This window comes from Nonomuraea recticatena (genome assembly GCF_039533245.1).
GTDB lineage: Bacteria > Actinomycetota > Actinomycetes > Streptosporangiales > Streptosporangiaceae > Nonomuraea > Nonomuraea roseola.
Genome location: NZ_BAAATE010000007.1, coordinates 1 through 57334, shown reverse-complemented (window position 1 = coordinate 57334; position 57334 = coordinate 1). Strand labels below are relative to the sequence as shown.

Genomic DNA, 57334 nt, shown 5'->3' with positions numbered 1-57334 from the left:
AGATGAGGCCGAGCACGACGGACAGACGGCCGCGACAGGGCCTGAACAGTGTGAGGATGCGCCGCATGGGCGCGCGTGGTGCTTCGGTCACATGACCCCTTTCAGATGTTTTCTCTAACAGAGGTTACCTCACATTAATTCCACCGGTAGGCTCCTGATCGTGGACACCACCTCCGAGCTGCTCGAACTCGTGCACCGCATCGGGCACAGGGCGCGGCACGGCTACCGGCGCAGCCTCGAACCGCTGGGGCTCAGCCCGGGGCAGGCGCGGGCGATGCGCGAGCTGATCGAAGCCGGGCGCCCGCTGCGGATGGTCCAGCTGGCGCAGGCGCTGCGCATCGTGCCGCGTTCGCTCACGCCGGTCGTCGACGCGCTGGAGGAGGCGGGCCTGGTGCGCAGGGAGACCGACCCCGCCAACCGCCGCTCCACCCTGCTGCTGATCACCGCGCGTGGCGAGGAAATCTACGAGCAGGCGCGGCAGGCCAGGCGAGAGGTCGCCCGCGAGCTGTTCGGCGGGCTGTCACAGGAACAGCGCGAGACCCTGAGGGAGCTGCTCGGCACGGTGGAGCAGGCGTAGGCGCCGTCAGCCCACCTCCTCGCGCCGCTCGGCCCCGCCGGACGGCGCGGGGGTGAGCGCGCCACCGATCACGGTGCCGAGCACCGGAGGCTGGTCGAGCAGCGCCGCGTAGGGGTGACGGCCCCCACGGGTGTCGAAGACGGCCAGATCGGCCCTGCTGCCGGGTCCGAGCGTGCCGATCCTGCCTGGCCCCGCCGCCCTGCCGAGCGCCCGCGCCCCTCCGAGGGTCGCCGCCTCGACGAGCACCCGCTCCAGCCGCGTCAGCCGAGTGGCCTGCCGTACGGCCCTGGCCGCGGCCAGCGGAGGCCCGCCCATCGCGATCGGGTTGCCCTCCTCGACCAGCGCCGAGGCGTCGCCCCCCGGCAGCGCGACCGAGCAGCCGCGAAGGCGCAGCAGCTTGCGCTCGCCCGGCCCCAGCAGGCCGGGCCGGGTGAGGTGGCAGTGCGGGCCGAGCACGCCCGCCTCGTCGAGAACCGCGGGGGAGCGACGACGCAGGTCGGCCATGAGCCGGAACCCGAACGTCCGTGCCAGCACCGCCAGATCCTCCAGCACCTGTGGATCGGCCGCGTGCGCCGCCACCCCCACAGGGCCCGCGTGCTCGCGGAGAGCGGTGATCAGCGCGTCACGCTCACGCTCCTCCCACGCCTGCTCGCTCGTGCAGCCGACCTCGAGATAGGTGACGCCGCCCGGCCTTTCGTGCTCGCCCACGTCGGCCGCCCACGTCACCCCCGGGCCCAGCGGCCCCGTACGGCAGGCGTCGACCAGCCCAGGCGTGATCATGCCGGGCCAGCGGATCTCCTGCTCAACGGGGAAGAGGGCGAGCAGGTCGGGCCTCGGGCCCACCTGGAGCACGCGCTCGCCCCTGACCACCACGGCGCCGTCGCGCAGGGGAGGGGCGGCGACGGGAAGCACGAGAGGGGCGGAGTGGAGGATGACGGGCGAGGGCGGACGCATGCCGAATCCCCGTGTCAACGCTCCCATTGTGTGATTAAAAGGCACTCGCGGTGGCAAATCAATCACGACCGTTGATCGGAAGGCGCCGAGCGAGAGGGTTGTCGCAGGCGGGAGGGGCGGCGGAGGCCCCGGGAGGTTGCGTCAGGAGCGGGGGCGGTAGCGGCCGGACAGGCGGGCGAGCTTCAGGCTGAGATGGAGGCTGAGGCGCTCGCCGCCGTCCTTCAAGTCCGTCTGGGCGAGCTCCTCCACCCGCTGCAGCCGGTAGTACAGCGACGTGCGGTGCAGGCGCAGGCGGCGGGAGGTGGCGACGGCGCTGCCGGCCAGGTCGAGGTAGGTCTCCAGGGTCTCCAGCAGGGGCAGGTGCTGGGCGTCGGCGAGCAGCCGTTCGAGGCCAGGGTGCAGGTCGGCTCTCGGGACGTGGGTCAGCATCCGGTAGACCCCGAGCCGCGTCCACTCCACGGTCCTGCCGAGACCCGGCACCCTGGCCGCCACCTGGGCGGCGTGCAGCGCCTCCGCGTAGGAGGCGTCGGCCTCGGCCAGCGAGGGCTTCGGACGGCCGACGCCGACCACCACGGGAAGCGCCATCGCGGCGTGCACCTCCTCCGCGGGAGGAGAGGAGGTGGTCAGGAGCGTGGCGTGGTCGTAGCGCACCAGGTGCAGGCCGCCCAGGCGGCGCCGTACGGTCAGCATGCCCTGCTCCAGCGCCAGCCTGGCCGCCTCGGAAGGCTCGGCGGAGAGAGGGGTCGCCACCAGCGCCGTGACGGCGAGCGCCTGGGGGAAGCCCGCCTCGATCAGCGCGCGGGAGGCGCCGGGGTCACCCGCCAGCACGCCCGTGACCGCCTCGAGCTCGCGGTGCGAGGCCAGGTGCTCGGCGAGGCTCTCGTGGAACAGCGCGACCGCCAGTGCGGCGGCGGAGGCCCTGGCCTCGTCGATGTCGGCGGCCGACATGGCGGGGCCCGCGTCGATGAACCACAGGAAGCCCATGAGGGCGCCGTCGTGGCGCACGGGCACGCAGACCCTGGGCAGCAGGCCGAGCGCGGGCGCGCCGGGGGTGCGCAGCGGCTCGGTGGCCTCCAGGATGCCCGCGGCGTGCAGGAACCCGCGCACCTCGGGCGTCGTGTGGCGGCGCAGGATCGAGTCGCGCCTGATGTCGTCCATCGCGCCGTCCTGCTCGGAGTAGGCGATCACGCGCTGGAAGCGGTCCTCCAGCAACAGGGGCCGCCCGAGGCGGATGGCTAAGTCGTCGACGCTGCGCTGGAGCACTACCTGGCCTTTTCGGCAAGTGTCGGACAAGAGGAGCGCATTCTTCCCTACAACTGATCGGTGATCTCCGTCAAGTGCGTCTATAGCGTCCTAGAGCGTGAATCTCCCGAAGAAGCTGCTGAAAGGCCTGCTGGCGGCACTCGTGCTGGTCCCCGTAGGCCTTGCGGCCACCCCCGCCTCCGCCGATCCCCCCGGCGACCCCGAGATCCCCTGGCGCCAGGACCACTGGCCGCAGACACAGCCGTGGCAGCGTGACGAGCCCGAGGCCGACCCGTCGCTGCGCGGCCGTCCCTCGCCCCCCGTCGCGCCGATCGACCCGCAGAACTGGAAGAACCCCGACCACATGACGTGGGCGGACTACAAGAAGATCCCCGGCACCAACTGGGCCGACCCGAGCGTCAAGGGCTCCACCCGCACCTTCAAGGGCGCGCTGGTACTGCTCGACTACCCCAACCAGTCGTTCGTGGTCACCCAGCCCAAGGGCTCGACGATCTACAGCAACCCCAGCGCCGAGGCGCACGACATCCCGCGTGACCAGGTGGCCACCTTCTACAAGGACTTCCTCAACACCCCTGGCACCCTCAACCGCGGTCACACCATCCACGAGTACTGGATGGAGGACTCGGGCGGCCGCTACGGCGTGGAGCTGACCGGCTTCGGCCCCTACACGCTGTCGGGCAAGGACCACGAGTACGCCATGGAGTTCCAGGGCGGCACCGGCTGCCCCGCGGGCGACTCCTGCAACAAGAACCTGCGCACCGAGGGCAAGGCGCTGTGGGTGGGCGCCATCGGCGAGGAGGAGGCCAAGAAGTTCGACTTCATCTTCTACCTCAGCGCCGGCCAGGACGAGTCCGCGACCTGGCAGGAGTTCGGGATGATGAAGTTCCCGACCAAGGAGGCCGTTCCCGACGAGTGGGGCCCCGAGGACCCCGCGCTGCCCAACTGGGTCAAGACCCGCTACGTCGACTGGACCTCCTGGCAGGCCGGCTCGAACTTCTGGCCCAACGCCGAGATCGGCGTCAACTCCGTGCAGGCCGAGAGCTCGGGCATGGGCGTCTACGCGCACGAGCTGAGCCACATCCTGGGCGTGCTCGACAACTACAACAACCCCTACGCCAACCCGGTCCGCAGGGCCTACACCGGCGTGTGGGAGATGCTGAGCAGGGGCAGCTTCAACGGCCCCGGGGGCCCGCACAGTCGCTGGCTCATCCCGCCCACCTCGGGCGGCTCGATGGGCGCCCAGCACATGCTGCGCAACAAGATCAAGCTCAACATGGTCGACGAGCAGAACGTGCTGCGCCTGTCGCGCGACGCGCTCGACGAGTCCGGCCTGGTCACCGCCAGGGTCACCGCCCGCGCCGTCCAGCCGGGACCGAACGGGCTGATGGGCCTCAACATCCAGTTCGACTCCGGTGACAACTCGCCCGACTGTGTGTGGCAGACCGACCCGCTGTGCGACGGCGGCGGCTACGAGAACTACACCGTCGAGGTCGTCGACAGGATGGGCACCGACTCCTTCACCCCCGACTCCGGCGTGCTCCTGGCCAAGACCAAGAACCAGGACAGGGCGCCGTTCGAGTGGGTGGTCGACGCCAACCCGCAGGACATCGACATGACCGACTACGTCCTGCCCGACGGCACCAAGGTCCCGATCACCATCGGCGACTACCGTCAGCTGTCCGACGCCCTCTTCCACGCGGGCACCGACTCGGGCAGCGAGTACGAGTACGTCGACGAGGGCAACCGCCTGCACTTCTACGTCACCGACGTGCACCGCGACCGCCAGGGCGTGCTGTCCTACACCGTCGCGGTCCGCTCCCTCGACGGCGCGGGCCCGCACAGACGCGGGGTGAAGCTGCTGCCCGCCGCCGGCATCCCCACCGGCAAGGGCCTGTCCACCTGCAAGTTCCCGCTGTTCAACACCGGCAGGACGGCCGCCGCGACGGCCGCGCACCCCGAGGACGTCTCGGCCTACCTCGGCGGCGACGTCTACCGCCTCAGCGCCTCCGTGGAGGGCAGCGGCTGGAGCGCCCAGCTGCCCAACGCCCTCGCCGCGGTCGGCAACGGCAAGCACGAGTCCGTCACGGTCAACGCCCTGCGCGCCGACGGCGGCAGCCGCCTGGCCAAGGTCAAGCTGACCGCGACCTCGGAGTCCGACCCCGCCAAGTCCGTGACAGCCACCTGTCACGTGGCAGGGCTGTAACCGGCGGATGGGGTACGGCTGGGGCCGTACCCCATCCCCCTGGCTGAGTGACGAGAGAAATCGACGGCGTCAGGGGGTGACGGTGGACGCGGGGTGTCGATGGGGTGGACAGTGCGCCAAGACTGGCGCGGGCCGTACCTGATCGGCTTGAATCACCCCCGAAGGGGGTGCGTGGTGACGGGGCCGCTGCGACTGACGGAGGACGATCCGAGACCCCGGCGCAGGAGGCGGGCGTGGGTGGCGCCGGTGGCCGCGGGGGCCGCGGCGGGAGCGGCGAGCGTCCTGGCGGCCTCGCTGGAGTGGGAGATCCCGCCCGTCGCCAAGATCGGCGTGACGGGGCTGGCGGCCGTCCTGGTCGGGGTGACGACCTGGGCCACCACCGCGACCAGCAGGAACGAGCCGAAACCGCGTCCCGAGGACCCGTTGTGGCGCCCGCCCGACCAGTGGCCGCCCTCACCCGAGCACTTCACGGGGCGCACCGAGGCGCTGGCCGAGCTGCGCAAGGTCTTCGGCGCCAGGCGTCGGGCGAACGAGCTGGCGCCGCCGCTGGTGGTGTCGGTGTACGGCAGGGGCGGCGTCGGCAAGTCGGCGCTGATGGCCAGGTTCGGGCAGGAGATCGCCGACTGGTTCCCCGACGGCAGGCTCTACGCCAGCCTGCGCGGCATCAGGCCCGACGAGGTGCTGATCGGCTTCCTGCGCGCCCTGGGCGTGCGGCTGACCACCGACCCCGGCGGCCTGGAGGAGCTGCGCAGGCTCTGGCTGACCTGGACCAAGGGGCGCAGGATCCTCATCGGCCTCGACAACGTCGACGACGCCGAGCAGGTCAAGGCGCTCATCCCCGCCGAGCCCGGCTGCGCGGTGGTGGTCACCTCCCGCCAGCCGCTGTTCCTGATGAACGCCTACGACACCCAGCTCAGCGTCTTCAGCGAGGCGCAGGGCGTCGAGCTGCTGGCCAGGCTCGCCGGCGGCGCGCGCGTGGTGGAGGACCTGGCCTCGGCCAAGGAGATCGTCAAGATCTGCGACTACCTGCCGCTGGCCATCAACATCTGCGGCGGACGGCTGGCCACCAGGTCGAGCTGGTCGATGCGCGAGCTGGCCGGCCGCCTGGCCGACGAGCGCCGCCGCCTGGACCAGCTGGAGCTGGCGCGCACCGTCGACAAGAGCGTGCGCGCCTCGGTCCAGCTCAGCTACGACGACTGCACCGGCATCCAGCGCCGCCTGCTGCGCCTGCTGTCCTCGCTCACCTCGCCCGACGTCCCCGGCTGGGTGGCGGGCGAGCTGCTCGACATCTCCGTCCTCGACGGCGCCGACCAGCTGGAGGCGCTGGTCGACGTGCAGCTCGCCGAGACCTCAGGAGCCGACCAGACCGGCGCCATGCGCTACCGCCTGCACGACCTGGTGCGGCTGTTCGCCGCGGAGCTGGAGGAGGACAGGCGCGACGCCGCCATCGAGCGCGTCCTGTACGGCTACCGCCGCCGTGCCGAGGCCGCCGCCCAGGCCCGATGGCCCCAGGACTGGGGCAGGACGGGCCGCGTCGGGGACCTCGAAGGCCAGGCGCAGGCCAGCGACTGGCTCAACGCCGAGCGGCTCAGCCTCATCGCGATGATCAACCTGGCCAGGTCGATGGGCCTGTGGGAGCCGGTCTTCGGCCTCGGCCGCGCGTTCTGCTCCATCTGCCACTCGCTGCGCGCCTACTGGAGCGACTGGGGCGAGGTCGCCGAGATCACGGTCGAGGCCGCCCGCCGTATGGGGGACAGGCGCGCGCTGGGCATCGCCCTGCTCGACAGGACCGCCGTGAACGCCGGCGACGGCGCCGTCGAGGCGCTGGAGATCTTCACCGAGCTCGGCGAGTCGTGGTGGGCGGCCAGGGCCATGCGCACGATCGGCATGCGGCTGTTCAACGACGGCAACCTCGACAGGGCGCAGGGCTACCTCATCGGCGCGATCACCGCGTTCAAGGGCGAGGAGGACTACTGGTGGATGGCGCGCACCCAGCGCAACCTCGCCGAGCTCCGCCTGGCCGAGCGGCGGCCCGAGGAGGCGCGCGAACTGCTGGAGGACGCGCTGGAGGTCTTCAAGCGCGACGGCAACCGCTACTCCGAGGCCCAGACGCTGCGCGCCTACGGCGAGGTGCTGGCCGCTCAGGCGCGGGGCCTCCGCAGGGAGGGAGACCTCAAGGCGGCGGCCGACCTGTTCACCAAGGCGGGCTTCAGCCTCGACAGAGCGGGCGAGATGTTCAGGAGCAGGGGAGAGCTCTGGGAGGAGGCCCGCTGCCTGCGCGCGGCGGGAGAGGTGGGCGATCCCACCAACGGGCTGCGCGAGCTCGACCAGGTAAAACGCGCCGAGGAGATCCTGGCCGCGCTCGGCGACTCATGGGGGCAGGCGCGCACACACCTGTCGGCGGGCAGGGCGCTGGCCAGACTCGGCAGGAAGGCCGAGGCCGAGACGGAGCTGCTGCGCAGCGTGGCCGCCTTCGAGGAGCTCGGCGACCAGTGGTGGATGGCGCGCAGCCTGCGCTACCTGGGCGAGACGCACCTCGACGCGCGTGACAGGGACGCGGCGGTGCCGCCGCTGGAGCGGGCCCGCGAGATCTACCGCAGCCTCGGCAACGAGGCGGGCATGCGCAGGACGCTCGAACTGCTCAGGAGAGCGGAGTCCTGAGCAGGTGGCCCGCGGCCCTGCGGGCCTCCTGGATCGACTCCTCGAACAGCACGCGCACGTGGCGCGCCTGGTCGGCCAGCTGCTGGATGTGCGGCAGCGCCAGGTCGTCGCGGACGTTCTCGGCCAGCAGGCGCTGGTAGTCGGGGGTGCGGGCGGCCAGCATCTCCAGACGCCTGTGCGCCTGGTAGACGTCGTCGGCCCTCAGCACCTGCAGCGCGTACTCCTCCAGGCTGCGCACGCGCTGCGACAGCGACGTCCAGGCCTGGTCCAGCGCGCCCGTGTAGGGCGCGAAGGCGGCTCTGAGGTTCCTCGGCAGGTCGCTCGGGACGATCCTGCGGTGCTCCTCGTGCATCCGCGACAGCTTGGCCAGCCTCCTGGCGATCTGCCACACCTCCTCCGGCAGCGAGACCCTGTTGTCGATGGAGTCGATGAGGCCCGCCCTGTGCACCTCCGAGCCCATGATGGTGTCGGCGGCGTCCTGCGCCCTGCGCAGCAGCACCTGGCAGGGATAGTCGAGGTCCTCAGGAAGGACGTAACGGTCGGCGTGGTCGTAGGCGAGTTTGAGCCGGCGTCGTGCGGTGCGGTTGGTCTCGTCCGTGGCCATCCAGCGCAACAGCGAGATCAGTGACATGGCGGCCATGGCGACGATCATTCCCGCGGTGCCGGTCACCATCCAGACCAGCAGCAGGAAGCCGGGCAGCACGAACAGCAGGCCGGTGTGGCGCACGGGCTCGTGCTGCTGGCCCGCTCTTGCCATGCGCATCAGGTGTGCGCCCGCTCTCAGCTGAGCCGAGACCTCCGGAGGCAAGGAAGGATCGAGCACCAGACGCGGGGGAAAAGCACGCGGATCCATCTCTTCATGCTGCGTTACGAAACGCGAATCCGCACAGACTTATCCCGACATATAGGCTCGATCTCGTGCGATGGATTGATCTTGAGGGTGCTGTCAACGTTCGTGACCTGGGCGGACTGCCCACAACCGACGGAGGAACCACGCGGCACGGCCGCATCCTCCGATCCGACAACCTGCAGGGCCTGACCCCTTCCGACGTCGACCTCCTGGTCGGCTCGCACAAGGTCAGGCACGTCGTGGACCTGCGCTCGGGGCCCGAGGTCTCGCTGGAGGGCCCGGGGCCGCTCACCTCGGTGCCCGAGGTGACCGTCCACCACCACACGCTGTTCGCCGAAGGCGGCAGGCACACCGACGTCGACGCCGACAGGGCGCTGCCGTGGCAGGAGCGCGACGCCGACGACGACCTGCGCGTCACCGGCTTCTACTACGGCTACCTGCGCGAGCGGCCCGACTCGGTGGTCTCGGCGCTGCGCGTGATGGCGCTCGACGACGGCGCGGCGATCGTGCACTGCGCCGCGGGCAAAGACCGTACGGGTGTCCTGTGCGCGCTGGCGCTGTCGGTGGCGGGCGCGACCAGGGAGGCGATCGTCGAGGACTACGTGGCGACGGGGGAGCGTCTCGAGCGCGTCCTCGCCAGGCTCCGTGCCAGCGCCACCTACCGCGACGACCTCGACTCCAGGCCCGCCGACGACCACCGGCCCAGGGCGCGCTACATCGAGCAGTTCCTCGGGGTGCTGGACGACCGCTTCGGCGGGCCGCTCCCGTGGCTGGAGGCCAACGGCTGGACCGAGGCCGACAACGCGGCCCTGCGCTCCCGTCTGCGCGACTGAGGGCCGCCCGTACGGCAGTGCGCGGCTAGAGCACGCGGACGATCGCGTGCTCGCCGGCCGAGCGGCGAGCCGCCTCGATGACCATGAGCGCGTCCACGACGTCGCGAGGGTCGACGGGGGGCGGCGAGCCGTTGGTCAGGCAGGCGGCCACGCCCTGGTAGAAGTCGAGATAGCTGCCAGGCTCGGTGCGCACGAGCTCGGCGGCGGCGTCGGTGCCGAGCCTGCCCCAGCGCTCCTCGGGCTCGGCGCCGAAGCCCGGCTCGTCGGGCGTGGCGCCGGCCCGCAGCCGGTCCTCCTGGGGGTCCAGGCTGTACTTCACGTAGGCGCCGGCCGAGCCGAGCACCCTGAAGCGCGGGCCGAGCTGCGCCGCCAGCGCGCTGACCCACAGGTGCGAGCGCGCGCCGCTGTCGTGGGTCAGCGCCAGGAAGGAGTCGTCGTCCGCGCCGACGCCCTCGCGGCGCACGTCGCTCTCGGCGTAGACCTCGCGCACCGGGCCGAGCAGTTGGAGCGCCTGGTCGACGAGGTGGCTGCCGAGGTCGTAGAGCAGGCCGCCGATCTCGTCGGCGCCGCCGCTCTCACGCCAGCCGCCCTTGGGCCTGGGACGCCAGCGCTCGAAGCGCGACTCCAGGCGGTAGATCTCGCCCAGCTCGCCCTCGGCTATCAGCCGGCGCAGGGTCAGGAAGTCGCCGTCCCATCGGCGGTTCTGGAAGACCGTCAGCATGAGGCGTTTGCGCGCGGCCAGCTCGACCAGGTCGCGGGCCTCCTGCGCGGTCCCCGCGAGGGGCTTGTCGACCACGACGGGGCGCCCCGCCTCGAGCGCCGCGGTGGCCAGCGGGACGTGGGTCCTGTTGGGGGAGGCGATGACGGCCAGGTCGCACCGGGGCCACAGGTCGTCGGCGTCCTTGACGGCGGTGGCGCCGTACCTGCCGGTGACCTCGGCCGCGCGGTCGGGGTCGCGGGTGACGACGGCGGCCAGGCGCAGGCCGGGCGTCGCGTGGATGAGCGGGGCGTGGAAGACCGCGCCCGCTGTGCCGTACCCGACCAGGCCCACCCGGATCTCGCTCATCATCCCACGATATCCCGCGCTTGATCTTGTGAGGGAAGGGGAGCGCCAGGTCGGCAGGGGCGGCGGCGCGCCTGAGACCGGCGCCGGTCTTTCTTGCCCTGGGTCACACGTGGTCGGGGTCCACGGCGAGAGCCACGTGGATGAGGTCCTCGATGGCGTGGGCCAGGCGGCCGGCGGAGATCTCGTAGCGCGTCTGCCGTCCCTCGGGGACCGCGACGACCAGCCCGCAGCCGCGCAGGCAGGCCAGGTGGTTGGAGACGTTCTGCCTGGTCAGGCCCAGCTCGTCGGCGAGCCTCGCCGGATAGGAGGGGCCCTGCAGCAGGGCGATGAGCAGGCGGCAGCGGTTGGGGTCGGCCAGGGCTCTGCCGATCCTGGCCATCGCGTCGAGCCGGGTCTCCACAGTGAACACGATTATCAGGATACACGGTTTGCTGTATATACAGCCCGTGCTGTATATACATGGCTGACTGTATAGACAGGGGAGGCCGCAACCATGGGACACGGGCACGGGCACGCGACGGCGAGCGCGCACCACCGCAAGAGGCTGATGATCGTCCTGCCGCTCACCCTGAGCGTCCTGGTCGTCCAGGTCGTGGGCGCGATCATGTCAGGAAGCCTCGCCCTGCTCGCCGACGCGGGTCACATGGCCACCGACGGCGCGGGCATCGCCCTCGCCCTGTTCGCGATCTGGATCGCGGGCAAGCCCGCCAGCGCGCGCAGGACGTTCGGCTACCAGCGGGCCGAGATCCTCGCCGCCGCCGTCAACGCGGTGCTGCTGCTCGGGCTGAGCGGCTACATCCTCGTCGAGGCCGTACGGCGCTTCGCCGACCCCGAGCCGGTCGGCGGCACGATCATGATGGTCACCGCCGCGGTCGGCCTGGTGGCCAACGGCGTCGGGCTGTGGCTGCTGCGCGACGGCAAGGACGAGAGCCTCAACCTCAAGGGCGCCTACCTGGAGGTGCTGGGCGACCTGCTCGGCTCGGTGGCGGTGCTCACCGGCGCGATCGTCATCCAGCTCACCGGATGGGTCGCCGCCGACGCGCTCATCTCGATCGTCATCGCGCTGCTGATCCTGCCGCGCACCTGGAAGCTGCTCAGGGAGGCCGTCGACATCCTGCTCGAGGCCACGCCCAGGGGCGTCGACCTGGCCGAGGTGCGCAAGCACCTGCTGGAGGCGCCTGGCGTCACCGACGTCCATGACCTGCACGCCTGGACCATCACCTCGGGGGTGCCGGTGATGTCGGCGCACGTGGTGGTGGAGGAGGAGGCCCTGACCAGGTGCGGCCCGCTGCTCGACCGGCTGCACGAGTGCCTGGCGGGGCACTTCGACGTGGAGCACTCCACGCTGCAGCTCGAACCGGCGGGCCACGTCGACCACGAGGGGGCCAGGCACCACTAGCCCGCCCCCGGCGGCGCTCAGCCCTCGCGGTCGTCCCGCTCGGCGAGGAAGGCCTCGAACTGCGCGGCCAGCTCGTCGCCCGTCGGCATCGGGGTGCTCTCGGCCATCAGGTTCTCGCGGTCCTCGCCACCGGCGAAGGCGTCGTACTGCTGCTCCAGCCCCTTGATCGCCGACGACAGCTCGGCGGAGGACTCGATCTGCTCCTCGATCTCCGAGGTGGTGCGCCTGGCCGCCTCGTGCAGGTTCTCCATCGGGAACACCAGCCCGGTGCCCCTGGTCACCGCCTCCAGCGCCGCCACGGCGGCCTGCGGGTACTCCGCCTGCGACAGGTAGTGGGGCACATGGACGGCGTAGCCGAGCGCGTCACGCCCCTGCTCGCTCATCCGGTACTCCAGCAGCGCCGCCACGCTGCCCGGCACCTGCACCCTGCCGAACGCGCTCACCTGGGAGTTGATCAGCTCGGGCCTGCTGGCGTGCGAGGTGACGCCCAGCGGCCTGGTGTGCGGCACGGCCATGGGGATGCCGTGCACGGTGACCATCTTGCTCACCCCCAGCCGCTCGGCCAGCGAGGTGACGGCCGCGGTGAACAGCTCCCACTCCCTGTCGGGCTCGGGCCCGCTCAGCACCAGGAACGGCGTGCCCGTAAGATCACGCGCCTGGCGCAGGGCCAGCTCGGGAGCCTCGTAGCCGATCCATCTGTCGGTGTCGAAGGTCATGGTCGGCCGCCGCGAACGGTAGTCGAGCAGGCGGTCGACGTCGAAGGTCGCCACGACGCCGTGCTCCAGCTCGGCAAGCAGGTGGCCCAGCGCGAGCCGCCCGGCGCCGCCCGCGTCGACGAAGCCGTCGAAGTGGTACACCAGCACCGGGTCGATGAGCTCGGGGGTCTCCTCGGCCAGCCGGTAGAGATCCGTCGGGTCGAACACAGTTGATCAGCCTTTCCCTCGGTACTCTCTCCTGAACCTACGGCGAGCCGGAACGATTCCGTGCACGGCACCATATCGATGGAGAATGCCGAACATGAACCAGGACCCCGAGCCGGAGGGGGTTCGCCACCAGGATGTTCGACCCGGGCGGCCCGGGAGGAAGCGCGGTGTTCGACGAGGAGCACGAGGCGGGGCGGGAGCCGGCCCGCACGCGGGCGTGCCCAGCGCCGTGGGCACCGCCCGCATGGTCGGCGAACTGCTGGAGCCGCTCGAGCGTACGGCGGATCAGCTGATCAACTCATGATGGAAGCCCTTGACCTGGCCCCTGAGCAGCGGGTCGGAGAATCGCTGCGTCTCGCGCGCCCAGTCGAGGTAGCCGCGCATCCAGTGCTCGAGGCCCGCCACGCACCGCATGGTGCCGTACCTGGCGTTGTAGTCGGTGCCGAGTTCGTCGAAGGTGGCCTCCAGAGCCTCTTTGGCCACGAGGAAGCTCTCGAGACGCATCGAGATCTTCGCGTTGACGAGCTCGATCGCCTCCTGGAGCGAGCAGCCTAGAGCGTTCCAGAACACGATGACGAGGTTGTGGAACTCGCCCTGTGCCAGCTCCCTGTTCAGCCCGAGCAGGTCGTTGGTGCAGACCACGACATGGCCCGCCTCGTGGACCATCGTCTGGTACGGGACGCTGACGCGGATGTCGGCCGGCACGTCGAACTGCTCGACTAACTCGATGAGGTCGAAGGAGGGCGGGACGTAGGCGATGTTCAGCTTGTGCTCGACATAGCTGTCGGGGTCGGGGATCTGCCCCCGGGTCCTGTTGTCCACCTCCCACTGGGCCGTCTCGAAGCAGTCCTGCAGGTGGTCGGCGAACCGCTCCCACCAGCCCTTGGAGGCGTGCATCCGCATGCGGTCGCGGATGTCGGCGAGCCCGTGCAGGATGGGCCCGGCCGTGTCGTCCAGCGGTTCGCCGCGCAGCACGGCCGCGAACTTGTCGGCCATCCGGCGGGCCAGGTCGGGGTCGGAGCCCACTTCGGCCAGCTCGAACTGGTCGTCGTAGACGTGGAACCAGCTGTTGAGGTCGGCGGCCAGCGCCAGCGTGGGCACCGATGCCTCGGGGTAGAGCCTCGCGACCAGCCTGGAGTAGGACTCGCCGGCGAAGCGGGAGGTGGCTCGCTCTCCTTCGATGAGACGCAGTCGTCGGGCCCATGACGTGGTGTGCTCGGCGATGACGGGCTCGAAGGGATTGAGCTTGGACGGAAACGGAATTTGTGGGTCAGGAAGAGAGAAATCCGGCATCTCTGGCATGGGTGCGCAGCCTCCCACGAGGACGGATGTGGCATTCCGCAGAATAGATCGCGAAAACTGCCATTGTTTAGGCATGCCCGGACATAAAGGCGCCAAATCCGTCAGCGTGATAAGAGGCTAAACGGAGGGGTATTTCGGACACAGAGGAAATGATCACACAGGAGCCGGTCCCGCGTCGAGGTCGTCCAGCGCGAGGTTCGTCGCCTCGTCGAGGTCCAGCTTGGAGCCCGCGTCGAAGGCTCGACGGTAGGCCTCCTCGCCGAGAGTCTTCTGGCACTCCTTGACTGCCCTTTCGTGCTCACTTGTCAAGAAGGGAGCGCCCAGCATCGGCAGCCCCGCCGCCCGCCAGTTCTGGTGCAGCGCACCCAGCACCCTGGCCGCCCTGTCGGGCTGGTTCAGGCCCACCATGATGCGCGCCATCGTCTCGAGCACCATCATGCTGCCCACGGTGTCGTGGAAGTGGCGCTTGATCCGCAGGCCCTCCTGGGCGCTCTCCAGCGCCCTGTCCAGCCTGTTGCTGGCCAGCAGCGGCATCGACAGCGCCCAGTAGGCGTAGGAGCTGACCCACAGCTCGCCGCGCTCCTTGCACACCTGCAGGACGTCGACGAGCAACGACTCGGCCTCGTACAGCTCGCCCTGGGTGGTGAGCACGATCGACAGCTCGACGATGGCGGGCAGCAGGCCGGGGTTGAGCTCCTTGTTGCCGGTGTTGAACTCGGTCGCCATGCCCAGCAGCGCGCTGGCCTTCTGCAGGTCGCCCTGGAGCAGCGCGGCCGTGCCCTGCATCTTGGAGGCGAGGATGACCGCGCGTGAGTCGCCGACCAGCACCGCCTCACTGCTGCACTTCTCGGCCGCCTCCAGCGCACCCACGCTGTCGCCCTGGGCGCTGCGCACGTAGGACAGCACCCACAGCGCCTTGCAGCGCTCCTTGCTGGGCTCGGGGTTGGCGCGCAGCGCGCGCTCGAGGTAGACGCGGCCCTCGCGGACGAAGCCGCAGCAGATCCACATGAACCACAGCGACGACAGCAGCTCGAGGGCCATCCGGCTCTCGCCCGGCGTGCGCAGGGCGTGCTCGAGAGCGAGCCTGACGTTGTCGTGCTCCTGGCGCATGCGCACGAACCAATAGATCTGGCGCGGCCCCGACCAGGCGTCCTCACTGCGGCGGGCCAGGCTCAGGTAGTAGGCCAGGTGCTTGTGGCGCAGGCGCTGCGACTCGCCCAGCTTCTCCAGCCACTCCTCGCCGTACTCGGCCAGCGTGTCGATCAGCTTGTAACGCACGCCCGCGTGGTCGCTCCTGATGAGCAGGATCGACTTCTCCACCAGGCCGGTGACCAGGTCGGTGATGTCCTCGGCGGGCAGCCGGTCGTCGGAGCAGACGAACCTGGCCGCGTCGAGCTCGAAGTCGCCTGCGAAGACCGACAGGCGCGCCCACAGCAGCCGCTCGGCGGGCTCGCACAGCTCGTGGCTCCACCCGATGGCCGCGCGCAGCGTCTGGTGGCGCGGCAGCGCCGTACGGCTCGCGCCGGCGAGCAGGCTGAAGCGGTCGGTCAGCAGACCCAGGATCTGCTCGACCGACAGGGCGCGCAGCCGCACCGCCGCCAGCTCGATCGCCAGCGGGATGCCGTCGAGCCTGCGGCACAGCTCGGCCACCGAGCCGATGTTGTGCTCGTCGAGCACGAAGTCGGGCACGACCGCACCCGACCTGGCCGCGAACAGCTGCACCGACTCGTTGGTGAACATGTTCTCGTGCGGGTCCTCGCCGGGCACGGCCAGCGGAGGCACCGGCACCACGTGCTCGTACGGCAGGTGCAGCGACTGGCGGCTGGTGGCCAGCACCTTCAGGTTGGGGTTGGCCTGCAGCAGCTCGTCGATCAGCTCGGCGCAGCCCTCGATGAGGTGCTCGCAGGTGTCGAGGATGAGCAGCATGTTGCGGTTGGCGACCCACTCCGACAGCGACTCGGACTCACCGCGGGCCGACTGGTCGGCCACGCCGAGGGCCGAGGCGATGGTGTTCTTGACCATGCCCGCGTCCTGCAGCCTGGCCAGGTCGGCGAACCAGACGCCGTCCTCGAACTGCCCGCGCACCTGGTGCGCCAGGCGCAGAACCGTTCGCGACTTGCCGACGCCACCGATGCCCGTCACGGTCACCAGATTGGTGTTCTCGTCGGACAAGTGGCGTTTGAGGTTGGCGAGCAGCCTCGTCCGGCCGACGAAGCTCGTGAGCTCCGCCGGCAAATTGCCTTCTCGACGCCAACCTGTCGGGGTGGCCATGGGCAGCCTCACGGGGGGTAGCCGGACACCTTCTCACGCGCGCTCCACTGTACCTCGACAAGCCTTGACTGTCCCTTGTGCCGCACATGTGTGAGGGTGGTGTTTCTCCCTCCGGATAGCATTGTTGCCGTGAGTGAATTTCTACCTGAGCAGACCGCCGACGACACCGACCTCGGCTGGGGAGAGCGCCAGGAGGACGATTCCGACGCTTTCTACCTGGAGAACAAGCCCCCGCACTGGTGAGTCAGCTGACCACGTCCCTGCTCCTGAACCGGCGGAAGGCCAGCGCGAACAGCAATACCGCGTAGGTCACCGACACCGCCGCGCCCTTGGTCATCCCGCCCCAGTCGAGCACCGGCGCCAGCGCGTCCAGCCACGCGGTGTTCCAGAACGTCGGCAGGAACTCCCTGAGCGTCCCGAGCGCCTCCACGGCCTGCAGGATGCTGCTGACGATCACCAGCCCGACCGCCCCTCCCACCGCGCCGAGCGGCGAGTCGGTGACGGTCGACAGCAGGAAGGCCACCGAGGCCACGACGAGCTGGCTGACCAGCGCGTAGCCGATGACGATGCCGAAACGCGGCAGCACGTCGAAGGCCGGGATCGTCTCGCCCGTCCCCGGCACCTGGATGTCGTTCCAGCCGAACACCAGTGTCCCCGCCAGCAGCGCCATCAGCGGCAGGCAGATCACCGCCGCCGCCGAGTAGCCGAGCGCGACGATCAGCTTCTGCCGTAGCAGCCTGTCGCGCGGCACCGGGGCGGCCAGCAGATAGCGCAGCGACGACCAGTTGGCCTCGCTCGCCACGGTGTCGCCGCAGAACAGCGCCACCGCCACCACCAGCAGGAAGCTGGCCGACACCGACAGCGCGAACGCGGCGAAGTTGAGGCCGCTCTGCGTGGCCAGGTCCGACAGTCGCAGGGCGTTCTGCTGGTTCGGGTTCTGCGGGCCGAACTGGAAGGCGATCACCAGGATCCACGGCAGCGCGAGCAGCAGGCCGAACATGACCAGCGTGCGCCGCCGCTTGAACTGCCTGACGATCTCCACGCGGAGCGGCAGCGTCCTGCGCGCGTCGTAACCCGCGGCCGCGGTGCTCATGACTTGTCTCCGATCAGTTCCAGGAACACGTCCTCGAGGCGCGGGCCGTGGCCGTTGTGGCGGGCGGTGGCCAGCAGGTCGGAGACCGGGCCCGTGCTCAGCAGGCGGCCGCGGGTCATGACCACCACGTGGCTGCAGGTCTGCTCGACCTCGGCCAGCATGTGGCTGGAGACGATCACCGTGCGGCCGTCGCGCGCGTAGCGCTTGAGCACCTCGCGCATCTCCCTGATCTGGGGCGGGTCGAGCCCGTTGGTGGGCTCGTCGAGGACGAGCAGGTCGGGCAGGCCGAGCATGGCCTGGGCGATGGCCAGGCGCTGGCGCATGCCCTGGGAGTAGGTGCGCACCGCCCGCTCCAGCGCGGCGCCGAGCCCGGCGATCTCCAACGCCTCCTCCATGTGCGCGTCGGCCGAGGGGCGCCCGGTGGCCTGCCAGTACAGCGTGAGGTTGTCGCGCCCCGACAGGTGCGGCAGGAAGCCAGGCCCCTCGACGAACGAGCCGAGCCTGGAAAGGACGGGCGCCCCTGGGGTCACCTTGTCGCCGAAGATGCGGATCTCGCCGCTGTCGGGGTGGATGAGGCCCATCATCATCCGCATCGTGGTGGTCTTGCCCGCGCCGTTCGGCCCGAGCAGCCCCAGCACCTGGCCCTTCTCCACGCGGAAGGAGAGGTCGTCCACGGCCTTGTCGCCGTTGCGGTAGGCCTTGGTCAGGCCGCTGATCTCCAGCGGCACCTCGGCGTCCACGCGCGGGTCCCCGCCGAGGGCGGCCACGGACGCGTCCGCGCCGACGGCGCCGGGGGAGTGGGCCGTGCCCCTGCCCACGGGACGCCGGCGGCCGGTGGCCAGCAGCAGCGCGGCCACCGCGACGGCGGCGAGCGGCAGCGCCCACGTCCACCACACGGGCCCGGTCGGGGCGGCCTCGAGGGCGGCCACCGTCGGCACCGCCAGCACGGGCGAGGCCAGGCCCACCACGTAGCTCGCGGGCTCGGCGGGCGTGGCGTACCCCATGTCGGTCGTCGTCAGCGCCAGCCGCACCTTGTGGCCCGCCGCGAAGCGGTGGTCGACCGCGGGCAGCGTGATCGTCGCCTCCGCGCTGCCCTTGCCCTCGGGGATCGTGATCCGCACCGGCGCGACCAGCCCTGCGGGCAGCGTCGGCGGGGTGGCGGCGTCGGCCACGTCGTAGAGCTTGGCGAACAGTGTCACCTCGCCCTCTCCCCGCACCCTGACCGTGACGGTGGGCGCCCCCGTGAGCTGCAGCGGGGCCGCCAGCGGCGCCGACTCGAAGAGCGCGCTCTGGCCCTGCATGTCCAGGGAGAGGCTGAGGTTGCCCTGGGCGCCGCTGAGCAGCCCGCCCATCCCCGGCACCGCCGAGATCGAGGCGGGGCTGCCGCCCGGCGGGTTGACGACGTTCTGGTCGGGCCCCGCCAGCTGGATCTGCGCGGTCGAGGTGCCGTTCAGGCCGGGGTAGCGGTCGGCGCCGGGGTGCAGGCGGATGCGCTGCCTGGTGCCGGGGTCGCGGCCGCCGTCCCTGGTGATGACGAAGCGGTCGGCGGTCTCGGTGACGGCGTTCTCGCGCAGGTGGCGGTCGAACCAGCCGAGGGTGAGCTCGTCGAGCCAGTCGACCTCGCCGTTGCCGCCGTCGTGCCCGCCGTCGAACCACACCACCTCGACGGGCGTGCCGGCCGAGGAGATGGCCTTGGCGTTGGCGTCGGCCTGGGCGAGGGTGAACAGCGAGTCGCGCTGTCCCTGGACGAGCAGGGTGGGCGCCTTGATCCGCGCCGCCACGGCGGCGGGGCTCGACTCGCGCAGCAGCGCGATCGCCTCGGGCGTCGCCTTGCCCGTGGCGGCGGCCTGCTGGTACATCTCGCACACGGCGGGCAGGAACCTGCCGCACCTGGCCTCCTGCGCCGACAGCGGTCGCGGCGCCGCGGTGAGCGCGCCCAGCCCCTGGGTCTCCACGCTGGGGCCGCCCCTGCTGAAGAACAGGCCGGCCCACATCTTCTTGAACACGCCGTTGGGGAACAGCGCCTGCGACAGGTCGTTCCAGGTGATCATCGGGACGATCGCGTCGACCCTGGGGTCGTGGGCGGCGGTCATGAGCGCGATCGCGCCGCCGTAGGAGCCGCCCGCGATGCCGACGCGGGGGTCGCCCTGCGCGTCGAGCCGGACCTCTGGCCGCTTGGCCAGCCAGTCGATCAGCTGCTTGACGTCCTTGACCTCGTAGTCGGGGGAGTTGAGCGCGATCTGCCCCGTCGAGCGGCCGAAGCCGCGCGCCGACCAGGTCAGCACCGCGTAACCCTGCCCGGCCAGCCGTACGGCCTGGGCCCTCACGCTCTGCTTGCTGCCGCCGAACCCGTGGGCCAGCAGCACGGCCGGTGCCCTGCCGCCGCCCTCGGGCGCGAAATATGTCGTGTCGAGCTCGACCCGCTGGTCGTTCTCTGGACCGTCCATGACGGCGATCCGCTGCTCCTGGCCCCTGACCTCGGGGGTGGAAGGCCACACCAGCCAGACCACCGCCGCGAGTACGGCCAGCGCCGCGACCAGCGCGGCTGCTCTCTTCATGGGCCGAGCGTACTGAGCAGTCCTGAGAAGCAGCTGAGACGGCCTCGCCTGAGCGGCGGGGTCAGGCGAACAGGCTCAGGCGGGCCAGCTCGGTCCTGTTGGAGACGCCGAGCTTGGGAAAGGCCCGGTAGAGGTGATGGCCGACCGTCTTGGGGCTGAGGAACAGCTGCGCGCCGATCTCCTTGTTCGTGGCGCCCGTCGCGGCCAGCCTGACGATCTGGAGCTCCTGCGGCGTGAGCGCGGCCAGCAGGTCGTCGGCAGGGGGCGCGGCGGCCTCGCCCGCGGCTCGCAGCTCGGCGCGGGCGTGCGCGGCCCACGCCGCCGCCCCCGCCTGCTCGAAGGTCTCGAGCGCGGCCCGCAGCTGGGTCCTGGCCTGGCTCTTCCGTCTGGACCTGCGCAGCCACTCCCCGTACAGGAGCCTGCTCCTGGCCTGCTGGAAGGGCAGTTCTGAGCAGGCCACCGCCTGCTCGAAGTGCTCCTCGGGCTCATCGGCCAGCAGGGCGAGGCAGCGATGCCGTACGGCCCGCGCCCACGGCCGGCCCGACGCCCGCGCCCAGCTCTCGAATCGCGCCACGGGCGCGAGGTGCGGACGGCCCGACCTGACGGCGGCCTCGACCTGGTCGGGCACGAAGTACACCCCGTGCGGACGGTGCGCGAGAAGATCCAGCCGATCGAGCGCCGCCTCGAAGCGCCCCCTGCCGAGGTCGAGCATCGCCTGCGCCCGCCCCGCCCAGTCTCCTTCCCCGCCTGAGCCGTCCCCGCCCGAGTCGTCCCTGCCCGAGCCGTCCCTGCCGGCGTCGCCGGTGCCAGGGCCGGCCTGCGCGAGGTCCTCGCCCCTGAGCGCGGCGGCGAAGGCGAGCAGGCCACGGGCGTGGGAGGCGTGCCGCACCTGCCCGGTGTCCTGCGCGATGCGCAACGCCTCCGTCGCGGTCGTGTCCCTGGTCCGCCCGAGCAGCAGCTCGGTCTCGGCCAGCACGGTCAGGACCCCGGGCAGCCAGCCGATCGCGCCGCGGGAGCGCAGGTCGGCGGCCAGCCTCAGCAGGCTGTCCCGAGCCGAGACCAGATCCCCCGCGAGCAGGTCGAGGGCCGTGGCGCTGATCTGCAGTCCGTCCGCGCCCCCGCGGGGCGGCGCCAGGCCGGCGTGCCGCCTGATCAGGTCGAGGCCGATGCCGGGGTCGCCGGACAGCAGCTCGACCACGCCGGTGACCAAGGCCGCCGGCCCGGCGTCGAGCCGCTCCCTGACGGCGAGCAGCCCGGCGCTGTCGCCGACCGACCAGGCGACCCTGGCCGCCTCGATCAGGAGCTCGGGCCCTGCGTCGAGGAGCAGCCGCCAGGCCGCCTCGGGGGAGCCGTGTTCGAACTCGACGCGGGCGCGCAGCCGTGCCAGCTCGGCCGAGGCGCCGCCGAGCCGGCGGGCCTGGTCGATCAGCGCCGCGGCCCTGTCGCTCTGTCCCGAGTCGGCCGTGAGCGTGGCGGCCGCGGTGAGCCTGCGGACCCTGTCGCGTGTGGCGGGGGTGAGCCTGGCGGCCTGTTCGAGGGCGGCCGCGGCCTCGGCGTACCCCGACACCTGGCCGGCCTGCGCGGCCGTCCGTTCCAGGGCGGCCGCGATCTGCTCGTCGGGTCCTGTGGCCGCCGCGGCCAGGTGCCACGCCCTGCGATGCCCGCCGGTGTCGCGCGCCAGAGCGCGGTGGACGGCGACGCGTTCGGCGAAGGAGGCGCCCTGGTAGGCGGCGGCGCGTACGAGAGGGTGCCTGAAGGCGCCGTCCTCGACCAGCCCTGCCTGTTCGGCGGGGGCCAGCGCGGCGAGGGAGAGCCCGGTGGCCCGCAGCGCGGCGGCCAGATCCTCCGCCGCCATGGCGAGCAGGAGGGTGCGGGTGTCGGGAGGGAGCGCGGTGATCCGCTCCTGGTAGGCCTCCTGGAGCCGGCGCGGCAGCGGCAGTGGCCCAGCGGGCAGGGAGTCCTGATCCATTCGAGGCAGCTCGATCAGCGCCAGGGGGTTGCCGCCCGACTCCTCGACGATCCGGTCGCGCACGTGGTCGCGAAGGCCGGGAGCGTGCTCGAGCAGCACGCTGAGAGCTGCCTGGCGGTCCAGGTCCGCCAGAGGGAGCTGGGGCAGCCCCGCCGCGGCGAGGACGTCGCGCTCCATCGCCCTGGTCGCGAAGATCAGCACGACGCCCTCCGCGTCGAGCCGCCTGGCGGCGAACAGCAGCGCCTCCAGCGAGGCCCTGTCGACCCAGTGCGCGTCGTCCACCAGGCACAGCAGCGGCGCGTGCTCGGCCAGCAGGGTCAGGGTGGCCAGGCCGATGAGGAAGCGGTCCCTGCCCTCGGACCTGGCCAGCCCGAGCGCGCCGCGCAGCGCCTGCGCCTGCGGCTCGGGCAGCGCGTCGAGCCCGCCGAGCAGGGGGCGCAGGAGCTGGTGGAGGGTGGCGAAGGGCAGCTCGCACTCGGTCTCGATGCCGCCGGCTCGCAGCACCCGCAGGCCTCGGCGCTCCCCGGCGGCGTGGTCGAGCAGGGCGGACTTCCCTGTGCCAGGCTCGGCGCGGATCACGAGGGCGGCGCTGCGGCCCTCTCTCGCGCCCTCGATCAACCGGCCGACGCGCTCGCACTCCTTGTCCCGCCCGTGAAGCATGCGTCGCAACCTATCCGGCGAACGCCCGATACGCCGATCCAGGGTCGGCCGGGCCTCCCTTCCAGGTGCGCACTCCGTGGCCGGGCCCGGCTCCGCGGCATTGGGCACATGCCCGATACCTCCGGCCCCGCCTGCTCTCTAGCGTTCTGAGCCGCAAGCACATCCCTCGAGGAGCGATATGAACATCGCCATCTCCGTCCAGGCGCTCCACAAGAGCTTCGGCAGGGCGCACGCGCTCGACGGACTGGACCTGACCGTGCGGACCGGCGAGGTGCACGGCTTCCTCGGCCCGAACGGCGCGGGGAAGTCCACGACCATCCGCATCCTGCTGGGCCTGATGCGAGCCACCTCGGGACGGGTCACGCTGCTCGGCGGCGACCCGTGGAGGCAGGCCACCGAGCTGCACAGGCGGCTGGCCTACGTGCCGGGAGACGTGAACCTGTGGCCTGCGCTGACCGGCGGCGAGGTGATCGACCTGCTCGGCAGGTTGCGCGGAGGGCTCGACGCGTCCCGCCGCGAGGAGTTGCTGGAGCGCTTCGAGCTGGACCCGCGCAAGAAGGCCAAGACCTACTCCAAGGGCAACAGGCAGAAGGTCGCCCTGGTGGCCGCGTTCGCCTCCGACGCCGAACTGCTCATCCTCGACGAGCCGACCTCCGGGCTCGACCCGCTGATGGAGTCGGTCTTCCAGCAGTGCGTGGTGGAGGAGAAGCGGCGAGGCAGGACCGTGCTGCTGTCCAGCCACATCCTGTCGGAGGTCGAGTCCCTGTGCGACAGGGTGAGCATCATCCGCGCGGGCCGCACCGTGGAGTCCGGCACGCTGGCCGAGCTGCGCCACCTCACCATGACGCGGATCACCGCCGAGCTCGCGGGGCCCGTTCCTGAGCTGCCGTGGGCGGGCGGCCTGGTCACCGAGGGACGCCGCGTCACCTTCCAGGTCGCCGACCACGACCTGGACAAGGCCGTGCGCCGCCTGTCCGAGACCGGGATCGTCGCCCTGACCAGCCAGCCGCCCTCCCTCGAGGACCTGTTCATGCGTCACTACGAATCCGAGAAGAGCGCCCGATGACGACAGGGACCTGGAGGCTGACCGCCCTGGTCATCCGCCGTGAGCGGCTGATCGCCCCCTTCTGGATGGCGCTGCTGGCCGTACTCGCCGCCGGGCAGGCAGGCCGCTACGCGCAGAGCTTCCCCACCGCGCACTCGATCGCCGACTTCGCCCGCGAGATGGCGGCCAACAGGGCGCTGACCGCCTTCGCGGGCGAGGTCCACTCGCCCACGGTCGCGGGCATGGCGGTCTGGAAGAACGCCGACGCCATCTACACCGTCCTGGCCCTGATCGCGATCCTCACCATCGTCCGCCACACCCGCGGAGAGGAGGAGTCCGGCCGCGCCGAGCTGGTCGGCGCGGGCGTCATCGGCCGCTTCGCGCCGTTGACCGCCGCCCTGGTCTTCACCGCGGGCGCGATGGTGGCGACCGGGCTGATCTGCGCGCTCGCCATGATCTCCACGGGCTTCGACGTCACGGGGTCGCTGTGCTTCGGCGCCGCGATCACCGCGGCAGGGCTGGTCTTCACCGGCGTCGGCGCGCTGGCCGCGCAGCTCACCGAGGGCGCCCGCGCGGCGATCGGCCTGGCGGCCCTCGTCCTCGGCGTCAGCTACCTGGTGCGCTTCACCGCCGACGGCAGCGGCCTGACCTGGCTCAAGTGGCTGTCACCCCAGGGCTGGAGCCACCTGGTCAGGCCCTACGGTGACGACAACTGGGCGGCGCTGCTGCCCGCCCTGGCGCTCGCCGCGCTGACCGCCGCCCTCGCCTACCTGCTGGCCGGTCGCCGTGACCTCGGGCACGGCCTCATCCCCCAGCGCCCAGGCCCGGCGGGATCGGCACGGCTGCGCAGCCCCCTGTCCCTGGCCTGGCGCCTGCACAGGGGACTGCTGGCCGGCTGGAGCGTCGGCTACGCCTTGGCCGGGCTGGTCCTGGGCGCTCTGGCGCGCTCCATCCCGGAGGTGTCCAGGCAGGGCGCCTCGGTCCAGGAGTTCCTGCGCCGCTACACCGCCTCGCCCGAGGCGTCGATGACCGACGCCTACCTGTGGCTGATCGCCCTCAGCCTCGGTTACGTCGCCGCCCTCTACCCCCTGCTGGCCCTGCTGCGGCTGCGCAAGGAGGAACTCGAGGGCCGCGCCGAGCTGCTGCTCGCCACGCCGGTCAGCCGGCTGCGCTGGGCGGGCGGCCACCTGTTTCTCGCCCTCGCGGGCAGCGCCCTCATCCTGGCGGTCGCGGGCCTGACGCTGGGGCTGGCCGCCGGTGACCCGCTCGGCGTGCTGGGCGGGACGCTCGTGCAGATCCCCGCGGTCTGGGTGCTCGCGGGGGTCGGCGTGCTGGCCTTCGGCCTGCTGCCCAGGGCGGCGGCAGGGATCAGCTGGGCGGCCTTCCTGTTCGTCAACCTCTTCGGCGAGGTGCTCGGGCCGATCATGGGCATCGACTACTGGATCGCCAAGTACGTCGTGCCCTTCCCCAACCTGCCGATGGTCCTGTCCGGCGAGGAGTTCGGCGCAGGCCCCCTCCTGGTCATGACCGTGATCACGATCGCCTGCTCGGCCGCGGGGCTCACCGCGCTGAAGCGCAGGGCGCTCGTCTGAGATCAGGAGACGGCGGGACAGGCGGGGCGACCCTGTCCCGCCGTACCGGCGTGCGCGGGGAGGCGCTAGTGGCCGCGGGCGGCCAGGACGTAGTGGATCTCCTCCAGGCCGTCCTCCACCTTCGCCCGGCCTGAGGCGGTGAAGCCGAAGCGCTCGTAGAAGCGCCGGGCGCGCGGATTGCCCGTCAGGACCCACAGGCCGACCGTCTGGTGCGGGGGGATGTCCGCCACCGTGGCCGTCATCAGGGCGCGGCCCTGCCCTGTGGACAGATGGCCGGGCAGGACGTAGATCGCGTAGACCTCCGCGTCGGAGAACTCGTCGCGGCTGTCGCCGTACATGCTGAACCCGACCACCTCGCCGCCGGACTCGGCCACGATCGCGCGGGTGCGGCCCGAGGCGAGCGCCTGGCGCCGCAGGGCGACGTTGGGCTCGGTGACCGCCAGCCCGTCGAGGTGGTCGTCGTCGATCACGCCCCTGTAGGCGAACTTCCATGTGGCGATCCTGACGCCCTCGATGGCCTCTGCGTCGTCGGGAGTGGCTGTGCGCATGGGGAAATCATGCCTGATTGCGGAGAAGGTAAAGGCCAGGCATGATGTGCTGGCGTGAGAATACGAGCAGCTGTCGAGTGGGCCCTGCCCTACTGGACCCGCGGGCAGGCCGGCCGCGAGACACCACCCGAACTTTTCAAGATCCTTTACTACGGGTGGCTGCTGGCATTCGCCCTGAAGGTGCTGGGCTCCTCATGGGACGTCTCCTGGCACTTCAAGTGGCTGCGTGACGACCTGGCCCCTCCGCATCTGCTCAACTCGGCGGGCACGGCCATCGTGCTGGCGCTGACCATCATCCACGGCTACACCGGTTACGGCGTGGACAGGACCGCGCTGCGGCTGATCCAGTGGGGCACCGGCGTCTTCCTGGTCGCGGTGCCGCTCGACCTGATCAACCACCGCGTCAACGGGCTCGACATCACCTCGTGGAGCCCGTCGCACATCATGCTCTACCTGGGAACCTTCTTCATGATCGCGGGCGTGATCCGCGGCTGGTACCAGGGCTCGGGCGGCAAGCTCGTGCTCGGCGCGCTGTTCGTCTACTTCCTGGAGAACATCCTCTTCCCCGCCCAGCACCAGGAGTACGGCGTCTTCGCCATCGCCGCGTGGGACAGGGGCGCGCCCGAGGCCGAGCCGATCCTCATGCAGTTCGCCGCCGACCAGATGGGGCGCGCTGTGGACCGTGACATGATGGTCGCCTTCTCGCTGCCGGTGCCCGACTTCCTCTACCCGGTCTACTTCACCGTCGCGGGTCTGATCGTGCTGGCGGTGGCGCGCATGATGGTCGGCAGGTTCGGCACCGCGACGCTGGTGGCCACCGTGCTGGTCGCCTACCGTGCCGCGATCTGGCCGCTGCTCAGCGTCACCGGCTTCCCCGAGTCCGCGGTGCCGTTCTTCCTGATCATCGCGGCCGTCGCGGTGGACGTCGCCTTCCTGGTCAGGCTCCCGTACCTGCGGGCCGTGCTCGGCTCCGCGCTGGCGACCATCGCCGTGTACGGCTCGCTGGTCGTCCAGCACGCGCTGCTGGCCGCGCCGCCCCTGGCCCCCTCCTCGGCGGTGTGGGCCGCCTCGGGGCTGGCCATCGCCTGGCTGGCCATGGAGTGGTTCGTGACCAGGTTCGGGCTGCGCGCCGCCGATCAGCCGATCGGGGCGCGGGTCAGCGCGACCGCCACGCCGTAGGCCAGTCCCATCACGACGAGCTCCATCGCCGCCCAGGCCGCGATGGAGCTCTTGCGTCGGGCGGCGATGCCCGGCATGAGCCGCCACCTGATGTTGGCGGCGAGCGGGATCAGCAGGGCCACCAGCGCCATCTTGGCCAGCACGAGCAGGCCGTACTCGGAGGCGACCAGGTCGCCAGGCAGTTCGACGCCGGTGGTGAGCGCCATCGTGGAAAGGCCGCTGACCAGGCCCGACAGCGACACCAGGGCCAGCGAGATGGTGGCGACCTTGGAGAACTTCGGCAGCGCGAGGGCCAGCAGGTCGCCGCGGGGCGCGACCATGGCCGCCACCGCCAGCAGCCCGCCGGTCCAGACGGCCGCGCCCATCACGTGCAGCTCCATCGAGATCATGATCGGGTCGTGCCAGACGGAGTCGACCGCGTGCCCCGTCACCGGCACGGGCAACAGGCCGAACAGCGCGATCACGATCCGCAGCTCGGCGGGCACCTTCTCGCCGAACCTGACGGCCAGCAGCCCGATGCCGGCGTAGGCCAGCGCGCAGGCGGTGCTGAACAACAGGCCCTGGCCCGCGCCCACGGTGCCGACGTAGGTGGCGATCATGCCGAGGCTCGGGACCACGCCCGGGTTCAGCTCGGCGGTGTAGAAGACGATCGTGACCAGGGCGGTGATCGCCCAGATCCACGCCGCGGTGACCGCGTGGGCCCTGGCCCTGCTCATGACGGGCTCGGTGGAGCCGGGGTCGTCGAAGCCCAGCAACTTGGGGAGCAGGCTGAGGCCCACCACCACGGCGGCGGCCAGGTCGAGCAGGACCCTGACGATCGGCAGGCCGTACTCGACGAGGGGGCCTGGCATCGGGATGCCTGGGACGGCCTCCTCCGCGGTGAGCGTGCTGGCCACGACCACGGACACGACGGCGGCCAGGATCAGGGCGCCCAGGATCAGGCCGCCCGGCATCCGCGCGCCCGCCCTTGCGACGGGCCTGACCTCGGTGACGGTCATTCGGCGGCGTCCCTGTGCGGCGAGACGGCCGTCTCGTGGCCGGGGGAGCGCTCTGCCGCCTCGGGCGCGGGGGAGGGGGCGGGGCCTGCGCGGCGCAGTGCGACGACCGTGCCGCCGCCCAGCAGGACCAGCGCGCCGACCACCCACACGATGGCCATGCCTGCGCCGCCGTTCGCGGCCGCCTCCGAGGCCTGGGCGCTGAGGTCGGCGGCCTGCGCGGACGGCTGCGCCGCCGGGGCCTCGGAGGAGGCGGCGCCGGTGCCCGCGACCGCGAGGGCGAACGTCACCTTGCCGGAGACGGGGTGCCCGTCGGCCGACAGGATCCGGTAGCCGATCACGTAGTCGCCCGCGGGGCCGAGCGGCCTCAGCTTCGTGACGACCTTGACGCCGCTCACCGACGCCTTGGCCGCCTCCCACCTGCCACCGTCCGGCCCCGTCACGGTGACCTGCGCGAAGCCCTGCCGTACCGGCTGGTCGAACTCGAGGGTGACCTGTTCGGGCGCGGCCTGGAGCCGCGCCCCCTCCTTGGGGTCGCTCCCGGTCAGCACGTTGTGCGCCTGGGCGGGCGTGACCGCCAGACCCAGCGCGGCACACGCGAGCAGCAGGACCGTGACTAGCCGCCTCACCGATCATGACCTTCCGTAGAACCGCTTTGACCAAGACATGGTCCCACTGGTCACCACCCGCCGTGCTCACAGGTGTGGCCGAGATGATCCTCAGGGCGTAGCATGCGGCGCACCGCGAGTCCCCCCATCGTCCCGCGCGGAGGCCGGATGAGCAGCGTCTCCCCACCCATCTCCGGCGACGCCCTCGCCGAGCCCGTGCGCAGGGTGGGTCCCTGGTGGGTCGCGGGCATCGCGACCGCCAACCTGGCCCTGTTCGTCGGCTACTTCGCCCCCTTGCAGGTGCTGCTGCCCGAGCAGATCGCCGTGCTCGCCCCCGAAGGCAAGGAGAGCGCCCTGGCCTGGGTGACGGGTGCGGGCGCGCTCGTGGCGATGCTGGCCAACCCGGTCGCCGGCGCGCTGTCGGACCGCACCACGGGCAGGTGGGGCCGCAGGCATCCGTGGACGCTGGCGGGCGCGCTGGGCGGCGGCGCGGCGATGGTGTTCCTCTCCTTCCAGACCAGCGTGCTCGGCATCGCCGTCGGCTGGTGCCTGGCGCAGGCCGCGCTCAACGCCACGCAGGCGGCGCTGAGCGCGGGCGTGCCCGACCGCGTGCCCGTGGGGCAGCGCGGCGAGGTCTCCGGCTGGATCGGGGTCCCCCAGTCGGTCGGCGTGGTGCTGGCCGTCGTGCTGGTCACCGTCGTCGCCTCCACGACCAGGTCCGGCTACCTCCTGGTCGGCGCGGTGGTGGCGGTGCTGGTGCTGCCCTTCGTGCTGACGACCAGGGACCCCAGGCTGACCGAGCGCCCGCCGTTCGACCCGGGGCAGCTGTGGGTGAGGTCGGCCGACTTCTTCTGGGCGTGGATCACTCGCTTCCTGATGATGCTGGGCAACGCGATCTCCACGCTCTACCTGCTGTACTTCCTCACCGACGAGGTCGGCTACGAGAGGCTGTTCCCCGGCGAGAAGGCCAGCGACGGGCTGCTGGTGCTGATCCTGCTCTACACGGGCGCCGTGGTGCTCACCACGGTCGCGGCGGGGGTGGTCTCCGACCGGCTCGGCAGGCGCAGGCTGCTGGTCACCGTCTCGGGGCTGATCAGCGCGGTCCCGGCGCTCATGCTGGCGTTCTGGCCGCAGTGGCCGGTGGTCATGGCCGCAGCGGTGGTCCTCGGGCTCGGCTTCGGCGTCTATCTCTCGGTCGACAACGCGCTGGTCACCCAGGTGCTGCCCACCGCGAGCGGCAGGGCCAAGGACCTGGGCGTCATCAACGTCGCCAACTCGGGGCCCCAGGTGCTCGGCCCGGTGATCGCGGGGCCGATCGTCGCGGGCCTCGGCGGCTACCCCGTCCTGTACCTGACCGCGGGGGGTCTGGCGCTGCTGGGCGCGGCCCTGGTGTGGAAGATCCGCGGCGTGCCCTGACGGCTCATCACGCGAAGTCGGCCGCGTGGTCGGCGAGGTAGTCGGCCAGCGACCTGGGCGCGTGTCCCGTGAGGTCCTCGACCGTGCTGGTGATCTTCGACCAGGAGCCGACCTGCCCCAGGAGCTCTTCGACGCCATGCCGGAGTTCACCAGGGTGAAGGCGGGCATGGTCGGGCGGCTCGACGCGCTCGTGGCCGCGGCGCAGGAGCGGGGCGACATGCGGGCCGACGTCGGCGTGGCCGACGTGATGAGACTGCTGAGCCCGTTCACCTGTCACGCCGACCTGCCGCAGGAGCGCGCGGCCCACTACCTGCTCGTCATGCTCGACGGCATGGAGAAGAGGCCAGACGGCGCGGGGAAGAGGCCCGACGGGGCGAGGGGCGGGCTCGACGGCGCGCAGGAGATATGAGGGCCCGGTCCTGAGGGCCGGGCCCTGAGGTCACAGGGTGTCGAGGCGCTCCCTGGACCACGCGCCGTTGCCGATGACGACGCGGTAGCTGAGCGACAGCGTCTCGCCGGCCGCCAGGCGCACCTCTTCGGAGAAGGCGATCGACGGGTTGACCGCGGCGAACGGCTCGGAGCGCACGAACCACCTCTGGCCGGGCTCGGAGACGAAGACCAGCGTGGAGTCCCTGTCCACCTCGTCGTGCCTGCCGACGAAGGCCAGCCACGAGGCGGTCCTGCCCATCATCTCCTCGCCGCCCTGGCCGCCGGAGGCCAGCACCCGGCCGCCGGTGAAGGCGCGGGGGCCGCGCCAGAACAGGCCGGTGTAGCCGGCCATCGGCCTGCCGTTGGTGGTCGGGCTGCCGAACAGCAGGTCCTCGCCGCGCACGTTGGTCAGCTCGGTGGCGAACTCCAGCGTCCAGAAGTCCTCGCCCGCCGAGGTGGCGATCGTGCGCCGCTCGTCCACCCAGTGCTCGCCCGCCTGCGTCCACCACGTCAGCCGCTCGACGCCGGGCTCCAGCCACTCCTCGTGACGCATGGAGCCGTTGTTCGGCAGCTCCACGTAGCCGCCCTCGGCGTGGACGTAGCTGCCGCCGCCCCAGAAGTTCTGCCCCGACAGCCACGAGGCCGTCATCTGCAGGCCCTTGTGCCAGCGGTGGTCGTGCGGCCGGTAACCGGTCACGACGTCGCCGTCCAGCGTGCGCAGCGGGTGGAAGTACGGTTTGGGTGACTCGAAGAGCGGCATGTCGGGACGGTAGACGTAGCGCATGACCTCGACGCCGTCGAAGGTCTCGACCAGCTCGCTTCCTGTGTCCTTCACAGCGAGAGTCCTCCGTTCAGCCGGTGGTAGAAGGGACTGTCGGGGGTCAGCTCGGCGCGCAGGACGGGAGCGCCGGTCAGCGCCGAGGCGTACAGGCCCGTCACCAGCTCCATGGTCCTGCGGGCCTCGACGCCGCTGACAGGAGGGCGCTCGCCGCGCTCGAAGGCGTCGAGCAGCTCGCCGAGCTGGGCGGCGTGCGAGCTCGGCACGTCCTGGGGCGGGTTCCAGGCCTGCGAGGTCGAGCTCCAGTCGGCGTTGGCGTAGCCGTACAGGTGCCGCAGCTCCACCGTCGCCTGGGCGAAGTCGAAGCGCAGGTAGCTCTGCTCGCGCGGCGACAGCACGCTGTTGACCACGCTGGCCATCGCGCCGCTGGAGAAGCGGACCATGGCCATGGAGACGTCCTCGGTCTCCACGTCGCGGTCGAGCCGCCCCGCCATCGCCCTGATCTCCTCCCACTCGCCGAGGATGGAGAGCATCATGTCCATCTGGTGGATGCCGTGGCCCATCGTGGGGCCGCCGCCCTCGCTGGCCCACGTGCCACGCCACGGCACCTCGTAGTAGGCCGGCGGGCGGTACCAGCTGGTCTCGCACAGCGCGACCAGCGGGCGCCCGAGAACGCCCTCGGCCATCAGCGAGCGCAGGTGGTGGGCGCCCGACCCGAAGCGGTGCTGGAAGACCACGGAGGAGTACGGCCCCGCCGCCCCCTCCGCCGCGGCGATGGCGTCGAACTCGGCCAGCGACAGGCACAACGGCTTCTCGCACCACACCCACGCCCCCGCCTCCAGGCACTCCACCACCTGGGCGGTGTGCGTGAAGGGCGGCGTGCAGATGTGGACGAGGTCGGGCCGCTCCTTGTCGAGCATGTCGGTGAGGGAGGTGTAGGCGGCGGGGATGTCGTGCTCGGCGGCGAACGCCTTGGCCCTGTCCTCGTCCACGTCCACGGCGGCGACGATCCGCGCCCTGCGGGACTCACCGCGCAGGGCGGGGATGTGACAGGTTCCGGCGATTCCTCCACTGCCGACAATGGCGACACGGATCATTTCTGGGGGGATCCCTCCGTTAGGCAAGCGCTTTCCCGACCCTAGGCCGGAGGGAGGGGATGTTCAAGGCCCCGGCCTGAACGCGCCCGGAACCAGAGGTCAGGAGGGGCGGGGCGGGGCGGTGCTCTCGCGCACCACCAGCTCGGTGGCCAGCTCCACCCGCCGGGTCTCGGGCTGCTCGCCCCGCCCCATCGACAGCACCGTCCTGGTCGCCAGCGCGGCCATCTCCTGCAGCGGCTGCCGCACCGTCGTGAGCGGGGGCCAGGCCGACCTCGACAGCGGCAGGTCGTCGAAGCCCACCACCGACAGGTCCTCAGGCACCCGCAGGCCCCGCTGCCTGGCCGCCTCGAAGACGCCGAAGGCCTGCAGGTCGCTGCCGGCGAAGATGGCGGTGGGCGGCTGCTCCAGCGACAGCAGCGCGTGCCCCTGGTCGTGCCCGGAGTCGACGAGGAAGGTGCCGCGCCTGATCAGCTCGGGCGCGGACGGCACGCCCGCGGTCTCGAGCGCGGCCCTGTAGCCGTCGATCCTGGCCTGGCTGCACAGCATGTCGGCGGGCCCGCTGATCATGCCGATGCGCCGGTGGCCGAGCTCCAGCAGGTGGCGCGTGGCGGCCAGCCCGCCGTTCCAGTTCGTCGCGCCGACGGAGGCCACCCCCGGCGCGGGCTCGCCCTCGGGGTCGACCACGACGAACGGCAGGGAGCGGGCGCTCAACTGGGCCTGCACCCCCGTCGACAGGCGCGAGGCGACGATGACGACCCCGTCGGTACGGCGGCCGGCCAGCCGCTCCATCCAGTCGGGCCCGGGGCCGGCGTGGGTGTGCAGCACCGAGATGACGACGCTGGCGCCCGCCTCGTGCGCGGCCGACTCCGCGCCGCGCACGATCTCCATCGCCCACGGGCTCTCGATCTCGGCGAAGACCAGGTCGACCAGGCCCGCGCGGCCCTCGTCCTGGCTGACCCTGCGCTGGTAGCCGTGCTTGTGCAGCAGCCGCTCGACCCTGCGCCTGGTCTCGGCGGCCACCTCGGGCCTGCCGTTGATCACCTTGGACACCGTGGGGATCGAAACCCCTGCCTCCTCGGCTATCAGGGCGATCGTCACCCGCCTCTTCACTGGCATGTCCGGGAGTGTAACCGAAACTTTCGGCGACGATCCTCGCCTATTGACGGTCAACTACCTCCATACCTACGCTACGAGCGCGAAACATTCGGGGGGTACTCGAAACTTTCAAAGAAGGGAACCCCTGTGAGACGTCATGTGGTGGCAGCAGCGGCGGCGTCGCTGCTCCTGGCCGGTTGCGGTGGCGCGGCCGACACGCAGCAGCCCGCCGGGTCACAGCAGCCGGCCGCGAAGGAGAAGGTCACCCTCGAGTGGTGGCACATCCTGACCAGCGACCCAGGCAAGGGCATCTACGCCAAGTGGGCCAAGGACTTCGAGGCCGCGCACCCCAACGTCACCGTCAAGATCACGGTGCTGGAGAACGAGTCCTTCAAGTCGAAGATGGCCACCCAGACCGCCTCGGGCAAGGCGCCCAGCATCTTCACCACCTGGGGCGGCGGCGTGCTCCGGCAGCAGGCCGAGGCCGGGCTGGTCAAGGACCTCACCGCCGACGCCGCGCCGATCCTGCCGACCTTCAGCACCGCCGCCATGGCCGCCTACCAGATCGACGGCAAGGCCTACGCCATCCCGACCGACATCGGGATGGTCGGCTTCTGGTACAACAAGAAGCTCTTCGCCAAGGCGGGCGTGAGCGAGCCGCCCGCCACCTGGAGCGCCTACCTCGACGCGGTGAAGAAGCTCAAGGCGGCGGGCGTCACCCCGATCGCGCTGGCGGGCAAGGAGAAGTGGCCAGGCCACTACTACTGGGCCTATCTCGCCATGCGCGTGGCCGGGCTCGACGCGCTCAGGCGGGCCGCCGAGACCAAGGACTTCACGGGGCCCGACTTCGTGGCGGCGGGCACGCACCTGAAGGCGCTGGCCGACCTGCAACCCTTCCAGACCGGCTTCCAGAACGCGAGCTACTCCACCCCCAGCGGCCAGGCGGCCGCCGTCTCCAACGGCAAGGCCGCGATGGAGCTGATGGGCCAGTGGGCTCCTGACGTGCAGAAGAGCTCGGGCAAGGGCCTCGGCGAGGACCTCGGCTTCTTCCCCTTCCCCGCCGTCGAGGGCGGCAAGGGCGCGATCACCGACGCGTTCGGCGGCGGCCAGGGGTTCGCGGTCGGCGCCGACGCCCCCGCCGAGGCGGTGGAGTTCCTGAAGTTCATCTCCGACCCCGCCAGGCACCGCGAGGCGATCACCAACGCCTTCGCGCTCCCCGTCATCAAGGGCACCGAGGACGCGGTCACCAACCCGGCGCTCAAGCTGGTGGTGGAGAACCTGACCGGCGCCAGCGGCTTCCAGCTCTACCTCGACCAGGCCTACCCGCCCGCCGTCGGCCAGGAGGTGAACGACAGCGTCGCCCAGCTCATCGTGGGCGGAAAGACGCCTGAGGAGGTCGTCAAGTCGATCACCGAGACGGCCAAGTCGGAGTGAGCGTGGTCAAGACCGCTCCGGGCGTCCTGCCCGCCCTGCGCGTGGCGGCCCCGCCGCCGCCCCGCGCCAGGCGCGGGCTGACCATCGCGCTGTTCCTGCTGCCCGCCGTGGTGCTGTTCGCGCTGCTGGTGCTGGCCCCGATCCTGCTCGCCTTCTACGCCGGCTTCTTCAAGTGGAACGGCATGGGCGGCCTGCCACAGGACTTCGTCGGCCTGGACAACTACCTGCGGCTGTTCGCCAGCGAGGTCTTCGCGGGCGACCTGCGCAACATGGGCTTCCTCGTGCTCGCCTCGCTGGCGGTGCAACTGCCGCTGTCACTGGGCATCGCGCTGCTGCTCAACCAGCGCCTCAGGGGCAGGGCGGGCTACCGGCTGCTGTTCTTCGCGCCGTACGTGCTGTCGGAGGCCGTCACCGCGGTGCTGTTCTCGATGATCCTGGCGCCGGACGAGAGGGGCCTGGCCAACACGATCCTCGGCGCCTTCGGGCTCTCCTCCACCTGGTTCGCCGACACCTCCACCGTGATGCCCGCCCTGTTCCTGGTCATGACGTGGAAGTACTTCGGCTTCCACACCCTGCTCTACCTGGCCGGACGGCAGAGCATCCCGAAGGAGCTGACCGAGGCCGCGCAGATCGACGGCGGCACCCCCTGGCAGGTCTTCAGGCACGTCACGCTGCCGCTGCTCGGCCCGACGATCAGGATCAGCGTGTTCCTGTCGGTCATCGGCACCGTCCAGCTGTTCGACCTGGTCTGGATCATCACGGGCGGCGGCCCCAGCCACGCCTCGGAGACCATGGCCGTCACGATGATGGAGTTCGGCTTCAAGCGGCTTCAGATCGGCTACGCCAGCGCGATCAGCGTCGTCATGTTCGTGCTCAGCCTCGTCTTCGCGCTGTGGTACCAGCGCTTCGTGCTCCGCCGCGACCTGGAAGGAGCGACGGTCAACCGATGACGACCAAGCTCAAGCACCTGCCGCTGCACCTGGTCGCCGCGCTGCTCGGCGCGTTCGTCGCGGTGCCGCTGATCTACGCGGTCGTCGGCGGGTTCAAGGACACCGCCCAGCTGTCGACCAACCCGTTCGGCCTGCCCGACCCCTGGCGTACGGGCAACTACACCGAGGTCCTCGCCGCGCCCGAGTTCTGGCGGCAGCTGGGCAACAGCGTGTTCATCGCGCTGGCCACCACGCTGCTGGTGGTGGGCGTCTCCGCGCTGGCCTCCTTCGTGCTGGCCCGCTTCGCCTTCAGGGGCCGCGAGGCGATCTTCACCCTCTTCGCGGTCGGGCTGATGTTCCCCTTCGCGGTGGCGATCCTGCCGCTGTTCGTGCTGCTGCGTACCTTCGGGCTGCTGGACAACCCGCTCGGCGTGATCCTCGCGCAGGCCGCCTTCGGCCTGCCCATGACGATCATCATCCTGCGCGCCTTCTTCCGCACGATCCCCAACGAGGTCGAGGAGGCGGCCATCTTCGACGGCTGCGGCCCCTTCGGCTTCTTCTGGCGGATCCTGCTGCCGATGGCCAGGCCCGCTCTCGCCGCGGTGTCGGTGCTGGCCATCGTCGGCAGCTGGAACAACTTCATGCTGCCGCTGGTCGTCTTCACCGACCAGCAGTGGTGGACCATCCCGCTCGGCGTGCAGCAGTTCCAGGGCCAGTACGCCTCCGACACCGCCCGCATCCTCGCCTACATCGTCCTGGCCATGGTTCCCGCCCTGGCCTTCTACGCGGTCGCCGAACGGCACCTGGTCAGCGGTCTCACCGCCGGCGCAACGAAGGGATAGAGAGTGACTCTGCACGTGTCAGGAGAGCGCCTCCTCACCGCCGACGGCGCTCCCGTACGGCTGCGCGGCGTGGGGCTCGGGGGCTGGTTGAACATGGAGAACTTCATCACCGGCTACCCGGCCAACGAGTCGGCGATGCGCGAGGCCGTCACGGGGGTGCTGGGGGAGGAGCGCGCCGAGCTGTTCTTCGACAGGCTGCTCACCGCCTTCTTCGGCCCCGGCGACGCCGCGCTGCTGGCCGAGCTCGGCATGAACTGCGTGCGCATCCCCGTCAACTACCACCACCTCGAGTCCGACAGCCGCCCCTTCGAGATCATCGAGCACGGCTTCCGCCACCTCGACCGCGTGATCGACCTGCTCGGCGAGCACGGCGTCTACAGCGTGATCGACCTGCACGCGCTGCCAGGCTCGCAGAACCAGCACTGGCACTCCGACAACCCCACGCACCTGGCCGCCTTCTGGCAGCACAGGCACTTCCAGGACAGGGTGGTCAACCTCTGGGAGACGATCGCCGACCGGTACAAGGACCATCCGTGGGTGGCCGGGTACAACCCCGTCAACGAGCCGGGCGACCCGTCCGGCAAGGTGATCGGGCCGTTCTACGACCGGCTGGTCAAGGCGGTGCGCGCGGCCGACCCCGGGCACGTGCTGTTCCTCGACGGCAACACCTACTCCACCGACTTCTCCGTCTTCAGGGAGGTCTACGAGAACACCGTCTTCGTCTGTCACGACTACGCCCTGGCCGGGTTCGCGCACGGCGGCCCCTACCCGGGCATGACCAGGGGCGAGTGGTGCGACCGCGAGCAGCTGGAGCGGGCCTTCGACAGGCGGACGACCTTCCAGCGGCAGACGGGCACGCCGCTGTGGGTGGGCGAGTTCGGACCCGTCTACACCGGCGACCCCGTCGTGGACGAGCAGCGCTACCAGATCCTGCGCGACCAGCTGGAGATCTACGACGCGCACGGGGCGGGCTGGTCGCTGTGGACCTACAAGGACGTCGGCCTGCAGGGGCTGGTGTGCGCGTCGGGGCCGTACGGCGAGCGGTTCGGCGCCTTCATGGACAAGAAGCGCAGGCTCGGCGCGGACCGCTGGGGCTCGACGATGGAGGAGTCGGCCGACGAGCTGGCCCCGCTGCACCGGCTGGTCGAGAGGGAGTTCGCCGGATGGCGTCCCTATCCGTGGGGCGCCCGCTACACCACCGACGACCTGATCAGGCACATCCTGCTGGCCCAGGCGCTGCTGCCCGAATACGCGGCGCTGTTCGGCGGGCTCGACGACGACGGGCTGCGCGCGCTGGCCGACTCCTTCGCGCTGGAGGCCTGCGCGCGCCGCGAACCGCTCCTGGACCTCCTGCGAACCAACCTGCGAGGCACGTCGTGACGCCCGCGTCGCCAGGGAACGGCGGGTAGCGTGAGGAGGTGTCCGACTTCCAGCATCCACGACTGGCACGGATCTACGTCGACGCCTCCAGGATCGCCGACGAGCGGGGCGGCGCCGCGCACCGCGCCCGCCTCGTGGCCGGCCTTTCGGGGCGGGTGATCGAGGTCGGCGCGGGCAACGGCCGCAACTTCGCGCACTACCCGCAGGCGGTCACCGAGGTGGTGGCGGTCGAGCCCGACGACACCCTGCGCGCCCACGCCACGCGGGCGGCGGCGGCCGCGCCCGTGCCGGTCACCGTCGTGGCGGGCCACTCCGAGGCGCTGCCAGAGGGGCCCTTCGACGCCGCCGTGTGCTCCCTCGTGCTGTGCAGCGTTCCGTCGCCCGCCAGGGCGCTGGCCGCGCTGGCGCGCGTCCTCAGACCAGGCGGGCAGCTGCGCTTCTACGAGCACGTCCGCTCGGCCAACAGGGTGTACGGCCTGCTCCAGGACCTCATCACGCCGGCGTGGAAGGTGATGGCGGGAGGCTGCCATCCCAACCGCGACACCCTCGCGGTCATCAGGCGGGCGGGGTTCGCGGTGGAGGAGGCCGACAGGTTCGCCTTCGCCCCGCAGAGCGGCATCCCGCCCATGGCCCACGTCCTGGGCAGGGCGAGGCTTTAGACACCGGCGAAAGGCGTCACCGTGTACCGGTCCCGCCCGGGAGCAGGCGGGACCGGCATCCGGGTTTCACCCGCTAGCTCGATCGCTGCCCGCGTCGCAGGGGGAGCTGCGCCTTGGCCAGCCGCTTGGACTGCGCGCCGCCTCCCGTCGTCCGTTCTGTCGCGGCCCCCGACTCGTGCGTGGCCTTGGAAGGCTTGGGCGTCGACGACTGACGGGTCTCGGTGCCGCCGCGCGAGGCGTGCTGCTCGCGGGTCTGCCGTGACTTGGAACTCACACAATCACCCCCCGATATGCGAATTATGTCCGTTTTGGGGGAGGTGAAACGCGCCGGATGGCGAGAGCGGCGGCCCGGATGGCGCCCGAGGGCGAGAGGCGGGCGGCGCGCCAGGCCAGCCGTGCCGACGCCGGCGCCACGATGAGTGCCCGGTTGCGGGCGACGCCGCGCAGGATGTCGGCCGCCAGTGACTCCACCGGATACAGCCGCCCCTGCGCCATGACCGCCGCGTCGCGGGCCTGCGCCCCCGTCTCGGTGTACGGCAGGCCGGGGTTGGCGTTGTCCAGCAGCGGCGTGTCGATGAACCCCGGGCAGACCACGCTGACCCTCACCCCGTGCGCCGCCGCCTCCGCGCGCAGGGCCATGGACAGCCCGACGACGGCGTGCTTGCTCGCCGTGTAGGGCAGCATCAGCGGAGCGGGCACCAGGCCGGCCATCGAGGCGGTGTTGACGATGTGCCCGTAGCCCTGCTCGATCATGATCGGGTAGGCCGCGTGCACGCCGTGCACGACGCCGCGCAGGTTGACGTCGATGGCGCGGTTCCAGTGGTCGAGGGTGAGCTCCTCGGCGTGGCCGCCGACCGCTATGCCCGCGTTGTTGAAGACGAAGTCGAGCCTGCCGTGGCGCTGCCTGACCGCGCGTACGGCGGAGGCGACGGCCTCGGCGGAGGTGACGTCGAGCTCGACGTGCTCCATCCCGCGCAGGTCGGGGGCGACCAGGTCGGCGACGGTGACGGCCACGCCCTTGGCGGCCAGCGCCATGGCCAGCGCCCTGCCGATGCCCGAGGCGCCCCCCGTGACGAACGCGGTCTTCGGTGATCTCACGCGCGCGGCTCCGCCCAGATGCCCATGGCCTTCCAGATCCTCCTGGTGACCGGGTTGACCAGGCCCAGCTCGGAGCACAGATCGCGGGTCTTGCCGACCGAGTCGCGCAGCTCCGCCCTGAACTCCTCGCTGCCGGTGTAGACCTCCTTCACCACCTGCGGCGGGATCTTGAAGGCGCGGATCATCGGCCCAGGGGGAGCGAGCATGATCCTGGCCATGAGGCCGAGGATGACCGGCGAGATCACCCCGAGCGCCAGGCGCCGGTAGCGCGGCATCCTGGGCACCCTGCGGCGCAGGTAGTGGCGCGCGAAGGAGATGTGCCTGGCCTCCTCGGCGATGTGGATGCGCATGATGGCCTCTTCGAGCGGGTGGTGCTTGTAGCCGTCCTTGAGCACCTTCCGCTGCACGTGGTCGATCGGGTCCTCCCCGCCGAGCACGAAGACGAAGAACAGCTCGGTGGAGATCAGCGGGATCCACGGCGCGACCTGGGCGAGGAGCGACAGCGGCCCCGGCATGCCACGGATCGGGAGTTTCGTCCGGTTCACGAATTCTTGGAACATCATCCCGTGATGTCCCTCTTCGATCGTCTCATGGTAGACGTAGCGGAACTCGGGCGACCCGTTCGGCAGCCGGTAGGCGTAGTTGAGCAGGCCGCGCTTGAGCAGGTTCTCGAACTGCAGCCCGATCTTCATGGCGGTCGCCACCCGCCACAGGCCGATCCGCGCCCTGGTCTCGGGTGAGCGGCTCCGGTACCAGGGGTGCCGGCCGAGCTTGTCGACCGGCGGCAGCTCCCAGCGCGGATCGGCGGGATCGATCAGGAAGTCGGGGTCATCCCAGGGGATGTCGACGTACGGCTCCCAGTGCTTGTCGACCGACGCCTTGGACAGGCGTTCGATGACGGACTCGTAGGCCCGCCTCTCCGCGACCGACTCGTCGCGTTCCCTGGCGGCGGTAGAGCTCGGTGCAGCTGTCATGAGCGCAATTGTACGAAGAATCCAATAGCTACGAAAGGTCCTCCTCGCGGATGCCCAACTCGGCGGCCGTCGCCGTCCGGATGAGCTCGGCCACCCTCTGGCGCGACAACACCCTGCGATGCACGCTCACCTGGACGGCCAGGCCGTCCACCAGGGAGAGGATCCGCCAGGTCGCCGCGTCGGGATCGGCGCAGGCGAACGCCCCCGAGGCCACCCCCTCCTCCACGATCGCCCGCAACGACTCCTTCCATCTCAGATCGAGCCTGCGCGAGGTCTCCTCGAGGTCGGCGCTGCGCATCGACTCCGCCCACGCGTCGATCCACATCCGCCACGTCCTGGCCGAGCCGGTGGGGGAGTAGAGCCTGAGCAGATGGCGCAGGCGCTCGACAGGGGTGCCGCCCGCGCGGTCCAGCTTGGCCAGTGAGTCCAGATCGCGCCGGGCGGCGTAGACCAGGGCCTGCGCGAACAGCTGGTCCTTGGTCTCGAAGTGGTAGAACAACAGCGCCTGGCTGACCCCCGCCGCCCTGGCGATGTCGAGGGTCCTGGTGTGCCCGAATCCCTGGGCCGCGATGACCTCGCAGGCCGTCTTCAGTAAGTCTTCTCGCCGCAAACGGCCGAAACCACGTGTCACAGGGGGAAACTGTATTACCCGTGGTAACCGTTGCGCAGAGGGAGATGTAGGACAAAGCGGGCGCCTGAGGACGAGTCCTCGATGGTCAGCGTGCCGCCGTGCGCCTGAGCGATCTCGCGGGCGATCGGCAGGCCGAGGCCGGTGCCTCCCGCGTCGCGGTTGCGCGAGGCGTCGAGCCTGGTGAAGCGGTGGAAGACGATCTCCCGCTGGTCGGGCGCGATCCCCGCGCCGTCGTCCTGCACCTCGAGCAGCGCCTGCTCGCCCCGCTGGCCCACCGCGACCGTCACCTGCGACTCGGCGTGCCGCTCGGCGTTGTCGAGCAGGTTGGTCAGCAGCCTGGCCAGCCTGATCCTGTCGCCGGTCACCACGACGCCGGGCCGCAGATCGCGGACGATCTCCTTGCCCCTCGGCCGCCGGTCCAGCTCCTCTCCCACCAGCTCGCCCAGGTCGACGGGCTCCTTCGCGCCTGGCGCCCCCGAGTCGAGCCTGGAGAGCGTGAGCAGGTCGCCGACGATCGCCTGCAGCCTGTCAATGCTGCCCAGCAGCGCCTTGCTGGTGTGGTCCCAGTTGGCCTCCTCGGGATGGAGCCTGGCCTCCTCCACCTGGGTCCGCATCGCGGTGATGGGGCTGCGCAGGTCGTGGGAGGCGTCGGAGGCGAACCTGCGCTGCTGCTCCACCGCCGCCTCCAGCCCGTCGAGGGTCTGGTTGATCGTGTCGGCGAGGTCGGAGATCTCGTCGCGGTGGCGCGAGGGGGGCACCCTGCGGCCCAGGTCGGTCGCGGTGATCTCGGCGAGCTCCTCCTTGATCGTCCGCACCGGCGCCAGGGCTCTGCGCACGGTCATCGAGGCGCCCCCCGCCGCCAGTGCGGTCAGCAGCATGACGGTCAGCGCCGCGCCCAGGAGGTAGAGCGGATGGACGTACCAGGGGACGACGGGGACGTAGGAGTAGACCGTCCAGTAGGCCCCCTCCACCCTGACCCTGTGGGCCACGGTGATCAGGCAGTGCTCGCCTGGCACCTGGTCGGTGCAGATGACGGTGTCGACTCTGCCGTCGTCACCCGTCGGCGTGACGCGGGTCAGCGGCGGCTTGTTCAGCAGGCGGGCGCTCGCCTGCCTGATCCTGCCCCGCTGGTCGGTCACCTGGATCAGCTCGACCTCCTCGGTGGGAATCACCGGCGACAGCGAGGGGGCGTAACTCTCCACGTTGAAGGTGGTCCTGCGCCCGGCCGCCGCGGCCTGATCGAGGCGGTAGTCGGTCAGCACCAGGTGCGCGAGCAGGGTGATCACCACCACGGCGACCAGACAGCCCGCCATGGCGGTGAGCCCGGCCAGCAACGTCAGCCTGCGCCGGACCGACCACGTGGTCAGCATCTGTCACCCGTCCTTCGCCGGCAGTCGCAGCACGAATCGCGCACCCGAGTCGGAGTCGGCGATCGTCAGCGTGCCGCCGTGGTGGCGGGCGATCTCGCGGGCGATCGGCAGGCCGAGGCCGGTGCCTCCCGCGTCGCGGTTGCGCGAGGCGTCGAGCCTGGCGAACCTGCGGAAGACGAACTCCCGCTGGCCGGGCGCGATGCCCGCGCCGTCGTCGAGCACCTCGAGGACCGCCTCGCCGCCCTCCCTCAAGACGGTGACGCTCACCAGCGAGTCGGCGTGCCGTTCGGCGTTGTCGAGCAGGTTCGTGAGCAGCCTGGCCAGCCGCAGCCTGTCGCCGTCCACGACGGCGGGGCACAGGTCGGTCTTGACCTTCTTGCTGCGCGGACGCTCGGCCAGCTCGGCGCGGACCAGCTCCGACAGGTCGACCCTGCTGCAGGCCTGCGGCGCGCCGGCGTCGAGCCTGGCCAGCGTGAGCAGGTCCGTCACGATCGCCTGGAGGCGGTCGAGGCTGGCAAGCAACGCCCGTCCGGTCTGTTCCCAGTCGGCCTCGCGCGGGTGCAGCATCGCCTCCTCCACCTGGGTCCGCATCGCGGTGATGGGGCTGCGCAGGTCGTGGGAGGCGTCGGAGGCGAACCTGCGCTGCTGCTCGACCGCCGCCTCCAGCCGGTCGAGCGTCCTGTTGGCGGTCTTGGCCAGCGCGTGGAGCTCGTCGGGGTTGGACGGCACGGGCACCCGCTGCCCGAGGTCCGTCGCGGTGATCTCGTCCAGCTTGGCCCTGATCGCCTCGACGGGCGCGAGCGTCCTCGCGACCGTACGGGAGGTCCCGAACCAGGTGAGCCCGGCGAGCACCAGCGTCATCCCGGTCAGGAAGGCCAGCATAAGCGGGTGGACGTACCAGGGGACGGTGTCGTCGTAGGCGTACACCATCCAGTCGCCGTCCTGCTCGTAGACCCTGAAGACGGCCACGATCTCGCACTCGTGGTCGAACTCGGGCACCCCGCACACCGTCTGGGTACGGCTGGCGTTGTCGGGGTCGGGGATGAGGGAGAGCAGCCTCGGCCGCCCTTCGAGGTTCGCCGAGGCCGCGACCACCTCGCCGCCGGTGTTGAGCACCTGGACGCCCTCGGCGTCCGTGATCACGATCTCGGGCAGGTCGCCCCGTTTGATCAGGTGGACCACGCGGAGCGCGGCGCTGACGATCTCGTTGGTCCTGTAGTCGACGGCCGCGCCGTGCACGCCGTACAGGACCATCGCGCCGACGGCGAGGCAGAGCAGGGTGACACCGGCTGTCGCCATCAGCGCCAGCCGCCCCCGCACAGACCCCGCGTAGCGTGCGATCAAGCCTCTCCCCCCGGTAATCAGAGGATCACACTAGGTGGCCACGACTCTAATTAACGGAGATTCATCAATAAATCCGGACAAATCTCTGCTCTATGCGGGGGCCGGGCGACTGATTAGAGTAAGTGAGCACTGATACCGAGGAGACCATGTGAACCTTGACGAGTATCGGAGCGCGGCCAGGGTCTGGCTGGCCGCCAACGCGGATCGGACCGATGACGCGAGAGAGTTCATGGCCAGGCTCTACGACGCCGGGTACTCCGGCATCACCTGGCCGAAGAGGTGGGGCGGGCAGGGCCTGACCCAGGCCGAGGAGCGCGCCTTCGCCGCCGAGGCCCGCGACTACGCTCTTCCCACCTACATCTTCTCGATCGGCCTCGGGATGTGCGGTCCCACGCTGCTCGACAGGGGCACCGACGCCCAGCGCGAGCGGTTCCTCCGGCCGCTGCTGCGTGGCGAGGAGGTCTGGTGCCAGCTGTTCTCCGAGCCGGGCGCGGGCAGCGACGTGGCCAGCCTGCAGACGCGCGCCGTGCGCGACGGCGACGGCTGGGTGGTCAACGGGCAGAAGGTCTGGACCTCCGTCGCCCAGCACGCCGACTGGGGGCTGCTGCTCACCAGGACCGACGTCGACGTGCCCAAGCACAAGGGCCTGACGATGTTCGTCGTCGACATGCACCACCCGGGCGTCACGGTCAGGCCGCTCAAGGACATGACAGGACGCTCCCACTTCAACGAGATCTTCTTCGACGACGTGACGATCCCCGACGAGCACCGCGTCGGCGAGGTCAACGACGGCTGGGGCGTCGCGGTGACGACGCTGCTGCACGAGCGGCTGTCGATCTCGGCGGGTGTCGGGATGGGCGGCGGCGCCGACTGGCTGGCCAGGCTGCGCGAGGCCGTCGACACCGGCGACCCGCTCGTCCGCGACCAGCTCGTCGAGCTGCACATCCGCTCCCGCGCGCTGTCGCTGTTCAACCAGCGCCTGTCCCAGGAGACCAGGGCGGGCCTCTTCCCCGGCGCGAGGGGGAGCGCGGCCAAGCTGCTGCTGGCCGAGCTGACCCTCTACACCGCCGACCTGGCCACCAGCCTCGTCGGCCCCGAGTCGGTGGTCGACGAGGAGCTCTCCCACGCGATCTCGCTGGCCCCCGCCATGGCCCTCGGCGGCGGCACCAACGAGATCATGCGCAACATCATCGGCGAGCGCGTGCTCAACCTGCCGCCCGAGCCGAGGGTGGACAAGACCGTGCCGTTCAAGGACCTGAAGGTGGGGACGCAGCAGTGAAGCTCGTACTCGGCCAGGACCAGCAGGAGCTGCGCGCCACCGTCAGGTCCTTCCTCGCCGGCCTCTCGCCGCGCGAAGGACACAGGCCCGAGGTCTACGCGCGCCTCAACGGGGAGCTCGGCCTGTCCGGCCTGATCATCCCCGAGGAGTACGGCGGAGCGGGCGCGGGCCTCACCGAGCTCGCGGTCGTCCTGGAGGAGACAGGCGCCGCGCTGCTGCCCGGCCCCTTCCTGGCCAACGCGCTGGCCGCGATCGCCCTGACCCAGGTGCCCGACAAGGAGCTGCTCACCGCCGTCGCCGAGGGCCGGCTGACGGCCACGGTCGCCCCGCTGCCCGGCGGGAGCGACCTCGTCACCGCCTCCCGCGACGGCGAGGCGCTGGTCGACGGCAGGCTGGCCCAGGTCGTCAACGCCGGGGAGGCCGACGTCCTGCTCGCCCCCGTCACCCGTCACGACGGCGTCGCGCTGGTGGCGATCGACCTGACAGGCGAGGGCGTGACCCGCACCCCGCTGACCACGCTCGACCTGACCAGGAGCCAGGCCGAGGTCGTGCTCGAGGGGGCGCGCGGCAGGGTGCTCGGCTCGCCGCCCGACGGCATCGCCCTGGAGCGGGCGTGGAACCTGTTCTCCGTCGCCCTGGCCGCCGAGCAGCTGGGCGTCATGCGGGCGAGCCTCGAGGCCATCGTCGGCTACGCCAAGATCCGCGTCGCCTTCGGCCGCTACATCGGCTCCTACCAGGGCGTCAAGCACAAGCTGGCCGACATGCACTGCAAGCTCGAACAGGCCGAGTCCATCGTCAGGTACGCCGCGTGGGCCGCCGACGAGTCGTCGGGCGAGCTGCCGGAGGCCGCCGCCCTGGCCCAGGCCTACGTGGGCAGGGCCTGCTTCGAGGTGGCCCGCGACCACCTGCTGCTGCACGGCGGCATCGGTTTCACCTGGGAGCACGACGCGCATCTGTACTACAAGCGGGCCAAGGCCGACGAGGTGCTGCTCGGCCCGCCCCGTACCCACCGAGAGCGGCTGGCCGACCTGCTGGAGCTGTGATGAACGGGTTCTACGAGATAGCGCGGTCCGACCCCGGCCGTCTGGCCGTGGCCGAGCCCGCGACCACCTACGGAGAGCTGCTCGCCCGCGTCAACCAGGTCTCCCACGGGCTGCGCGCCAGGGGCCTGGCCCAGGGCGACGTGGTGGCGGGGGTGCTGCGCAACGGCGTCGAGCAGGTCGTCATGCTCATGGCCACCGGCCAGCTCGGCCTCTACTACGTGCCGGTCAACTGGCACCTCACCCAGCCCGAGATCGACTACATCGTCGGCGACTGCGACGCCAGAGTGGTCGTCACAGGGCCCGAGGACGTGGCAGCGCTCGCCGAAGGACAGCAGGACACCGCGCCCGACGGCCGCACCGCCGGCGCGGTCATGTGGTACACCTCCGGCACCACCGGCTTCCCCAAGGGCGTGCAGCGCCCGCTGCCGGGCGCCGAGCCCGAGGCCATCGTGCCGCTCTACGTCTGGTTCCTCGGCGAGGTGTGCGACCTGCGCCCCGGGCCTGGCGTGCACCTGGTCACCTCGCCGATGTACCACTCGGCGCCGTGCGCCCACACGCAGTTCGCGCTGCACCTGGGCCACACGCTGGTGATCGCGCCGCGCTTCGAGCCCGAGCCGATCCTCGCCCTGATCGAGAAGTACAAGGTCACCAACGCGATGATGGTGCCCACGATGTTCCACCGGATGCTGCTGCTTCCCCCCGAGGTCAGGAAGCGCTACGACCTGTCGTCGATCAGGCAGGTGGTCCACACCGCCGCCGCCTGCCCCGTCGCGGTCAAGCAGGCGATCATGGACTGGTGGGGGCCCGTGCTCTACGAGTACTACGGCTCCACCGAGTCGACCATCGCCTTCTCCGTCAAGCCGCACGACTGGCTGGCCAGGCCGGGCACGGTCGGCAGGCCCGCCCCCACCTTCGAGGCCAAGATCCTCGACGAGAACGGCATGGAGCTGCCGCCGGGCGAGCCCGGCATGATCTACGTCAAGTCGGGTCTCGGCACCTTCGAGTACCGCAAGGACCCGGTCAAGACCGCCTCCAGCATGCGCGGCGAGTGGTACGCCCCTGGCGACATCGGCTTCCTCGACAAGGACGGCTTCCTGTTCCTGTGCGACAGGCGCACCGACCTGATCATCTCCGGCGGGGTCAACATCTACCCTGCCGAGATCGAGGCCGCCCTCCTGGAGCACCCCTCCGTGGCCGACGTCGCCGTCATCGGCGTGCCCGACCAGGAGTGGGGGCACAACGTGGTGGCGCTGGTGCAGCCGCACGCGCAGGTCACCGCGCAGGACCTGCTGGCCCACCTCGAACCGCGGCTGGCCAGGTTCAAGCATCCCAAGGTGATCGAGTTCCGCGACGAGCTGCCCCGCACGCCTACGGGCAAGCTGTCGCGCTCGAAGGTGCGGGAGCAGTACCTGGCCGCGAAGGGGTGATCGCCCGCTCCACGTGCTCCACGGCCGCGAAGGCGCCGAAGGCCAGCAGCCGCACCAGCTCCGCGTCGGTCACCGGCCAGGCCGCCACCTCCCTCTCGGTGATCCGGTACGGCGCCAGCGCCGCCAGCAGCGCCAGCCTGGTCGCGGGCCGCTCCCGCTCGGGCAGGGCCGCCAGAGGTCCTTCGAGCCACCCGTTCCCCAGCGGCGGGTGCCCGGCGTCGTGCTCGCCGACGGCCGCGCGGACGACCTGCCTCGCAGTCCTGCTCAGCGCCTCGCCCGTGGCGGCGGCGCGCAGGGCGGCGGAGGCCGGGCCGACGGGCGAGCCCTCGGCCCACGACGGCGCGCAGCCCCGGGGGATCAGAGTGAGCGACAGGCCTGGCACGCGGCGCCGCCGCACGGTGCGCGACATCGCCCTGCCCGCCGCCCGCCGGACGAAGGGGGAGGAGTCCATCCCGCCGGGAAGCAGGTTCTCGCCCACCAGCGCGGAGACCATCCTGTTGACGAAGTGGCAGGCCAGCGCGGTTCCCACCTGATCGACGGGCAGGTCGGCGGCGCGCTCCCGCCGCGCCCAGTCCAGCAGCAGGGCGTGGCGCGGCCCGGCGGGCCGTTCGCCGCGCGCGATCGCCTCGCCGAGCGCGTGCTCACCCATGGCGTGCAGGAAGACGGTGTGCGCGTCGACGCAGAACGGGCACCTGTTGGCCACGGAGACGCCCAGCGCGATGACCTCCTTGTCCGTCCTGCGCGAGGGGCCCGCCAGCAGCGACTCCCTCAGCAGCGCCCACGTGGCGGCCAGCACCTCGGGGGCGGGGGACAGGGCCGCGAACAGCTCGCCGACGAAGCCGAACTCGGCCTTCACCTGTGCGTAGACCTGCCCTGCCAGGCCGGTGCGGACGTTCTTGCCCACGGGGGTGACGAATCGAGTCATGGACCCACAGTGGCCTCTGCCCCCTGCGCTGTCGTCGCTCAGCGGAAGTACTCCCTGTGTATGACGTCTGTGCACATATATGCGTCTATCGTGCGGGTATGAGGTTTGATCGGGATCTGCTGCTGGCCGCCGTCGTGGCGGCGGGGCAGGTCGGAACGGAGATCCTGCTCTCCCCTGGACTGGCCCCGCTCGACTACGCGCTGCTGCTCGGCGGCACGCTGGTGCTCGCCCTCAGACGGCGCTTCCCCGTCGTCGTGCTGGCCGTGACCGTCGTCTGCATGCTCGCCTACACCGTGCGCATGCAGCCGGGCGCCGTGGCGACCTTCCCCGTGCTCGTCGCCGTCTACACCACCGTCAGGCAGGGCAAGCGCCCCGCCGCGCTGGCGGGGGTCGTGCTCTTCCTGGCTGGCATGTTCGCCTTCGGGCACGACGCCGCCGCGGGACTCTCGCCCAGGTCGGCGATCGAGAGCAGGGTGCTGGTCGTCGGCTGGCTCGTCGCGGCCGCGGTCATCGGCGAGGCCACCCGCGCGTGGAGCGCCTACCTGGAGCAGGTCGAGCAGCGCGCCGCCGAGGCCGAGCGGACCCGCGAGGAGACCGCGCTGCGCAGGGCGGGCGAGGAGCGGCTGCGCATCGCCCGCGAGCTGCACGACTCACTCACGCACAGCATCTCCATCATCAAGGTGCAGGCCGGCGTGGCCGCCCACCTGGCGCGCAAGCGCGGCGAGGAGGTGCCGGCCTCGCTGGTCGCCATCCAGGAGGCCGGGGCCGACGCGATGCGGGAGCTGCGCGCCACGCTCGAGGTGCTGCGCTCGGACGAGGGCAGCGGCCTGGAGCAGGTGCCCGAGCTGGTGAACAGGGCGCGCGCGGCGGGACTTCCCGCGAAGGTCGAGGTGAGCGGCTCGCCCAGGCCGGTGCCCGCAGAGGTGGACAGGGCCGCCTACCGCATCGTCCAGGAGGCGCTGACCAACGTCAGCAGGCACGCGGGCCCCGCCTCCGCCTCGGTCCGCATCGGCTACCTGCCGGGAGAGGTGATCGTGCAGATCGACGACGACGGCGCCGCCGTACCGGACGAGGAACACCAGCCGGGCATCGGGCTGACCGGCATGCGCGAGCGCGTCGTGGCGCTCGGCGGCAGGCTGCGCGCCGAGGCCCGCCCCGAGGGCGGCTTCACCGTCAGGGCCGAGCTGCCGGTGGTCCGCTCGTGATCCGGGTACTGCTCGCCGACGACCAGGCGCTGATCAGAGGCGGCTTCAGGGCGCTGCTGGAGGCCGAGGACGACCTGGAGGTGGTCGGCGAGGCCGCCGACGGCAGCCAGGCGGTCGAACTGGCCGTACGGCACCGGCCCGACGTCGCCCTCCTCGACATCCAGATGCCCGTCATGGACGGCATCGAGGCCACCAGGCGCATCGTCGCCGACGAGCGCCTGACGGGCGTGCACGTGGTGATGCTGACGAACTTCGGCGTCGACGAGTACGTCCTCGACGCCCTGCGCGCGGGCGCGGCCGGCTTCCTGCTGAAGGACACCGAGCCCGTCGACCTGCTGTCCGGGATCAGGGTCGCCGCCAGGGGCGACGCGCTGCTGTCCCCGACGATCACGCGCAGGCTGATGGACGAGTTCGTGCTCCAGGCGCCCGCGGCCGAGGTGGCCGACCTCTCCCCGCTCACCAACCGCGAGCGAGAGGTGCTGGCGCTGGTAGGACGCGGGATGTCCAACGACGAGATCGCCGCGCGCATGGTGATCAGCCCGTTCACCGCCAAGACCCACGTCAGCAGGGCGATGGTGAAGCTGGGCGCGCGGGACCGCGCCCAGCTGGTCGTGCTCGCCTACGAGTCGGGCCTGGTCTCCAAGCGCAGCTCACCGGTGAACCGGGTGCCGCCCTCAGGGGTGTCGCCCAGGTAGAAGCGGGCGGTCATCGTGCGCTCGTGGGTCGTCGTCGGCGGGCAGCGCCATCGGGTCGGCCGTCGGCCTACCGGTCGCTGACCGCCCTGCGGTAGCGCTCTGACAGCCCTCGCACCACCTCGGCCAGCTCCGGCGGGTCGAGCACCTCGAAGTCGACGCCGAGCGCGCCGATCCACACCGCGATGCCGTTGAGGTCGTCGCCGCCGACGTGCGCGACGCAGGTGTGCTCGTCGACAGGCTCGAAGTCCATGCCGGTCGGCAGGCCCCTCATCCGCTCGGCGGGCGCGTGCAGCAGCACCCTGGCCCTGTAGCGCCACATCGCGGTGTTCACCCCGCGTTCGACGTGCTCGGCCACGTCGAACGGCAGCTCGCGAGGGGCGAAGCGGGGCCCGCCCGGCGTGCGCGGGCTGATCCTGTCGACCCTGAACGTCCGCCAGTCGCGCCGCTCGACGTCCCACGCCACCAGGTACCAGCGCCCGCGCCTGTGCACCAGCCGGTACGGCTCGGCGTCGCGCGTGGTGACCGAGCCGTCGTGCCCCGTGTAGTCGAAGCGCAGCCGCTCGTGGTCGCGCGCGGCGTTGGCGATCGTCGTCAGCACCTCGGGCGGCACCGAGGGGACGGTGCCGGGGATCTGCACGGTGTAGGCGTTGAGCGCGCTGACCCTGCGCCGCAGCTTGACCGGCAGCACCTGCTCCAGCTTGGCCAGCGCCCGCACCGAGCTCTCCTCGATGCCCGCCACGCCGCCGCCGGCCGCCCTGCCGAGGCCGACCGCGACGGCCACCGCCTCCTCGTCGTCGAGCAGGAGCGGCGGCAGCGCCGCCCCCGCGCCGAGACGGTAGCCGCCCGCCACTCCGGGCGTGGCGTGCACCGGGTAACCGAGGCTGCGCAGCCGCTCCATGTCGTTGCGCACGGTGCGGGTGCTCACGCCGAGCCGGTCGGCCAGCTCGGGCCCCGACCAGTCCTTGTGCGCCTGGAGGAGGGAGAGCAGCTTGAGCAGGCGGGCCGAGGTTTCGAGCATGTTCCCAGTGTGCCGCCTATTGCGGAAGGTCTGCTTCCGTGATCACCACGATCTTCCCCAGAAGGTGGCCGTGCTCGCTCAGCCGGTGCGCGTCGGCGGCCCGCTCCAGGGGGAAGGTCCTGGCGATGGGCATGCGCACGGCCCCGCCGTCCACGACCTCCCCGACGACGGACGGGCCGCTCGGGCCGCTCGAGCCGCTGGAGAACAGGACCCCGTGCTCGCCCGCTGAGGGGTCGGCGATCGTGACCACCTTGGCTGGGTCGCCGGTGAGCCTGACCGAGTCGGCCAGCACGCCCCTGCCCGAAGCGTCCAGCACCGCGTCGACGGGGCCCGTGCGCTCGGCCCAGCCCTCGCCGTAGGTCACGGGGGTCACGCCCAGCTCGCGGAGGAACGCGTGGTGACCCTCGCTGGCCGTGCCGACGACCTCGATCCCGCGCGAGAGGGCCAGCTGCGCGGCGACCAGGCCGACGCCTCCGGCCACCGCGTGGATCAGCAGCCGCTGCCCCCGCTCGACGCCGAGCTCGGCCAGCGTCCTCACGGCGGTCTCGGTGGCCACAGGGAGCGCGGCGGCCTCCTCGAACGACAGCCGTTCGGGCTTGGCCAGCAGCTCGGCGGCCTCGATCAGCACGTGGTCGGCCAGCCCGCCGGTCGCGACCCTGCCGAAGACGGGCTGCCCGACGCTCCAGCCCTCGACGCCCTCGCCGAGCGCGTCGACCGTGCCGGAGACCTCCAGTCCCGTGCCCGCGGGCTCCTCCAGCGGGACGACCATGAAGCCCCTGCGGAACTTCCAGTCGATGGCGTTGACCCCCGCCGCCCTCACCGCGATCCTGACCTGTCCGGGGCCAGGCGAGGGGATGGGCACCTCGTCGAGGCTGAGCACGTCGGGCTCGCCGAACTCCCTGTAGCGGACGGCTCTCGACCTCGCCAGCAGGACCGCCTTGCCGACCAACGCGCGCGACTCGATCGCGGCGTGCGCCTCCGCCGCCCTGTCCAGCGGTACGGCCAGCCCGATCGTCGGCGTGATGCCCGCGTTCAGGGCCCGCTCCGCCAGGGCTCTGAACCGCTCGGGGGTGAACTGGACCTGCTCCATGCCGATGACGGTGATGCCACGCGCCGCCGCGAGCTCGGGATCGACGGCGGCGGGGGAGCCCTCCATGACGCCGTAGGCGAACACGCGCCCGCCGGGGGCGGTCAGTTCGAACGCCCGCGCACCCGTCTCGCCGCCCACGCCGTCGAAGACCACGTCGTAGGCGCCCTTGGGCTCGGTGTGCGCCGCGCCGAGCCGTTCGGCCCGCTGCCTCTTGGCCACGGCGGTGGCGGAGGCGGTGACCTCGGCGCCCGCCGCCGCGGCCAGCTCGACCAGCACCAGACCGAGCCCGCCGCCCGCGCCGGTCACCAGCACCCGTGAGCCGGGCTTCAGCTCGGCCGCCTCGATCAGGCTCATCGCGGCCGCCCCGACCTGGAGCAACGCCGCCGCCTCGGGGAAGCCGAGCTCGTCGGGCAGCGCGATCAGCCCGTCCACGTCGGCCAGCGCCTGCTCGGCGTAGCCGCCGGAGACCCTCGTGGCCACCCGCCGCCCCACCCACGAGGGGTCGACGCCCTCGCCCGCCGACAGCACGCGCCCCGCCACCCCTGTTCCCGGCGCGAACGGCGGCCGCGCGCCCGACCACTCGGCGCCCCATCCGGTGCGCAACTGCGCCTCGACAGACAGCACGTCGGCCGCCACCACACCCACCACGACCTGACCAGGCCCCGCCGCCAGATCGTCGGCCTCCCGCACCCGAAGGACCTCGGGACCGCCGAAACTCGTCGCCTCCACGATTCTCATGCGGGCCAGTCTGTTTCCTCAAGTGGACTTGAGGTCAAGCGGTCAGCCCAGGATCTTCTGCGCCTGCTGGATGAGGGTCAGGACGGTCAGCGAGCCGAAGAAGGCCACCGACCAGATCAGCGCCGCCAGCCGGTAGGAGCGCACCTTGATCGGCCCCGGCAGCGCCCGCCTGTTGAGCACGATGAGCAGGATCGAGTAGACGAACATCATCACGGCGGCGAAGCTGGCCGACATCACCAGCAGGATCAGCGGCTGGTCGAAACCGGCCAGCAGGACGGAGATGCCGATGAGCGTCATCGCCCAGACGACCAGGAAGTAGACCCTGTTCACCGAGATCGCGCGCTCGCGCAGGTAGACCGTCTTGAGCACGTCCGAGGCGAGCCTGCTGGTGTAGTCGACGATGCCCATCGCGGAGGCGAACAGCGACAGCGCCCCGATGAGCCAGAACAGCACGCCGAACCACGCGCCCACGGTGTCGCGCAGCGCCTCGCCCTCGACCTTCAGGAAGCCGATGCTGTTGGCCAGCCCCGGCTGACCGAAGACGGTGGAGTAGGCCAGCATCGACATCAGCGCGATCGTCACGAACGACACGACGGCGAAGGTCGAGCCCTGCTCGATGTTGGCGAAGCGCCACCAGGCCCGCCACCTGGCCAGGTTCTCCTTCGTCGGAGAGAACTGGAAGCCGGTGGAGGAGACCGCCTCCTCCTGCCCGGTGACCGGGCTGACCAGCCGCGGCACGTAGGCGCCCATGCCCAGGCCCTTGTCGCGGATCCAGTTGCTCTGGCACAGGTTCTGCCCGCCGCCCGCACCGGCGTAGGCGATGGCGCCCATCAGCACCGCGAACTCCAGCGGAGGAACAGGGAAGCTCGCGTCGACCGTGAGGCCCCTGCCCAGCGCCACCCACGCGTCGGCGTTGATCGCGAACAGCACGGCCACCACGATCAGGGTGAGCACCAGGCCGATCTTGATGAAGATCACCCGCTCGAGCGCGGTGTAGATGACGGGGGCCAGCGTCAGGCCGAGCGCGATCACGATCAGCATGCCGATCGCGATGTAGCGGACGGTGCCCTGCCCGCTGCCGGTCAGGTACGTCACCATCGTCGCCGACGTGGTCACCCAGCCAGGCCACAGGTTCGACAGCAGCGTCATGAGGACGAAGACCGCGCCCCAGTGCTTCCAGAAGCGGCTGAAACCGGTCAGCGCGGTCTCGCCGGTGGCCAGCGTGTAGCGCTCGATCTCCATGTTGAGGAACCACTGGGTCACGATGCCCACCAGCGCGCCCCAAATGAAGATCAGACCGACCTGGGAGGCGATGTAGGGCCAGAGGATGAACTCTCCGCTGGCCAGCCCGACGCCGGCGCCCACCAGCCCCGGGCCGATGAGCCGCCACCGGGAGGTGGGCGCGTCTGGCAGATCTCTGACGGTGACGGGGGGCAGGACGCGATGTGGAACCGTCGGCGTGAACACAGCCGGGACCTACCCGGCTGACACCACATAGTCACCCTTTTTGGTAAAGCCCGTCACTTGTCCGCCGCCCGCCATCAAACCGCCCAGCACCTCGCGCATCGCGTGCCTCCACGCCCTGCCCGCCCCTGGATCCCCCCTCCGCAGCGTCTCGATGTCCGCGGGCGTGCCGACCAGCACGACGGGCCCGTGCGCGGGCTCCCTCACCGGGCGTCCCCCCACCTCCACCAGAGCCGCCACCCCCTCGTCAGGGCGCCGCGCCACGACCTCCTCCTTGAGCAGCCACTCGACCACCAGGCGGTCGGACTCGTCGCCCTCGTTGATGGCGTCGGCCATCCGGCCGTAGAAGTTCTCCACGTACTCGAAGGGGCGGGCGCCGAGCTTGGCGATGTTGAAATAGGCGTTGCGGCGCACCAGCGGGTCGTAGGTCCAGGTGACGCGGTCGATGCCGCGCTCCAGGCACCACCGCCGCTGGTGCGACTTCAGCGCGTGGCCGACGCCCCTGCCGGGGACGGCCCCCGTGACGTGGGAGTGCAGGCTGTTGCCCGAGGCGAGCAGGCCCACGCAGGCGCCGACCAGCTCGCCGTCCTCGTAGGCTCCCGCGACGTAGCCGCCGGCGTGTGAGAAGACCCGCATCAGCTCGACGGTGACGGGCGGGTTGGCGGGGTCGGGGCGCCAGATGGCGTCGAACAGCCTGCGCACGTCGGCGAACTCGCCGATCTCGTGCAGCTCCCGCACCGTCACCCGGCCTCCCTCCACGCTCAGAAACCTATCCGAGCCCGCCCCCGCCGTCAGCGAAGGGCCTGGTCAGGGCGCCAGCACGGAGGCGACCAGCGCCCGCAGCAGCGCCGCCCTGCCAGGCATCTCCGCCACGATCACGTGCTCGTGGTCGGCGTGCGCGCCGCCGCCCACGGCTCCGAGCCCGTCCAGCGTCGCCACCCCGATGCCCGCGGTGAAGTTCCCGTCGGAGGCCCCGCCGACCGAGGCCTGCTCCAGCGCGCCGAGCCCCAGCCCCGCCGCGAGCGCCTGGGCCAGCCTGAACAGCTCCGCCGACATGGCCGCCTCCATGGGCGGGCGGTTCGGCCCTCCGTTGACCTCCAGCCTCGTCCCCTGCACCTGGGGCGACAGAGCGCGCATCAGCGTGTCGACCCTGGACTGGGCGGCCAGCGTCGGCACCCGCACGTCCACCCCCACCCGCGCGAGCGCAGGCACGGTGTTGAGCGTGGTGCCTCCCGCCAGGACGGTCGGCGTCACGGTGGTGCCGCCGGTGCCGGGGGAGTCCGTGGAGTCGGCCAGCGCCGCCATGCCGGCGATGGTGAGGATCTGGTGGGCCAGCTCGATGCCCGCGTTGGCGCCGTTCCACGGTTCGAGCCCCGCGTGCGCGGCCTTGCCGTACACCGTGACCGTGTAGTCGGAGGTGCCCTTGCGCGCGGTCTTGAGCGCGCCGCCGTCCGCGCTGCCCTCCAGCACGAACGCGGCCGACAGGCCGCGCGCGCACTCCTCGATCAGCGCGCGCGAGGTGGTCGAGCCGACCTCCTCGTCGCCGGTGACCAGCACGCAGATCCCGTCGAGGTCGCCGAGCCCGGCGAGGGCGTGGAACAGCTGCACCAGCCCCGCCTTCATGTCGAAGACGCCGGGGCCCCTCGCGACGCCGTCGATCACCGACCACGGGTGGGTGGCGAGCGTGCCGATCGGCCAGACGGTGTCGTGGTGGCCGAGCAGCAGCACCCGCGGGGTGCCGAAGCTCCAGCGCAGGTGCGTGACGCCGTCGACCACGATCGTCTCGGGCGGGGCGCCGAGGTGGCGGGCGCCCATCGCGGCCACCACCTTGGCGCTGCGCGCCACCGCCGCGAGGTCGCTGGAGAAGGACTCGCAGGTGACCAGTTCCTCGAGGTCGTCGATCATGCCAGCGCCTTTCCGAACAGGCGGTGCACGTTGCCGCCGAGGATCTTCCGCACGTCCGCCTCGGGCAGCCCGCGCGCCAGCAGCCCCTCGCCCACCAGCGGCAGGCCGCCAGGACCCGCCAGGCCGGGTATCACCGCGCGGTTGTCGATGCCGCTGGAGCTGACGCCCTCGCAGCACGGGGGCGTGAGGTCGCGCAGGACCTCGTCCATGAAGTCGGGGCCGAGCCCCACATGGTCGATGCCGGCGACGCCCACGATGTGCTCGATGTGGTCGAGCAGGTGGTCGAGGGTGGCCTCGCGGGCGTTCTCGGTGAGGAAGGCGGCCAGGAAGTTCACGCAGATCACCCCGCCCGTGCCCGCCACACCCCTGATCTGCTCGTCGGTGAGGTTGCGGTGGTGGTCGCGCAGGGCTCTGGCCGAGGAATGGGTGGCGATGACGGGCCTGGTGGCCAGCTCCAGCACGTGGGCGACGCCTGAGGCGCCGAGGTGGGAGACGTCGAACAGGATGCCGAGGCGTTCCA

General features: G+C 71.4%; 51 protein-coding genes (1 of these 51 cut by a window edge). 20 read left to right on the top strand and 31 right to left on the bottom strand.

From position 1 onward, the window contains the following. Nucleotides 1-91, bottom strand: the beginning of a protein-coding gene (locus ABFX50_RS16130) for an ABC transporter ATP-binding protein (protein ID WP_346147190.1). It extends 1667 nt beyond the left edge of the window; 91 of the gene's 1758 nt are visible here — the first part of the coding sequence; its start codon is at nt 89-91; its stop codon lies beyond the left edge, outside the window. 69 nt (nt 92-160) lie between these two features. Here ABFX50_RS16130 and ABFX50_RS16125 point away from each other — a divergent pair, with 69 nt between their 5' ends. Beyond that, entirely contained in the window at nt 161-577 is a 417-nt protein-coding gene (locus ABFX50_RS16125; RefSeq protein ID WP_346147188.1) for a MarR family winged helix-turn-helix transcriptional regulator, read from the top strand. 6 nt (nt 578-583) lie between these two features. On the opposite strand, the gene ABFX50_RS16120 is transcribed toward ABFX50_RS16125, so the two are convergent. Together ABFX50_RS16120 and ABFX50_RS16115 are read right to left on the bottom strand one after the other, a co-directional pair. Continuing rightward, entirely contained in the window at nt 584-1549 is a 966-nt protein-coding gene (locus ABFX50_RS16120) for an amidohydrolase family protein (RefSeq protein ID WP_346147186.1), read from the bottom strand. 123 nt (nt 1550-1672) lie between these two features. Continuing rightward, on the bottom strand, nt 1673-2794 hold the full coding sequence (locus ABFX50_RS16115) for a PucR family transcriptional regulator (RefSeq protein ID WP_346147185.1): 1122 nt from the start codon (nt 2792-2794) through the stop codon (nt 1673-1675). Between the two features lie 97 nt (nt 2795-2891). Here ABFX50_RS16115 and ABFX50_RS16110 point away from each other — a divergent pair, with 97 nt between their 5' ends. Both ABFX50_RS16110 and ABFX50_RS16105 read left to right on the top strand, forming a co-directional pair. Beyond that, nucleotides 2892-4997: a M6 family metalloprotease domain-containing protein gene (locus tag ABFX50_RS16110; protein ID WP_346147183.1), complete on the top strand. Its 2106-nt coding sequence runs from the start codon at nt 2892-2894 to the stop codon at nt 4995-4997. A 174-nt stretch (nt 4998-5171) separates the two neighbouring features. Then, complete coding sequence (locus ABFX50_RS16105) at nt 5172-7658, top strand: ATP-binding protein (protein ID WP_346147181.1); 2487 nt, start codon at nt 5172-5174, stop codon at nt 7656-7658. On the opposite strand, the gene ABFX50_RS16100 is transcribed toward ABFX50_RS16105, so the two are convergent. Further along, nucleotides 7639-8415, bottom strand: a complete 777-nt coding sequence (locus ABFX50_RS16100; protein ID WP_346147179.1) for a hypothetical protein — start codon at nt 8413-8415, stop codon at nt 7639-7641. The genes ABFX50_RS16105 and ABFX50_RS16100 overlap by 20 nt on opposite strands. A 161-nt stretch (nt 8416-8576) precedes the next feature. On the opposite strand from ABFX50_RS16100, the gene ABFX50_RS16095 reads away from it, so the two are divergent. Further along, complete coding sequence (locus ABFX50_RS16095; RefSeq protein ID WP_346147177.1) at nt 8577-9341, top strand: tyrosine-protein phosphatase; 765 nt, start codon at nt 8577-8579, stop codon at nt 9339-9341. A 25-nt stretch (nt 9342-9366) separates the two neighbouring features. Here ABFX50_RS16095 and ABFX50_RS16090 read toward each other — a convergent pair whose 3' ends face one another. After that, the gene (locus ABFX50_RS16090) at nt 9367-10407 is read right to left on the bottom strand and encodes a Gfo/Idh/MocA family oxidoreductase (protein WP_346147175.1); all 1041 of its coding nucleotides are present in this window, start codon (nt 10405-10407) and stop codon (nt 9367-9369) included. A 103-nt stretch (nt 10408-10510) separates the two neighbouring features. After that, a complete protein-coding gene (gene cmtR / locus ABFX50_RS16085; RefSeq protein ID WP_346147173.1) occupies nt 10511-10816 on the bottom strand; it encodes a Cd(II)/Pb(II)-sensing metalloregulatory transcriptional regulator CmtR in 306 nt (101 codons plus the stop codon). A gap of 84 nt (nt 10817-10900) precedes the next feature. Here cmtR and ABFX50_RS16080 point away from each other — a divergent pair, with 84 nt between their 5' ends. Continuing rightward, complete coding sequence (locus ABFX50_RS16080) at nt 10901-11806, top strand: cation diffusion facilitator family transporter (RefSeq protein WP_346147171.1); 906 nt, start codon at nt 10901-10903, stop codon at nt 11804-11806. Between the two features lie 17 nt (nt 11807-11823). Here ABFX50_RS16080 and ABFX50_RS16075 read toward each other — a convergent pair whose 3' ends face one another. The 6 genes from ABFX50_RS16075 to ABFX50_RS16050 form a co-directional block, all read right to left on the bottom strand. Then, the gene (locus ABFX50_RS16075) at nt 11824-12729 is read right to left on the bottom strand and encodes a proteasome assembly chaperone family protein (RefSeq protein WP_346147169.1); all 906 of its coding nucleotides are present in this window, start codon (nt 12727-12729) and stop codon (nt 11824-11826) included. Nucleotides 12730-13014: 285 nt separating this feature from the next. Then, a complete protein-coding gene (locus tag ABFX50_RS16070) occupies nt 13015-14031 on the bottom strand; it encodes a terpene synthase family protein (RefSeq protein ID WP_346147167.1) in 1017 nt (338 codons plus the stop codon). A gap of 153 nt (nt 14032-14184) precedes the next feature. Continuing rightward, nucleotides 14185-16266: an ATP-binding protein gene (locus tag ABFX50_RS16065; protein ID WP_346147165.1), complete on the bottom strand. Its 2082-nt coding sequence runs from the start codon at nt 16264-16266 to the stop codon at nt 14185-14187. Between the two features lie 280 nt (nt 16267-16546). Continuing rightward, complete coding sequence (locus tag ABFX50_RS16060; protein WP_346147163.1) at nt 16547-17395, bottom strand: ABC transporter permease; 849 nt, start codon at nt 17393-17395, stop codon at nt 16547-16549. Beyond that, on the bottom strand, nt 17392-19953 hold the full coding sequence (locus ABFX50_RS16055; protein ID WP_346147161.1) for a CocE/NonD family hydrolase: 2562 nt from the start codon (nt 19951-19953) through the stop codon (nt 17392-17394). Before ABFX50_RS16055 ends, ABFX50_RS16060 begins: the two co-directional genes overlap by 4 nt. Before the next feature lie 61 nt (nt 19954-20014). After that, a complete protein-coding gene (locus ABFX50_RS16050) occupies nt 20015-22582 on the bottom strand; it encodes a helix-turn-helix transcriptional regulator (protein ID WP_346147159.1) in 2568 nt (855 codons plus the stop codon). A gap of 178 nt (nt 22583-22760) precedes the next feature. On the opposite strand from ABFX50_RS16050, the gene ABFX50_RS16045 reads away from it, so the two are divergent. Beyond that, complete coding sequence (locus tag ABFX50_RS16045; protein WP_346147157.1) at nt 22761-23648, top strand: ABC transporter ATP-binding protein; 888 nt, start codon at nt 22761-22763, stop codon at nt 23646-23648. Then, nucleotides 23645-25219 carry an ABC transporter permease gene (locus tag ABFX50_RS16040; RefSeq protein ID WP_346147155.1) on the top strand — a complete coding sequence of 525 codons (1575 nt, stop codon included), beginning with the start codon at nt 23645-23647 and terminating at the stop codon, nt 25217-25219. The genes ABFX50_RS16045 and ABFX50_RS16040 overlap by 4 nt, the downstream gene beginning before the upstream one ends. Before the next feature lie 65 nt (nt 25220-25284). On the opposite strand, the gene ABFX50_RS16035 is transcribed toward ABFX50_RS16040, so the two are convergent. After that, nucleotides 25285-25767 carry a GNAT family N-acetyltransferase gene (locus ABFX50_RS16035; RefSeq protein ID WP_346147153.1) on the bottom strand — a complete coding sequence of 161 codons (483 nt, stop codon included), beginning with the start codon at nt 25765-25767 and terminating at the stop codon, nt 25285-25287. A 54-nt stretch (nt 25768-25821) separates the two neighbouring features. On the opposite strand from ABFX50_RS16035, the gene ABFX50_RS16030 reads away from it, so the two are divergent. Further along, nucleotides 25822-26946, top strand: coding sequence for a hypothetical protein (locus tag ABFX50_RS16030; RefSeq protein ID WP_346147151.1), 1125 nt, complete (start codon nt 25822-25824; stop codon nt 26944-26946). Here the strand turns inward: ABFX50_RS16030 and ABFX50_RS16025 are convergent. Both ABFX50_RS16025 and ABFX50_RS16020 read right to left on the bottom strand, forming a co-directional pair. Continuing rightward, nucleotides 26904-27944 carry a copper resistance D family protein gene (locus ABFX50_RS16025; RefSeq protein WP_346147149.1) on the bottom strand — a complete coding sequence of 347 codons (1041 nt, stop codon included), beginning with the start codon at nt 27942-27944 and terminating at the stop codon, nt 26904-26906. The two genes, ABFX50_RS16030 and ABFX50_RS16025, sit on opposite strands and share 43 nt — an antisense overlap. After that, nucleotides 27941-28570: a copper resistance CopC family protein gene (locus ABFX50_RS16020; protein ID WP_346147147.1), complete on the bottom strand. Its 630-nt coding sequence runs from the start codon at nt 28568-28570 to the stop codon at nt 27941-27943. The genes ABFX50_RS16025 and ABFX50_RS16020 overlap by 4 nt, the downstream gene beginning before the upstream one ends. A 147-nt stretch (nt 28571-28717) precedes the next feature. On the opposite strand from ABFX50_RS16020, the gene ABFX50_RS16015 reads away from it, so the two are divergent. Both ABFX50_RS16015 and ABFX50_RS16010 read left to right on the top strand, forming a co-directional pair. Continuing rightward, nucleotides 28718-29965: an MFS transporter gene (locus ABFX50_RS16015; RefSeq protein WP_346147145.1), complete on the top strand. Its 1248-nt coding sequence runs from the start codon at nt 28718-28720 to the stop codon at nt 29963-29965. Nucleotides 29966-30026: 61 nt separating this feature from the next. After that, nucleotides 30027-30374, top strand: a complete 348-nt coding sequence (locus ABFX50_RS16010; protein ID WP_346147143.1) for an SbtR family transcriptional regulator — start codon at nt 30027-30029, stop codon at nt 30372-30374. Nucleotides 30375-30404: 30 nt separating this feature from the next. Here ABFX50_RS16010 and ABFX50_RS16005 read toward each other — a convergent pair whose 3' ends face one another. The 3 genes from ABFX50_RS16005 to ABFX50_RS15995 all read right to left on the bottom strand — a co-directional run bounded on the left by ABFX50_RS16005 (nt 30405) and on the right by ABFX50_RS15995 (nt 33385). Continuing rightward, nucleotides 30405-31229: a DUF6807 domain-containing protein gene (locus tag ABFX50_RS16005; RefSeq protein WP_346147141.1), complete on the bottom strand. Its 825-nt coding sequence runs from the start codon at nt 31227-31229 to the stop codon at nt 30405-30407. After that, on the bottom strand, nt 31226-32269 hold the full coding sequence (locus ABFX50_RS16000) for a Gfo/Idh/MocA family protein (RefSeq protein WP_346147139.1): 1044 nt from the start codon (nt 32267-32269) through the stop codon (nt 31226-31228). The genes ABFX50_RS16005 and ABFX50_RS16000 overlap by 4 nt, the downstream gene beginning before the upstream one ends. Before the next feature lie 99 nt (nt 32270-32368). After that, a complete protein-coding gene (locus ABFX50_RS15995; protein ID WP_346147137.1) occupies nt 32369-33385 on the bottom strand; it encodes a LacI family DNA-binding transcriptional regulator in 1017 nt (338 codons plus the stop codon). 126 nt (nt 33386-33511) lie between these two features. Between ABFX50_RS15995 and ABFX50_RS15990 the strand changes: the two genes are divergently transcribed. Genes ABFX50_RS15990 through ABFX50_RS15970 form a run of 5 tightly spaced genes read left to right on the top strand, consistent with a single transcriptional unit; the run spans nt 33512 to nt 38608 of the window. Then, on the top strand, nt 33512-34798 hold the full coding sequence (locus ABFX50_RS15990; protein WP_346147135.1) for an extracellular solute-binding protein: 1287 nt from the start codon (nt 33512-33514) through the stop codon (nt 34796-34798). Nucleotides 34799-34800: 2 nt separating this feature from the next. Then, a complete protein-coding gene (locus ABFX50_RS15985; protein WP_346147133.1) occupies nt 34801-35748 on the top strand; it encodes a carbohydrate ABC transporter permease in 948 nt (315 codons plus the stop codon). Beyond that, the gene (locus ABFX50_RS15980; protein ID WP_346147131.1) at nt 35745-36569 is read left to right on the top strand and encodes a carbohydrate ABC transporter permease; all 825 of its coding nucleotides are present in this window, start codon (nt 35745-35747) and stop codon (nt 36567-36569) included. Before ABFX50_RS15985 ends, ABFX50_RS15980 begins: the two co-directional genes overlap by 4 nt. Nucleotides 36570-36572: 3 nt before the next feature. After that, nucleotides 36573-37949: a glycoside hydrolase family 5 protein gene (locus ABFX50_RS15975; RefSeq protein ID WP_346147129.1), complete on the top strand. Its 1377-nt coding sequence runs from the start codon at nt 36573-36575 to the stop codon at nt 37947-37949. A 38-nt stretch (nt 37950-37987) separates the two neighbouring features. Further along, nucleotides 37988-38608 carry a methyltransferase domain-containing protein gene (locus ABFX50_RS15970; RefSeq protein WP_346147127.1) on the top strand — a complete coding sequence of 207 codons (621 nt, stop codon included), beginning with the start codon at nt 37988-37990 and terminating at the stop codon, nt 38606-38608. A 73-nt stretch (nt 38609-38681) separates the two neighbouring features. On the opposite strand, the gene ABFX50_RS15965 is transcribed toward ABFX50_RS15970, so the two are convergent. Genes ABFX50_RS15965 through ABFX50_RS15940 form a run of 6 tightly spaced genes read right to left on the bottom strand, consistent with a single transcriptional unit; the run spans nt 38682 to nt 44025 of the window. After that, nucleotides 38682-38882 carry a hypothetical protein gene (locus ABFX50_RS15965; RefSeq protein ID WP_346147125.1) on the bottom strand — a complete coding sequence of 67 codons (201 nt, stop codon included), beginning with the start codon at nt 38880-38882 and terminating at the stop codon, nt 38682-38684. A gap of 23 nt (nt 38883-38905) precedes the next feature. Continuing rightward, a complete protein-coding gene (locus ABFX50_RS15960) occupies nt 38906-39706 on the bottom strand; it encodes an SDR family NAD(P)-dependent oxidoreductase (protein WP_346147123.1) in 801 nt (266 codons plus the stop codon). Next, entirely contained in the window at nt 39703-40680 is a 978-nt protein-coding gene (locus ABFX50_RS15955) for an AurF N-oxygenase family protein (protein WP_183646527.1), read from the bottom strand. Before ABFX50_RS15955 ends, ABFX50_RS15960 begins: the two co-directional genes overlap by 4 nt. 28 nt (nt 40681-40708) lie before the next feature. After that, complete coding sequence (locus ABFX50_RS15950) at nt 40709-41311, bottom strand: TetR/AcrR family transcriptional regulator (protein WP_346147120.1); 603 nt, start codon at nt 41309-41311, stop codon at nt 40709-40711. Between the two features lie 14 nt (nt 41312-41325). Beyond that, nucleotides 41326-42681, bottom strand: coding sequence for a sensor histidine kinase (locus tag ABFX50_RS15945; RefSeq protein WP_346147118.1), 1356 nt, complete (start codon nt 42679-42681; stop codon nt 41326-41328). Between the two features lie 3 nt (nt 42682-42684). Continuing rightward, nucleotides 42685-44025: a sensor histidine kinase gene (locus ABFX50_RS15940; RefSeq protein ID WP_346147116.1), complete on the bottom strand. Its 1341-nt coding sequence runs from the start codon at nt 44023-44025 to the stop codon at nt 42685-42687. A gap of 148 nt (nt 44026-44173) precedes the next feature. On the opposite strand from ABFX50_RS15940, the gene ABFX50_RS15935 reads away from it, so the two are divergent. The 3 genes from ABFX50_RS15935 to ABFX50_RS15925 are packed head-to-tail and all read left to right on the top strand — an operon-like array spanning nt 44174 to nt 47774. Then, the gene (locus ABFX50_RS15935; RefSeq protein WP_346147114.1) at nt 44174-45304 is read left to right on the top strand and encodes an acyl-CoA dehydrogenase family protein; all 1131 of its coding nucleotides are present in this window, start codon (nt 44174-44176) and stop codon (nt 45302-45304) included. Next, a complete protein-coding gene (locus tag ABFX50_RS15930; RefSeq protein ID WP_346147112.1) occupies nt 45301-46347 on the top strand; it encodes an acyl-CoA dehydrogenase family protein in 1047 nt (348 codons plus the stop codon). Before ABFX50_RS15935 ends, ABFX50_RS15930 begins: the two co-directional genes overlap by 4 nt. Then, nucleotides 46347-47774, top strand: a complete 1428-nt coding sequence (locus tag ABFX50_RS15925) for an AMP-binding protein (protein WP_346147110.1) — start codon at nt 46347-46349, stop codon at nt 47772-47774. The genes ABFX50_RS15930 and ABFX50_RS15925 overlap by 1 nt, the downstream gene beginning before the upstream one ends. On the opposite strand, the gene ABFX50_RS15920 is transcribed toward ABFX50_RS15925, so the two are convergent. Beyond that, a complete protein-coding gene (locus tag ABFX50_RS15920; protein WP_346147108.1) occupies nt 47716-48699 on the bottom strand; it encodes a carboxymuconolactone decarboxylase family protein in 984 nt (327 codons plus the stop codon). The two genes, ABFX50_RS15925 and ABFX50_RS15920, sit on opposite strands and share 59 nt — an antisense overlap. Before the next feature lie 98 nt (nt 48700-48797). On the opposite strand from ABFX50_RS15920, the gene ABFX50_RS15915 reads away from it, so the two are divergent. Beyond that, nucleotides 48798-49904, top strand: a complete 1107-nt coding sequence (locus ABFX50_RS15915; RefSeq protein WP_346147106.1) for a sensor histidine kinase — start codon at nt 48798-48800, stop codon at nt 49902-49904. After that, entirely contained in the window at nt 49901-50599 is a 699-nt protein-coding gene (locus ABFX50_RS15910; protein ID WP_346147104.1) for a response regulator, read from the top strand. The genes ABFX50_RS15915 and ABFX50_RS15910 overlap by 4 nt, the downstream gene beginning before the upstream one ends. Before the next feature lie 67 nt (nt 50600-50666). Here the strand turns inward: ABFX50_RS15910 and ABFX50_RS15905 are convergent, their stop codons facing one another. The 6 genes from ABFX50_RS15905 to ABFX50_RS15880 all read right to left on the bottom strand — a co-directional run. Then, the gene (locus ABFX50_RS15905) at nt 50667-51617 is read right to left on the bottom strand and encodes a helix-turn-helix transcriptional regulator (protein ID WP_183646496.1); all 951 of its coding nucleotides are present in this window, start codon (nt 51615-51617) and stop codon (nt 50667-50669) included. A 16-nt stretch (nt 51618-51633) separates the two neighbouring features. Next, a complete protein-coding gene (locus ABFX50_RS15900; protein ID WP_346147101.1) occupies nt 51634-53445 on the bottom strand; it encodes a zinc-binding dehydrogenase in 1812 nt (603 codons plus the stop codon). 42 nt (nt 53446-53487) lie between these two features. Next, the gene (locus ABFX50_RS15895) at nt 53488-54912 is read right to left on the bottom strand and encodes an Nramp family divalent metal transporter (RefSeq protein ID WP_346147099.1); all 1425 of its coding nucleotides are present in this window, start codon (nt 54910-54912) and stop codon (nt 53488-53490) included. 9 nt (nt 54913-54921) lie between these two features. After that, the gene (locus tag ABFX50_RS15890; RefSeq protein WP_346147097.1) at nt 54922-55653 is read right to left on the bottom strand and encodes a GNAT family N-acetyltransferase; all 732 of its coding nucleotides are present in this window, start codon (nt 55651-55653) and stop codon (nt 54922-54924) included. A gap of 63 nt (nt 55654-55716) precedes the next feature. After that, nucleotides 55717-56814 (bottom strand): M20/M25/M40 family metallo-hydrolase, encoded by a 1098-nt coding sequence (locus ABFX50_RS15885; protein ID WP_346147095.1) that lies wholly within the window; start codon nt 56812-56814, stop codon nt 55717-55719. Next, nucleotides 56811-57334, bottom strand: a 524-nt coding sequence (locus ABFX50_RS15880) for a dipeptidase (protein WP_346147093.1), incomplete at its 5' end; no start/stop codon positions are given. The genes ABFX50_RS15880 and ABFX50_RS15885, both read right to left, overlap by 4 nt.

Coding starts and splice junctions, on each gene's coding strand:
- ABFX50_RS16015 (WP_346147145.1), top strand. CDS start 28,718: ATGAGCAGCGTCTCCCCACCCATCTCCGGCGACGCCCTCGCCGAGCCC.
- ABFX50_RS15885 (WP_346147095.1), bottom strand. CDS start 56,814: ATGATCGACGACCTCGAGGAACTGGTCACCTGCGAGTCCTTCTCCAGC.
- ABFX50_RS15915 (WP_346147106.1), top strand. CDS start 48,798: ATGAGGTTTGATCGGGATCTGCTGCTGGCCGCCGTCGTGGCGGCGGGG.
- ABFX50_RS16025 (WP_346147149.1), bottom strand. CDS start 27,944: ATGACCGTCACCGAGGTCAGGCCCGTCGCAAGGGCGGGCGCGCGGATG.
- ABFX50_RS15900 (WP_346147101.1), bottom strand. CDS start 53,445: ATGAGAATCGTGGAGGCGACGAGTTTCGGCGGTCCCGAGGTCCTTCGG.
- ABFX50_RS16090 (WP_346147175.1), bottom strand. CDS start 10,407: ATGAGCGAGATCCGGGTGGGCCTGGTCGGGTACGGCACAGCGGGCGCG.
- ABFX50_RS16070 (WP_346147167.1), bottom strand. CDS start 14,031: ATGCCAGAGATGCCGGATTTCTCTCTTCCTGACCCACAAATTCCGTTT.
- ABFX50_RS15920 (WP_346147108.1), bottom strand. CDS start 48,699: ATGACTCGATTCGTCACCCCCGTGGGCAAGAACGTCCGCACCGGCCTG.
- ABFX50_RS16055 (WP_346147161.1), bottom strand. CDS start 19,953: ATGAAGAGAGCAGCCGCGCTGGTCGCGGCGCTGGCCGTACTCGCGGCG.
- ABFX50_RS15995 (WP_346147137.1), bottom strand. CDS start 33,385: ATGCCAGTGAAGAGGCGGGTGACGATCGCCCTGATAGCCGAGGAGGCA.
- ABFX50_RS15905 (WP_183646496.1), bottom strand. CDS start 51,617: ATGCTCGAAACCTCGGCCCGCCTGCTCAAGCTGCTCTCCCTCCTCCAG.
- ABFX50_RS15980 (WP_346147131.1), top strand. CDS start 35,745: ATGACGACCAAGCTCAAGCACCTGCCGCTGCACCTGGTCGCCGCGCTG.
- ABFX50_RS16035 (WP_346147153.1), bottom strand. CDS start 25,767: ATGCGCACAGCCACTCCCGACGACGCAGAGGCCATCGAGGGCGTCAGG.
- ABFX50_RS16050 (WP_346147159.1), bottom strand. CDS start 22,582: ATGCTTCACGGGCGGGACAAGGAGTGCGAGCGCGTCGGCCGGTTGATC.
- ABFX50_RS16060 (WP_346147163.1), bottom strand. CDS start 17,395: ATGAGCACCGCGGCCGCGGGTTACGACGCGCGCAGGACGCTGCCGCTC.
- ABFX50_RS16045 (WP_346147157.1), top strand. CDS start 22,761: ATGAACATCGCCATCTCCGTCCAGGCGCTCCACAAGAGCTTCGGCAGG.
- ABFX50_RS16100 (WP_346147179.1), bottom strand. CDS start 8,415: ATGGCAAGAGCGGGCCAGCAGCACGAGCCCGTGCGCCACACCGGCCTG.
- ABFX50_RS16040 (WP_346147155.1), top strand. CDS start 23,645: ATGACGACAGGGACCTGGAGGCTGACCGCCCTGGTCATCCGCCGTGAG.
- ABFX50_RS16080 (WP_346147171.1), top strand. CDS start 10,901: ATGGGACACGGGCACGGGCACGCGACGGCGAGCGCGCACCACCGCAAG.
- ABFX50_RS15925 (WP_346147110.1), top strand. CDS start 46,347: ATGAACGGGTTCTACGAGATAGCGCGGTCCGACCCCGGCCGTCTGGCC.
- ABFX50_RS15955 (WP_183646527.1), bottom strand. CDS start 40,680: ATGACAGCTGCACCGAGCTCTACCGCCGCCAGGGAACGCGACGAGTCG.
- ABFX50_RS16000 (WP_346147139.1), bottom strand. CDS start 32,269: ATGATCCGTGTCGCCATTGTCGGCAGTGGAGGAATCGCCGGAACCTGT.
- ABFX50_RS15945 (WP_346147118.1), bottom strand. CDS start 42,681: ATGCTGACCACGTGGTCGGTCCGGCGCAGGCTGACGTTGCTGGCCGGG.